General features: G+C 67.2%; 57 protein-coding genes (1 of these 57 only partly in view). 31 read left to right on the forward strand and 26 right to left on the reverse strand.

Annotated features, from left to right (window positions below):
• Positions 1-327: 327 nt before the first annotated feature.
• A complete protein-coding gene (locus ACJ4V0_RS10530) occupies positions 328-2,769 on the reverse strand; it encodes a hypothetical protein (RefSeq protein WP_448299531.1) in 2,442 nt (813 codons plus the stop codon).
• 308 nt (positions 2,770-3,077) lie between these two features.
• Here ACJ4V0_RS10530 and recA point away from each other — a divergent pair, with 308 nt between their 5' ends.
• The 3 genes from recA to ACJ4V0_RS10545 all read left to right on the forward strand — a co-directional run bounded on the left by recA (position 3,078) and on the right by ACJ4V0_RS10545 (position 8,308).
• Positions 3,078-4,157: a recombinase RecA gene (recA, locus tag ACJ4V0_RS10535; RefSeq protein WP_448299532.1), complete on the forward strand. Its 1,080-nt coding sequence runs from the start codon at positions 3,078-3,080 to the stop codon at positions 4,155-4,157.
• A gap of 225 nt (positions 4,158-4,382) precedes the next feature.
• The gene (gene alaS, locus ACJ4V0_RS10540; RefSeq protein WP_448299533.1) at positions 4,383-7,043 is read left to right on the forward strand and encodes an alanine--tRNA ligase; all 2,661 of its coding nucleotides are present in this window, start codon (positions 4,383-4,385) and stop codon (positions 7,041-7,043) included.
• Between the two features lie 101 nt (positions 7,044-7,144).
• Positions 7,145-8,308, forward strand: coding sequence for a cyclic nucleotide-gated ion channel (locus ACJ4V0_RS10545; protein ID WP_448299534.1), 1,164 nt, complete (start codon positions 7,145-7,147; stop codon positions 8,306-8,308).
• A gap of 43 nt (positions 8,309-8,351) precedes the next feature.
• On the opposite strand, the gene ACJ4V0_RS10550 is transcribed toward ACJ4V0_RS10545, so the two are convergent.
• The gene (locus ACJ4V0_RS10550) at positions 8,352-8,795 is read right to left on the reverse strand and encodes a GNAT family N-acetyltransferase (RefSeq protein WP_448299535.1); all 444 of its coding nucleotides are present in this window, start codon (positions 8,793-8,795) and stop codon (positions 8,352-8,354) included.
• A gap of 162 nt (positions 8,796-8,957) precedes the next feature.
• On the opposite strand from ACJ4V0_RS10550, the gene ACJ4V0_RS10555 reads away from it, so the two are divergent.
• Entirely contained in the window at positions 8,958-9,296 is a 339-nt protein-coding gene (locus ACJ4V0_RS10555; RefSeq protein WP_448299536.1) for a hypothetical protein, read from the forward strand.
• Between the two features lie 382 nt (positions 9,297-9,678).
• On the opposite strand, the gene ACJ4V0_RS10560 is transcribed toward ACJ4V0_RS10555, so the two are convergent.
• A complete protein-coding gene (locus ACJ4V0_RS10560; protein WP_448299537.1) occupies positions 9,679-10,899 on the reverse strand; it encodes an NADP-dependent isocitrate dehydrogenase in 1,221 nt (406 codons plus the stop codon).
• Positions 10,900-11,153: 254 nt separating this feature from the next.
• Between ACJ4V0_RS10560 and ACJ4V0_RS10565 the strand changes: the two genes are divergently transcribed.
• A complete protein-coding gene (locus ACJ4V0_RS10565) occupies positions 11,154-12,353 on the forward strand; it encodes an MFS transporter (RefSeq protein ID WP_448299538.1) in 1,200 nt (399 codons plus the stop codon).
• A 7-nt stretch (positions 12,354-12,360) separates the two neighbouring features.
• On the opposite strand, the gene ACJ4V0_RS10570 is transcribed toward ACJ4V0_RS10565, so the two are convergent.
• The gene (locus tag ACJ4V0_RS10570; RefSeq protein ID WP_448299539.1) at positions 12,361-13,641 is read right to left on the reverse strand and encodes an MFS transporter; all 1,281 of its coding nucleotides are present in this window, start codon (positions 13,639-13,641) and stop codon (positions 12,361-12,363) included.
• Between the two features lie 130 nt (positions 13,642-13,771).
• On the opposite strand from ACJ4V0_RS10570, the gene ACJ4V0_RS10575 reads away from it, so the two are divergent.
• Positions 13,772-14,977: a TrmH family RNA methyltransferase gene (locus tag ACJ4V0_RS10575; protein ID WP_448299540.1), complete on the forward strand. Its 1,206-nt coding sequence runs from the start codon at positions 13,772-13,774 to the stop codon at positions 14,975-14,977.
• 141 nt (positions 14,978-15,118) lie between these two features.
• Complete coding sequence (locus ACJ4V0_RS10580) at positions 15,119-16,423, forward strand: TadE/TadG family type IV pilus assembly protein (RefSeq protein ID WP_448299541.1); 1,305 nt, start codon at positions 15,119-15,121, stop codon at positions 16,421-16,423.
• Positions 16,424-16,433: 10 nt separating this feature from the next.
• Here ACJ4V0_RS10580 and ACJ4V0_RS10585 read toward each other — a convergent pair whose 3' ends face one another.
• The gene (locus ACJ4V0_RS10585) at positions 16,434-17,393 is read right to left on the reverse strand and encodes a DMT family transporter (RefSeq protein ID WP_448299542.1); all 960 of its coding nucleotides are present in this window, start codon (positions 17,391-17,393) and stop codon (positions 16,434-16,436) included.
• 165 nt (positions 17,394-17,558) lie between these two features.
• On the opposite strand from ACJ4V0_RS10585, the gene ACJ4V0_RS10590 reads away from it, so the two are divergent.
• Positions 17,559-19,067, forward strand: coding sequence for a flavin-containing monooxygenase (locus ACJ4V0_RS10590; RefSeq protein ID WP_448299543.1), 1,509 nt, complete (start codon positions 17,559-17,561; stop codon positions 19,065-19,067).
• A gap of 72 nt (positions 19,068-19,139) precedes the next feature.
• Here the strand turns inward: ACJ4V0_RS10590 and ACJ4V0_RS10595 are convergent, their stop codons facing one another.
• The gene (locus ACJ4V0_RS10595) at positions 19,140-19,460 is read right to left on the reverse strand and encodes a DUF1476 domain-containing protein (protein ID WP_448299544.1); all 321 of its coding nucleotides are present in this window, start codon (positions 19,458-19,460) and stop codon (positions 19,140-19,142) included.
• 311 nt (positions 19,461-19,771) lie between these two features.
• Between ACJ4V0_RS10595 and purC the strand changes: the two genes are divergently transcribed.
• The 6 genes from purC (at position 19,772) to ACJ4V0_RS10625 (ending at position 23,321) form a co-directional block, all read left to right on the forward strand.
• Positions 19,772-20,560 (forward strand): phosphoribosylaminoimidazolesuccinocarboxamide synthase, encoded by a 789-nt coding sequence (gene purC / locus ACJ4V0_RS10600; RefSeq protein WP_448299545.1) that lies wholly within the window; start codon positions 19,772-19,774, stop codon positions 20,558-20,560.
• Positions 20,561-20,588: 28 nt separating this feature from the next.
• Positions 20,589-21,245 carry a hypothetical protein gene (locus ACJ4V0_RS10605; protein ID WP_448299546.1) on the forward strand — a complete coding sequence of 219 codons (657 nt, stop codon included), beginning with the start codon at positions 20,589-20,591 and terminating at the stop codon, positions 21,243-21,245.
• A 97-nt stretch (positions 21,246-21,342) separates the two neighbouring features.
• Positions 21,343-21,876: a hypothetical protein gene (locus ACJ4V0_RS10610; protein WP_448299547.1), complete on the forward strand. Its 534-nt coding sequence runs from the start codon at positions 21,343-21,345 to the stop codon at positions 21,874-21,876.
• Positions 21,877-21,973: 97 nt separating this feature from the next.
• Positions 21,974-22,213: a phosphoribosylformylglycinamidine synthase subunit PurS gene (gene purS, locus ACJ4V0_RS10615; protein ID WP_448299548.1), complete on the forward strand. Its 240-nt coding sequence runs from the start codon at positions 21,974-21,976 to the stop codon at positions 22,211-22,213.
• Between the two features lie 16 nt (positions 22,214-22,229).
• Positions 22,230-22,928 (forward strand): phosphoribosylformylglycinamidine synthase subunit PurQ, encoded by a 699-nt coding sequence (purQ, locus tag ACJ4V0_RS10620; protein WP_448299549.1) that lies wholly within the window; start codon positions 22,230-22,232, stop codon positions 22,926-22,928.
• Positions 22,929-22,937: 9 nt separating this feature from the next.
• Entirely contained in the window at positions 22,938-23,321 is a 384-nt protein-coding gene (locus ACJ4V0_RS10625; RefSeq protein WP_448299550.1) for an MAPEG family protein, read from the forward strand.
• Positions 23,322-23,369: 48 nt separating this feature from the next.
• On the opposite strand, the gene ACJ4V0_RS10630 is transcribed toward ACJ4V0_RS10625, so the two are convergent.
• Positions 23,370-24,578, reverse strand: a complete 1,209-nt coding sequence (locus ACJ4V0_RS10630; protein ID WP_448299551.1) for a vWA domain-containing protein — start codon at positions 24,576-24,578, stop codon at positions 23,370-23,372.
• Positions 24,579-24,753: 175 nt separating this feature from the next.
• Here ACJ4V0_RS10630 and purL point away from each other — a divergent pair, with 175 nt between their 5' ends.
• From purL to ACJ4V0_RS10665, 7 genes are all read left to right on the forward strand, one after another.
• Positions 24,754-26,964 carry a phosphoribosylformylglycinamidine synthase subunit PurL gene (gene purL / locus ACJ4V0_RS10635; RefSeq protein WP_448299552.1) on the forward strand — a complete coding sequence of 737 codons (2,211 nt, stop codon included), beginning with the start codon at positions 24,754-24,756 and terminating at the stop codon, positions 26,962-26,964.
• A gap of 17 nt (positions 26,965-26,981) precedes the next feature.
• Complete coding sequence (locus ACJ4V0_RS10640) at positions 26,982-27,215, forward strand: BolA family protein (RefSeq protein WP_305577808.1); 234 nt, start codon at positions 26,982-26,984, stop codon at positions 27,213-27,215.
• A 38-nt stretch (positions 27,216-27,253) separates the two neighbouring features.
• Positions 27,254-27,595 (forward strand): Grx4 family monothiol glutaredoxin, encoded by a 342-nt coding sequence (gene grxD / locus ACJ4V0_RS10645; RefSeq protein WP_448299553.1) that lies wholly within the window; start codon positions 27,254-27,256, stop codon positions 27,593-27,595.
• Positions 27,596-27,800: 205 nt separating this feature from the next.
• Positions 27,801-29,021 (forward strand): hypothetical protein, encoded by a 1,221-nt coding sequence (locus tag ACJ4V0_RS10650; RefSeq protein ID WP_448299554.1) that lies wholly within the window; start codon positions 27,801-27,803, stop codon positions 29,019-29,021.
• 124 nt (positions 29,022-29,145) lie between these two features.
• Complete coding sequence (locus ACJ4V0_RS10655) at positions 29,146-29,760, forward strand: glutathione S-transferase N-terminal domain-containing protein (RefSeq protein WP_448299555.1); 615 nt, start codon at positions 29,146-29,148, stop codon at positions 29,758-29,760.
• 87 nt (positions 29,761-29,847) lie between these two features.
• Positions 29,848-30,141, forward strand: coding sequence for a type II toxin-antitoxin system RelE/ParE family toxin (locus ACJ4V0_RS10660; protein WP_448299556.1), 294 nt, complete (start codon positions 29,848-29,850; stop codon positions 30,139-30,141).
• Positions 30,142-30,144: 3 nt separating this feature from the next.
• A complete protein-coding gene (locus tag ACJ4V0_RS10665) occupies positions 30,145-30,435 on the forward strand; it encodes an addiction module antidote protein (protein ID WP_448299557.1) in 291 nt (96 codons plus the stop codon).
• Positions 30,436-30,545: 110 nt separating this feature from the next.
• Here ACJ4V0_RS10665 and rpsD read toward each other — a convergent pair whose 3' ends face one another.
• Together rpsD and murI are read right to left on the reverse strand one after the other, a co-directional pair.
• On the reverse strand, positions 30,546-31,163 hold the full coding sequence (gene rpsD / locus ACJ4V0_RS10670; protein ID WP_448299558.1) for a 30S ribosomal protein S4: 618 nt from the start codon (positions 31,161-31,163) through the stop codon (positions 30,546-30,548).
• 168 nt (positions 31,164-31,331) lie between these two features.
• Positions 31,332-32,177 carry a glutamate racemase gene (gene murI / locus ACJ4V0_RS10675; RefSeq protein WP_448299784.1) on the reverse strand — a complete coding sequence of 282 codons (846 nt, stop codon included), beginning with the start codon at positions 32,175-32,177 and terminating at the stop codon, positions 31,332-31,334.
• Positions 32,178-32,384: 207 nt separating this feature from the next.
• Between murI and ACJ4V0_RS10680 the strand changes: the two genes are divergently transcribed.
• Together ACJ4V0_RS10680 and ACJ4V0_RS10685 are read left to right on the forward strand one after the other, a co-directional pair.
• Positions 32,385-33,164, forward strand: coding sequence for an HpcH/HpaI aldolase family protein (locus tag ACJ4V0_RS10680; protein WP_448299559.1), 780 nt, complete (start codon positions 32,385-32,387; stop codon positions 33,162-33,164).
• A gap of 105 nt (positions 33,165-33,269) precedes the next feature.
• The gene (locus ACJ4V0_RS10685) at positions 33,270-33,473 is read left to right on the forward strand and encodes a hypothetical protein (protein ID WP_448299560.1); all 204 of its coding nucleotides are present in this window, start codon (positions 33,270-33,272) and stop codon (positions 33,471-33,473) included.
• Positions 33,474-33,476: 3 nt separating this feature from the next.
• Here the strand turns inward: ACJ4V0_RS10685 and ACJ4V0_RS10690 are convergent, their stop codons facing one another.
• The 6 genes from ACJ4V0_RS10690 to ACJ4V0_RS10715 form a co-directional block, all read right to left on the reverse strand.
• The gene (locus tag ACJ4V0_RS10690; RefSeq protein ID WP_448299561.1) at positions 33,477-34,031 is read right to left on the reverse strand and encodes an RBBP9/YdeN family alpha/beta hydrolase; all 555 of its coding nucleotides are present in this window, start codon (positions 34,029-34,031) and stop codon (positions 33,477-33,479) included.
• Between the two features lie 4 nt (positions 34,032-34,035).
• Positions 34,036-34,449 (reverse strand): type II toxin-antitoxin system VapC family toxin, encoded by a 414-nt coding sequence (locus tag ACJ4V0_RS10695; protein ID WP_448299562.1) that lies wholly within the window; start codon positions 34,447-34,449, stop codon positions 34,036-34,038.
• Positions 34,446-34,691 (reverse strand): type II toxin-antitoxin system Phd/YefM family antitoxin, encoded by a 246-nt coding sequence (locus tag ACJ4V0_RS10700; protein WP_448299563.1) that lies wholly within the window; start codon positions 34,689-34,691, stop codon positions 34,446-34,448. Before ACJ4V0_RS10700 ends, ACJ4V0_RS10695 begins: the two co-directional genes overlap by 4 nt.
• 58 nt (positions 34,692-34,749) lie before the next feature.
• Positions 34,750-36,057 (reverse strand): adenylosuccinate lyase, encoded by a 1,308-nt coding sequence (gene purB / locus ACJ4V0_RS10705; protein ID WP_448299564.1) that lies wholly within the window; start codon positions 36,055-36,057, stop codon positions 34,750-34,752.
• A gap of 77 nt (positions 36,058-36,134) precedes the next feature.
• Positions 36,135-36,839, reverse strand: coding sequence for a DUF2259 domain-containing protein (locus ACJ4V0_RS10710; RefSeq protein ID WP_448299565.1), 705 nt, complete (start codon positions 36,837-36,839; stop codon positions 36,135-36,137).
• Between the two features lie 57 nt (positions 36,840-36,896).
• Positions 36,897-37,496 (reverse strand): hypothetical protein, encoded by a 600-nt coding sequence (locus tag ACJ4V0_RS10715; RefSeq protein WP_448299566.1) that lies wholly within the window; start codon positions 37,494-37,496, stop codon positions 36,897-36,899.
• 131 nt (positions 37,497-37,627) lie between these two features.
• On the opposite strand from ACJ4V0_RS10715, the gene ACJ4V0_RS10720 reads away from it, so the two are divergent.
• The gene (locus tag ACJ4V0_RS10720) at positions 37,628-38,236 is read left to right on the forward strand and encodes an N-acetylmuramoyl-L-alanine amidase (protein WP_448299567.1); all 609 of its coding nucleotides are present in this window, start codon (positions 37,628-37,630) and stop codon (positions 38,234-38,236) included.
• A gap of 98 nt (positions 38,237-38,334) precedes the next feature.
• On the opposite strand, the gene rpe is transcribed toward ACJ4V0_RS10720, so the two are convergent.
• Entirely contained in the window at positions 38,335-39,018 is a 684-nt protein-coding gene (gene rpe / locus ACJ4V0_RS10725; protein WP_448299568.1) for a ribulose-phosphate 3-epimerase, read from the reverse strand.
• Between the two features lie 150 nt (positions 39,019-39,168).
• Between rpe and ACJ4V0_RS10730 the strand changes: the two genes are divergently transcribed.
• Positions 39,169-40,425 carry an NAD(P)/FAD-dependent oxidoreductase gene (locus ACJ4V0_RS10730; protein ID WP_448299569.1) on the forward strand — a complete coding sequence of 419 codons (1,257 nt, stop codon included), beginning with the start codon at positions 39,169-39,171 and terminating at the stop codon, positions 40,423-40,425.
• A gap of 8 nt (positions 40,426-40,433) precedes the next feature.
• On the opposite strand, the gene ACJ4V0_RS10735 is transcribed toward ACJ4V0_RS10730, so the two are convergent.
• The gene (locus ACJ4V0_RS10735; RefSeq protein WP_448299570.1) at positions 40,434-40,709 is read right to left on the reverse strand and encodes a hypothetical protein; all 276 of its coding nucleotides are present in this window, start codon (positions 40,707-40,709) and stop codon (positions 40,434-40,436) included.
• A gap of 194 nt (positions 40,710-40,903) precedes the next feature.
• Between ACJ4V0_RS10735 and ACJ4V0_RS10740 the strand changes: the two genes are divergently transcribed.
• Positions 40,904-41,530, forward strand: a complete 627-nt coding sequence (locus tag ACJ4V0_RS10740) for a LysE family translocator (RefSeq protein ID WP_448299571.1) — start codon at positions 40,904-40,906, stop codon at positions 41,528-41,530.
• A 3-nt stretch (positions 41,531-41,533) separates the two neighbouring features.
• On the opposite strand, the gene ACJ4V0_RS10745 is transcribed toward ACJ4V0_RS10740, so the two are convergent.
• The gene (locus ACJ4V0_RS10745; protein WP_448299572.1) at positions 41,534-42,532 is read right to left on the reverse strand and encodes a P1 family peptidase; all 999 of its coding nucleotides are present in this window, start codon (positions 42,530-42,532) and stop codon (positions 41,534-41,536) included.
• A gap of 126 nt (positions 42,533-42,658) precedes the next feature.
• Between ACJ4V0_RS10745 and ACJ4V0_RS10750 the strand changes: the two genes are divergently transcribed.
• Positions 42,659-43,393, forward strand: a complete 735-nt coding sequence (locus tag ACJ4V0_RS10750) for a cytochrome c biogenesis CcdA family protein (RefSeq protein ID WP_448299573.1) — start codon at positions 42,659-42,661, stop codon at positions 43,391-43,393.
• Between the two features lie 151 nt (positions 43,394-43,544).
• On the opposite strand, the gene ACJ4V0_RS10755 is transcribed toward ACJ4V0_RS10750, so the two are convergent.
• The 6 genes from ACJ4V0_RS10755 to ACJ4V0_RS10780 form a co-directional block, all read right to left on the reverse strand.
• Entirely contained in the window at positions 43,545-44,663 is a 1,119-nt protein-coding gene (locus ACJ4V0_RS10755) for a branched-chain amino acid ABC transporter substrate-binding protein (protein WP_448299574.1), read from the reverse strand.
• 131 nt (positions 44,664-44,794) lie between these two features.
• Positions 44,795-45,172 carry a DUF6867 family protein gene (locus tag ACJ4V0_RS10760; RefSeq protein WP_448299575.1) on the reverse strand — a complete coding sequence of 126 codons (378 nt, stop codon included), beginning with the start codon at positions 45,170-45,172 and terminating at the stop codon, positions 44,795-44,797.
• Positions 45,172-45,894 carry an ABC transporter ATP-binding protein gene (locus ACJ4V0_RS10765; RefSeq protein WP_448299576.1) on the reverse strand — a complete coding sequence of 241 codons (723 nt, stop codon included), beginning with the start codon at positions 45,892-45,894 and terminating at the stop codon, positions 45,172-45,174. The genes ACJ4V0_RS10760 and ACJ4V0_RS10765 overlap by 1 nt, the downstream gene beginning before the upstream one ends.
• On the reverse strand, positions 45,891-46,724 hold the full coding sequence (locus ACJ4V0_RS10770; RefSeq protein WP_448299577.1) for an ABC transporter ATP-binding protein: 834 nt from the start codon (positions 46,722-46,724) through the stop codon (positions 45,891-45,893). The genes ACJ4V0_RS10765 and ACJ4V0_RS10770 overlap by 4 nt, the downstream gene beginning before the upstream one ends.
• Complete coding sequence (locus ACJ4V0_RS10775; RefSeq protein ID WP_448299578.1) at positions 46,721-48,130, reverse strand: high-affinity branched-chain amino acid ABC transporter permease LivM; 1,410 nt, start codon at positions 48,128-48,130, stop codon at positions 46,721-46,723. The genes ACJ4V0_RS10770 and ACJ4V0_RS10775 overlap by 4 nt, the downstream gene beginning before the upstream one ends.
• A 4-nt stretch (positions 48,131-48,134) precedes the next feature.
• Positions 48,135-49,052, reverse strand: coding sequence for an ABC transporter permease subunit (locus ACJ4V0_RS10780; RefSeq protein ID WP_448299579.1), 918 nt, complete (start codon positions 49,050-49,052; stop codon positions 48,135-48,137).
• Positions 49,053-49,320: 268 nt separating this feature from the next.
• Here ACJ4V0_RS10780 and ACJ4V0_RS10785 point away from each other — a divergent pair, with 268 nt between their 5' ends.
• The gene (locus ACJ4V0_RS10785) at positions 49,321-49,848 is read left to right on the forward strand and encodes a flavin reductase family protein (RefSeq protein WP_448299580.1); all 528 of its coding nucleotides are present in this window, start codon (positions 49,321-49,323) and stop codon (positions 49,846-49,848) included.
• Positions 49,849-49,860: 12 nt separating this feature from the next.
• Here the strand turns inward: ACJ4V0_RS10785 and pcaC are convergent, their stop codons facing one another.
• Positions 49,861-50,247, reverse strand: coding sequence for a 4-carboxymuconolactone decarboxylase (pcaC, locus tag ACJ4V0_RS10790; protein WP_448299581.1), 387 nt, complete (start codon positions 50,245-50,247; stop codon positions 49,861-49,863).
• 218 nt (positions 50,248-50,465) lie between these two features.
• The gene (pcaD, locus tag ACJ4V0_RS10795) at positions 50,466-51,245 is read right to left on the reverse strand and encodes a 3-oxoadipate enol-lactonase (RefSeq protein ID WP_448299582.1); all 780 of its coding nucleotides are present in this window, start codon (positions 51,243-51,245) and stop codon (positions 50,466-50,468) included.
• Positions 51,246-51,495: 250 nt separating this feature from the next.
• Here pcaD and ACJ4V0_RS10800 point away from each other — a divergent pair, with 250 nt between their 5' ends.
• The 3 genes from ACJ4V0_RS10800 to ACJ4V0_RS10810 form a co-directional block, all read left to right on the forward strand.
• Positions 51,496-51,990: a (2Fe-2S)-binding protein gene (locus ACJ4V0_RS10800; protein WP_448299583.1), complete on the forward strand. Its 495-nt coding sequence runs from the start codon at positions 51,496-51,498 to the stop codon at positions 51,988-51,990.
• 64 nt (positions 51,991-52,054) lie between these two features.
• Positions 52,055-54,418 carry a xanthine dehydrogenase family protein molybdopterin-binding subunit gene (locus tag ACJ4V0_RS10805; protein WP_448299584.1) on the forward strand — a complete coding sequence of 788 codons (2,364 nt, stop codon included), beginning with the start codon at positions 52,055-52,057 and terminating at the stop codon, positions 54,416-54,418.
• A 16-nt stretch (positions 54,419-54,434) separates the two neighbouring features.
• On the forward strand, positions 54,435-54,693 hold the start of the coding sequence (locus tag ACJ4V0_RS10810) for an FAD binding domain-containing protein (RefSeq protein ID WP_448299585.1). 539 nt of this gene lie beyond the right edge of the window; 259 of the gene's 798 nt are visible here — the first part of the coding sequence; the start codon lies at positions 54,435-54,437; its stop codon lies beyond the right edge, outside the window.

Consider the following 54,693-nt stretch of genomic DNA (forward strand, 5'->3'; position numbering starts at 1 on the left):
GCGCCGGCCTCCTGCTCCTTCAGCATCCCGATGATCTGTTCTTCCGTGAACCGCGAGGGTCGCATCGTCCGTCTCCATGGTCGACGGACTCTACCCAAATCTGGAGGAGGTTCAGGGGCTCAGGTCAGGGCCACTACATGCGGAGGATTTTGTTGTTCGGGATGATGGAGTTTGCCGGCTGAACCCTCAGCTCGCTCGGCTGGTGTTGGGAGTAGTCAAAGCAAAATAAAATCAGATATATTACAGCTATTCCTCTCCACCACGTAATGCCATTTCGGGCGTTCCAAAAATAGCCTTTTGGCTGAGGGCGTCCTTTGTTTACATTCGTCAATGGTCCAACAAGTCCGCTTGACCAGTTATTGTGCGCGCATCACGGCGAGCGTAGGTCAGTGCCTCTTGCATCTTTCCCAGAACATAGTTTGCACCAGTACGAGACGCGTCGCCGTAACCTGGGTGTGCGCGCAGGGCCTCATACTGTCGCCTTATGTATGCCTCGAACTCAACAACCACTCGCACTTGCTGTGACAGGTAGGTTTGACCGGTGCGATTTTCGATCTGCATAAGGTCAAAAATTCGCGCAGACATAGATTTGTCGTTGACCGGCGTGGTCGGAAGAATGGCTGATAAATATTCCACTCTCGATGACAATATTCGCATATGCGCCCAGCCCGACGAGGTGGCTTTGAGGCTATCCTGAGGCCGTATAACTAGGGTTGATGATGTGTCAACCTCAATCAATCCTTTTTCCAAGCAGAATATTGCAGCTGCCATGACGTCATTTGCCACAAATCCCATCACGCCAAGATCGTCCAGTACTCTCCTCACTGCAACAAATCCCATTTGACCATTGTCACCGCGCACCTTTCGAAGGCTGATTAAGTGGAAGAGGATTTCTGAGATAAGCAAATTGTTGGGCCGCTCCCATCGGCTATCGCCATTGAAAATGTTTGCGACAAAACCGGCATAATGATTGAAGAATCTATAGTCCTGTCTCATCAGAGCTCTGACAATCCTGTATTCTGGAAATGATCTATATGTGCCGCCTTGCGCGATCGATGCAATTATATCCTCCGGCATATGCCCTGAGGTAATTATTGCGTTGAACATATCGAGAGCTCTACGAACATTGCGGCCTGCCAAAGCCTCTAGTACGCGAGATATATTGTTAGAACGCTGAAATAGTTCAAAATAGATAGCTCTTAGGAATTCTCCAGCTCGACTTTTTGGGTAGCTAAATGTGATGCCTGATCGTGACTGGAATTTTATCTGCTCTGGAGCCTCGGACGACAGAGCTTCCAAGCTAAGCTCTAATCTCTTTTTTACAACATCCACAAACCGCGGCGGGCTTATATTGAATATTTGCCCAGTTTTATATGTATCAAGGGGCGGTGAATTCTTAAAAGACTCGAAGGTTGAGTCGCGCATCTGAAGCACAACAAGGCATCTGGTTTGATCCATGAACCATAGTGCCGTCTGAAACGCAGCGAGTTGTGCGGCCGGTTCCCGGCGGTCAACGTTGTCGAACACAACAATCAGATTCTCACCACGGTCGCCTTGGAGATATCTGGATATTCCTCTTGTGAGCCTTGCGGCGTCCTGCCGCCACTGTTCAATATCACGGGCGCGCTCCAGTTCCCCACGACCTGCGCCGATCGAGTTCATTCTTTGATAATATGCGCTGCGATCAGCCAAGTCGTCCGCGAATACGCGTTCTTGGTCCGCGGCGTCCCTCAGGTTCACAGGAGCGCCCTCCTCCTGGATGCTCTTGGCGAATTGGGCACAAACCCAGTCTTGCCATTGAAGAAAGTCTTCGGGGGCTGAATTGAAATCCAGAAAGGCCCAATGATTTCGCCCGGCTAAGGCGGAAGGTTGTAAGAATTCCTTGTACCGACGAGCGAACAATGACTTACCAACGCCGACGCCACCCGTAATTATTTGAAGGTCTCCGGTTGGAGGCTTGGACCGATCAAAAGTGGATAGCCGATTTGATATGCTGTCAGACTTGCGCTTAGATGTGGTGACCTCAAGCCGCCTTTTGGCTCGCGAAAGTCGGTCCTTCAAGAACGATTCAAGTATACGATCGTAGCTTGTAACCTCGTTTGATGAAATGTACGCGCGACCATATATATCCGGATCGGTCGTTTGGTCGCGAGAAGAGAAGTACCTTCGTAGGATGGGAGATATGTCGGCTGCGAAGGAATTGGGTTCTATCCTTGATCCGATCTGTGTAGGACCGGCGCCCTGATTGAAGGGGCGCTTGAAATCGCTGAATCGAAGGGCTTGGCTGGCGTTATCAGCAAGAATATCGAGAGTCTTAGTGCCCAAGAGCGCGATAAGTTTGTCGAGTGCGTTCGACCCAGGAGATAGTTCACCAAGGGACACTATTAGTTCTGGTTCCGCATCCCACTTTCCAGCCAAGACATTTTGACCATTGGTGGCGAGGATGCGACAACAAGGGTTAATACCGCTTGGAAAGTTGCGATTAATTTCTAGAGCATAGAGTCGTGCTTCTGCGTATGCGAGGGTGACATCGGCCGAAGGTGCCTTTGCTTCAATCACTGCGACTGGAAGTGACTTCTTATGGATGGTGAAGTCTGGAACGTAGCCAACCTTGCGCTTTTGACCCTTCCCAATATCCCTTGCAGATATTTGCTCCTTGCTTCGGATGTCCTCGATAGGAATGGCTAGAGTCTCGCTCCGGGTAAGAAGCGGTATGATCGCTCGAATCTCGACGTCGGCCTCTGTGGTGCCATCTGAAATCACAGACACGTTCCGTCTCCCGTCCGCCAGGTTGAGAGTAGCCTGCCTGAGCAATTGCTCGACTTCAATGTCTTGAATGGGGCTGCTGAAGGCGGTTCGTAATGTGGTCTCGCACCAGTTGGTGTAACTGGTATTCAGTCTCGTACTTGATCATTCATACCCCAACCGCCGCTTGGTCGAAAACGGCTCGTGCCGCATCTCGTCGCAATACCCCGGCGAGAACAAAAATAGAACTTGCGAATGAGAACAAACCATGTACGGTCGTTTTACCACAGGTTTCGGCCATCAGGCCTTGCCAGCACAGGGGAGCTACCGCCATGAGTCAGGCCGCACTGCGACTCGTCGAAGGTTCATCCATGGACAAGACCAAGGCGCTTGACGCCGCTCTCTCCCAGATCGAGCGCGCCTTCGGCAAGGGCTCCATCATGCGGCTCGGCAAGAACGAGAAGCTGGTCGAGATCGAGACGATCTCGACCGGCTCGCTCGGCCTCGATATCGCCCTCGGCATCGGCGGCATGCCGCGCGGGCGCGTCGTGGAGATCTACGGCCCGGAGTCCTCCGGCAAGACGACGCTGGCGCTGCACACCATCGCCGAGGCGCAGAAGACCGGCGGCGTCTGCGCCTTCATCGACGCGGAACATGCGCTCGACCCGGTCTATGCCCGCAAGCTCGGCGTCAACCTCGACGACCTGCTGATTTCGCAGCCCGACGCCGGCGAGCAGGCTCTGGAGATCTGCGACACGCTGGTGCGCTCCGGCGCCATCGACGTGGTGGTGGTCGATTCGGTCGCCGCGCTGACCCCGCGCGCCGAGCTCGAGGGCGAGATGGGCGACAACCAGCCGGGCATGCAGGCCCGCCTGATGAGCCAGGCGCTGCGCAAGCTGACCGCCTCCATCTCCAAGTCCAAGACCATGGTGATCTTCATCAACCAGATCCGCATGAAGATCGGCGTCATGTACGGCTCGCCGGAGGTGACCACCGGCGGCAATGCGCTGAAGTTCTACGCCTCCATGCGCCTCGACATCCGCCGCATCGGCGCGATCAAGGACCGCGAGGAGGTGGTCGGCAACCAGACCCGCGTGAAGGTGGTGAAGAACAAGCTGGCGCCGCCGTTCAAGCAGGTCGAGTTCGACATCATGTATGGCGAGGGCGTCTCCAAGATGGGCGAGCTCATCGACCTCGGCGTCAAGGCCGGCGTCGTGGAGAAGTCCGGCGCCTGGTTCTCCTACGACAGCCAGCGCGTCGGCCAGGGCCGCGAGAACGCCAAGGCCTTCCTCAAGCAGAACCCCGACATGGCCGCCAAGATCGAGGCTGCCATCCGCCAGAACGCCGGACTCATCGCCGAGAAGATCCTCGGCGAGGTCGAGCCGGACGGCGACGCCGACAGCCCGGACTGAGAGCTGGCGCAGCCGCCGCACGCGACGAAGGCCGGGTTCGCCCGGCCTTTTGCGTTGCGGGCGGGAGGGGTCGCTTCCGGTCTGGCGTGGGACGATGAGCGGCGGGGCGATGCGTCCTCGCGTCGAAACCGGTTTCCTTGCGCGAAAAATGTTCTAGAACACCCGCCGACCAGACTTCAGGCCGCTCCCTGCACAGGGCCCGGCCGCAACCCATCAGTTCGGGCCATGACCGGCGTCAACCAGATCCGCAAGACCTTCCTCGATTACTTCGCCAGGAACGGCCACGCCGTGGTGGAGAGTTCGCCGCTCGTTCCGCGCAACGATCCGACGCTGATGTTCGCCAATTCCGGCATGGTGCAGTTCAAGAACGTCTTCACCGGCGTCGAGAAGCGGCCCTATTCGACGGCGACGACGGCGCAGAAATGCGTGCGGGCGGGCGGCAAGCACAACGACCTCGACAATGTCGGCTACACCGCGCGCCACCACACCTTCTTCGAGATGCTCGGCAACTTCTCGTTCGGCGACTATTTCAAGGACCAGGCGATCGAGCATGCCTGGAACCTGATCACGAAAGAGTACGAGCTGCCGGTCTCGCGCCTGCTGGTCACCGTCTTTTCCGAGGACGACGAGGCGCACCGGCTGTGGAAGTCGATCGCCGGCCTGCCGGATTCGAAGATCATCCGCATCCCCACCTCCGACAATTTCTGGCGCATGGGCGACACCGGACCCTGCGGCCCCTGCTCGGAGATCTTCTACGACCACGGCGAGGCGATCTGGGGTGGCCCGCCCGGCTCCCCCGACCAGGATGGCGACCGCTTCATCGAGATCTGGAACCTCGTCTTCATGCAGTATGAGGAGCAGGCCGGCGGCATCCGCACCGACCTGCCGCGCCCCTCCATCGACACAGGCATGGGCCTCGAGCGCATCTCGGCCGTGCTCCAGGGCACCCATGACAACTACGAGATCGACCTGATGCGCGCGCTGATCGGTGCGAGCGCGGTCGAGACCGGGGTCGAGCCGGACGGCGCCCACAAGGTGTCGCACCGGGTCATCGCCGACCATCTGCGCGCCGCCTCCTTCCTGGTCGCCGACGGCGTCCTGCCGTCCAACGAGGGCCGCGGCTATGTCGTGCGCCGCATCATGCGCCGCGCCATGCGCCACGCCTCGCTGCTCGGCGCCAAGGAGCCGCTGATGCACAAGCTCGTGCCCACCCTGGTGCGCGAGATGGGGCAGGCCTATCCGGAACTGGTGCGCGCCGAGGCGCTGATCGGCGAGACGCTGAAGCTTGAGGAGACGCGCTTCCGCAAGACGCTGGAGCGCGGCCTGTCGATCCTCGACACCGAATCCGCGGACTTGAGCGAGGGCGCGACCTTCTCCGGCGAGACGGCCTTCACCCTCTACGACACCTACGGATTCCCGCTGGATCTGACGCAGGACGCGCTGCGCCCGCGCGGCATCGCTGTGGACACCTCCGCCTTCGAGGCGGCCATGCAGCTCCAGAAGCAGAAGGCGCGCGCCGCCTGGGCGGGCTCCGGCGAGGCCGCCACCGACACCGTCTGGTTCGCGGTGAAGGAGAAGACGGGCGCCACCGAATTCCTCGGCTATGACACCGAGACGGCCGAGGGGCAGGTCCTCGCCATCCTGAGGGACGGGGCGGAGGTCGCGGGCCTCGAGGCCGGCGAGACCGGCCTCGTCGTCGTCAACCAGACGCCGTTCTACGGCGAGTCCGGCGGCCAGCAGGGCGACCGCGGCACGCTGTCCGGCGAGGGGGTGACGGCCACCGTCACCGACACGCAGAAGAAGCTCGGCGACCTTTTCGTTCACGCCGTCACCGTCGGCGAGGGGCGCCTTGCCGTCGGCCAGGCGGTGCAGCTCGACGTTGACCACGCGCGCCGTGCGGCGATCCGCTCGAACCATTCGGCGACCCATCTCCTGCACGAGGCGCTGCGGCAGGTGCTCGGCGACCATGTCGCGCAGAAGGGCTCGCTGGTTGCCCCCGACCGCCTGCGCTTCGACTTCTCGCATCCCAAGCCCATCCCGGACGAGGACCTCGCCCGCGTCGAGGACATCGCCAACCGGGTGCTGCTCGCCAATGCGCCGGTCGTGACCCGGCTGATGGGGCAGGAGGAGGCAGTCGCCTCCGGCGCCCGCGCCCTGTTCGGCGAGAAATACGGAGACGAGGTGCGCGTCGTGTCCATGGGTCCCGCGCCCGAAGGGTCGAAGGCCTCCGGCTGGTCGGTCGAACTGTGCGGCGGCACCCATGTGGCGCGCACCGGCGACATCGGCCTCGTCACCGTGGTGGGCGAGGGCGCGGTCGCGGCCGGCGTACGCCGCCTCGAGGCCATGACCGGCGATGCGGCGCGGCGGCATCTCGCCACGCAGGCGCGGCGTCTTGAGGCTGTCGCCGACCTGGTCAAGACCTCGGTGGCCGACGTCGAGGCGCGTATCGAGGCCCTCGTCGAGGACCGCCGCAGGCTGGAGCGCGAACTCGCCGAGGCGAAGAAGAAGCTCGCCATGGGCGGCGGCGCCGCCGGCGGAGCGGACCCGGTGAAGACGGTCGGCAGCGTCAGGCTGCTCGCCAGGAGCGTCACGGGCATCGACATGCGCGACCTGAAGGGCCTCGCCGATGCCGGCAAGGCGCAGGTCGGCTCTGGCGTGGTCGCCATCGTCGGCGTTTCCGACGACGGCAAGGCCGGCATCGTCGTCGGCGTGACGGCCGACCTGACCGGCAAGCTGAACGCCGTCGACCTCGTGCGCGTCGGCTCCGAGGCGCTCGGCGGCAAGGGCGGCGGCGGGCGGCCCGACATGGCCCAGGCCGGCGGTCCGGACGGCACGAAGGCCGATGCGGCGCTTGCCGCCATCGAGGCCGCCGTCGCTGCGGCCTGACGCACATCGTGCCGTCGTGCGCCGCCCGCGTTGACGGGCGGGCGCGCGGCTTGTCACAGTCGCGCCTTCGGCTCCTCCTGCACGGGAGCGGGGGAATCATCATGCCAGCGGCCACAATGCGACACCGCGTCCACGAGGTGCTCGACAAGGGCCTGTCGGGTTCGGCGCTGGCCGACGTCGTCCACGCCACGCTGATCGGCCTTATCCTCCTCAACGTCCTCGCCGTGATCCTGGAATCGGTGCCGTGGATCGCCGATCGCTACGGCGCGGTCTTCACGGCCATCGAACTCGTTTCCACCCTGATCTTCACCGCCGAATACGCCGCGCGGCTGTGGACAGCCCCGGAGCATCCGCTCCTGGCGGGGATGACGCCGCTGCGCGCCCGGCTGCGCCATGCTGTCTCTTTCGCGCTGGTCATCGACCTCCTCGCGATCCTGCCCTTCTATCTCAACCTGATCCTCGGCATCGACCTCAGGTTCCTGTTGCTGCTGCGGCTCGTCCGCTTCTTCAAGCTGGCGCGCTATTCCCCCGGCTTCACCAGCCTGGTGGAGGCGCTGTGGAGCGAAAGGCGGGCGCTCGGCGCCTCGCTCATCATCTTTCTCGGCGCGCTCGTCATCGCCGCGGCGGCGATGCGGCTCGCCGAACAGGACGCCCAGCCCGACAAGTTCGCCACCATTCCCGACGCCCTGTGGTGGGCGGTCATCACGCTGACCACGGTCGGCTATGGCGACGTCTATCCGGTCACGTCGGCCGGCAAGGTCATCGCCGGCATCACCGCCGTCACCGGCATTGCCATGCTGGCCCTGCCGGTCGGCATCATCGCCACCGCCTTCGCCCGCGAGATCCAGCGGCGCGACTTCGTGGTGACCTGGAGCATGGTCTCCAGCGTGCCGCTGTTCTCCGGGCTCGACGCGGCCTCGGTCGCCGACGTGATGCGGACGCTGAAGAGCGTCACCTACGAGCCGGGATCGGTCATCTGCCGCGCCGGCCAGCCGGCACGCTCGATGTTCGTGGTCGCCGAGGGGGAGGTGATCGTGGAGACCGATGACGGGCCGATCGGGCTCGGCCCCGGCCAGTGTTTCGGCGAGAGCGCGGTCCTGAACCGCGTGCCGCTGGAGGCCACCGTCCACGCCGCCCACCGCGCCAAGGTACTGATGCTGGATGCCGAGGACCTGCATCACCTCATGTCGGTGCGGCCCGCCATCGCCGTGGTCATCGCAGGCCAGGTCCAGAGCGTGCCGGAGGGTGAGCCGCAGGAGGGATGAGCCCCTCGTGGCGCGGCTAGAATGATCCCTGCCGCCCGGCCGCTCAGAAGATCTTGCGGTACTGGATGAAGCCTGACCTGTCGGCGATGCGGTCGTAGAGCAGCATCGCGGTCCGGTTGGTCTCCTGCGTCAGCCAGTGGACGCGGCCGGCGCCCTTTTCCTTCGCGATCTCATAGACCTTCTCGATCAGGGCGCGGCCGGCGCCGGTGCCGCGCACCCTCGGATCGACGAAGAGGTCCTGCAGGTAGCAGTAGTCCTGAACCGTCCAGCAGGAGCGGTGGAGGATGGCGTGGACGATGCCGACCATGCGCCCCTCGTGGAAGGCGCCATAGGCCCACATGGGCTCCTTCGAATCATGGAAGCGCGCCCAGGTCACGTCCGTCGTCGCGGCGGGGATGTCGACCTCGTAGAAGGCCTGGTAGCCACGCCACAGCGGCTCCCATTCGGCGCGGTCGGCGGGGGTCAGTTCGCGGGTGATCAGGGCCATGGCATTCTCCTTGGGTCCGAGTGTGCCGATGGCGGCCGCCCCGTCCAGAGCCGTCTCGTCATCGCCGCCATCACCGGACGCGATCGATCATTCACGCTGCAGGTGGGGAAACCTGTTCTTAAGGGTCCGGACGTGATGATGGGTCAGGAAAGGATTTCCGCCATGGTCTCCAGTCTCGGCCCGAGCGCCTGGGACACGATGCAGTCGTTCCGCACCAGCCGCAGCTACGGCGCGGCGCAGGGGCTCGCGAACTCGTCCGCCATGACCAGCCAGATCTTCGGCGTAGACCCCTCCACCAATGCGGCGCTAGCCATCTTCGGGGTCGACACCGCGTCCCACGACAATCTCTTCGCCGCCACCAACGAGGGCCTCGAGGCCTCGATGACCCTCGCCATGGCGCGGGCGTCCTGGGCGAGGGACACGCCGTCCAAGGCCGACGAGGTGACGACGAAGGCGCTCGGCGGCGGCGGGCTGGGCGACATCTTCGACTTCTTCGCCTGAGGGTGGGCGCAGGGACAATCTCGTATCGGCCCATTACACCCTGCATCACCGAAGTGAGTCCTTCGAGGCTCGCCGCCGGACGATGCCGAGGCATCGCCGGGGCGCGCACCTCAGGATGAGGAGGATGGTGGATGGCACCACCGTCCTCCGAGACCTTGAGTGTTTTGCACCTGTCGCTGATGCCGATCACCACCCCCCTCATCCTGAGGTGCGAGGGCTTTCGGCCCGAGCCTCGAAGGACGCACTCGGCTCATGCAGGGCACACGGTCGCCCCGTCTCAGGCGGCCAGAGATCGGCACCCGAAACGACGAGGCCGCCCGGATCGCTCCGGACGGCCTTTTTTGCCTGATGCCGCCGGCGGACCGGCGGTGCAGGGGCGATGTCAGTTCCACTTGCCCATGGCGGCGGAGAGGTTCTCCGAGACCTTGTCGAGGAAGCCGGTGGTGGAGAGCCACTTCTGGTCCGCGCCGATGAGGAGGGCGAGGTCCTTGGTCATGTAGCCGCTCTCGACCGTGTCGACGCAGACCTTCTCCAGCTCGTCGGCAAAACGCTTCAGTTCGGGGTTGTTGTCGAGCTTGGCGCGATGGGCGAGGCCGCGGGTCCAGGCGAAGATGGAGGCGATGGAGTTGGTCGAGGTCTCCTTGCCCTTCTGGTGCTCGCGGTAGTGGCGGGTGACGGTGCCGTGGGCGGCCTCGGCCTCGACGGTCTTGCCGTCGGGGGTGAGCAGCACCGAGGTCATGAGACCCAGCGAGCCGAAGCCCTGCGCCACGATGTCCGACTGCACGTCGCCGTCGTAGTTCTTGCACGCCCAGACATAGCCGCCGGACCACTTCAGCGCCGAGGCGACCATGTCGTCGATCAGGCGGTGCTCGTAGTGGATCTTCTTCTTGTCGAACTCGGCCTTGAACTCGGCGTTGAACACCTGCTGGAAGATCTCCATGAAGCGGCCGTCATACTGCTTCAGGATGGTGTTCTTGGTCGACAGATAGACCGGGTAGCCGCGGGCGAGGCCGTAGTTGAACGAGGCGCGGGCGAAGTCGCGGATCGAGTCGTCGAGGTTGTACATCGCCATGGCGACGCCGGAGCCCGGAGCCTTGAAGACCTCGCGCTCGATGACCTTGCCGTCGTCACCGACGAACTTGATGGTCAGGGTGCCGGCGGTGGGGAACTTGAAATCGGTGGCGCGATACTGGTCGCCGAAGGCGTGGCGGCCGACGACGATCGGCTGGGTCCAGCCGGGGACGAGGCGCGGCACATTCTTGCAGATGATCGGCTCGCGGAAGATGACGCCGCCGAGGATGTTGCGGATGGTGCCGTTCGGCGACTTCCACATCTCCTTCAGGCCGAACTCCTTCACACGGCCCTCGTCGGGGGTGATGGTGGCGCACTTCACGCCGACGCCATGCTTCTTGATGGCGTTGGCCGAGTCGATCGTGACCTGATCGTTGGTGGCGTCGCGGTGCTCGACGCCGAGGTCGTAATATTCGAGGTTCACGTCCAGATAGGGGTGGATGAGCTTCTTCTTGATGAGGTCCCAGATGATGCGGGTCATCTCGTCGCCGTCGAGCTCGACGACTGTGCCCGCGACCTTGATCTTCGACATGGTCGGCCTGCTTGAGAGCGCTGGAGCAGAGGGGACTCAGCCTCGGTGCATCCGGACATGCGCTCTGTGAGCCCGGGCCCCCGCGACTGGCGCGCGCCTCATAGCAGAGGCGCGGGCGGGGGGTAAGGGAGAAGAAGGGAGGGGGCGCCCCGCGATGCTGCCTCCCGCGAATGGCGGCTGCCCGGGACGGTCGCGATGGGCTATGCGGGGCGACCGCGCTTTGCCCCTTGCGAAACGGCCAGCCCCACTCCGCCATGCAGACCTTCGCCGCCCTCCTGCTCGCCTATGTGCTGTCGATCTTCTTCCGCTCCTTCCTGAGCGTGCTTGCGACGCGGATCATGGCCGACATGGGCATCGGCGCCACCGAATTGGCGGCGATGAGCTCGGCCTGGTTCATCACCTTCGCGCTGATGCAGTTCCCCGTCGGCTGGGCGCTCGACAGCCACGGGCCGCGGCGCACGGTGCTGCCGCTGATGGCGGTGGGCGGCATCGGCGTCGTGCTGTTTCCCTTCGCGCCGAATGCGCTGGTCGGGGCGTTCGCCATGGGCCTGATCGGCGTCGGCTGCTCGCCGGTCTTCATGGGGGCGCTCTATGTCTTCGCCCGCAACCATGCGGCCCACCGCTTCGGCTTGCTCGCCTCCCTCCTGCTCGGTTTCGGCTCGATCGGCAACCTGATCGGCACGACGCCACTGAGCTGGGCGGCGGAAGCCTTCGGCTGGCGGCAGGCGATGATGATCCTGGCGGCGCTCTACGGCATCGCCTTCGTCCTCGCCGTGCTGTTCCTGCGCGACCCGCCGCAGCTCGCCCGGCAGGCCGGCGGCGGCATGCTCGGCGGCCTCGGCCAGGTGATCAGGACGCGCGTGATCTGGTTCTTCGTGCCAGTGGTGCTGTTCAGCTACGCCATCACCGTGACGCTGCGCGGCCTCTGGGTTGCGCCCTATCTGGAACGGGTGATCGGCCTCGACTTGGCGACACAGGGCGAGGTGGCCCTGCTGATGGCGGTGGCCATGACCGCCAGCGCCTTCCTGTTCGGCTGGATCGAGAGCCGCTGGGGCTGGGCCAAGGCGCTCGCGCTCTTCGGCAACCTCGCCATTGCCGTCATTCTTGCGGCGCTTGCCTGGTCGGGCGTGCAATCGGCCTTCTGGGCGGCGGCGGCCTTCGTCGTGCTCGGCTTCTGCGGCTTCAGCTACACGATCCTGATGGCGCACATGCGCCCCTTCTTCCCCGACCATCTCGTCGGCCGCGGCATGACGCTGATGAACTTCCTCTTCATCGGCGGCGCGGCGCTGGTGCAGACCGGCTCGGGCTGGCTGATCGACCAGGGCCGCGCCCAGGGCCTGAGCGAGCCTGAAACCTTCGCCCGCATGCACGGCGTGCTGGCGCTGGTGCTGCTGGTGGCGACGCTGGTCTATGCGCTGACGCCCGCGAGCCCCCGGCGGGGGCGGCGCCCCTGAACCCGCCTCACGCCGCCTTCATCCGCCCGGCCACGACCCGTACCTTGCGGGGCGCGGCGAGCCAGATGGCGGCGGCGGAGACGAGGCTGACGCCGATGCCGATCATGAAGGCGAGGCGGTAGCTGCCGGTGAGGTCATGGATGAGGCCGGTGACATAGGGGCCGGCGGCACCGCCCGAGAGGGCGACGAACATCACCGTGCCGAAGATCGTGCCGAAGTGGCGGCCCTGGAAGATCTCAGCCACCACCGCGCCCATGACCGAGGTCAGGCCATAGCCGAAGAAGCCCTGCACGGCGACCATGACATAGACGAGCAGGAGCGTCGGGGCTGTCTCCAGCGAGATCAGGGCGGCAAAGCACAGGGCGAAGCCGCCGACCGCAATGGTCCAGATCCATTCGCGGCCGATGCGGTCCGACAGCGCGCCGAGGACGATGCCGCCGGGGATTCCGAGCAGGCTGACGAAGCCGAGGGCCCAGGCGGCCGCAGTCGAGCCGAAGCCGATCTCGACGAGGTATTTCGTCTGGTGCACCTGCACGGCGTACCAGACGTAGAGGCCGCCGAAATAGCCGAGGGCCAGCCACCAGAACCGGCCCGTGCGCAGGGCACGCGCCAGCGTCCAGTCGGTGCCGGCCCAGGCGGCGTCGACGATGTTGGAGGGGGGCGGTGCGGCGTTCGGCAGTGGCGTCGCGTCGCCGTCGGGCTCAAGCCCCATGTCCTGCGGCCGCTTGCGCAGCAGGAGGTTGATCGGCGCCAGCACGACGATGAGCAGGATGCCCATGGCGAGGCTCGCCTGGCGCCAGCCGGCGCCGTCGATCATCACCTGCACCCAGGGCAGCAGCGTCACCGAGCCGAGACCGACGCCGGCGAAGGCGATGCCGATGGCAAAGCCGCGCTTGCGGACGAACCAGTTGGGCAGGAACAGCGACTGTCCCGAATAGCCGAGGCAGACCGAGCCGGAGCCGACCAGCACGCCGATGGTCATGTAGAGGTGCCAGGGCTGCGAGGTGAGGGGGGCGAGCAGCAGGCCGCCGCCCATCAGGATGACGCCGAGCTCCATCACGGCGCGCGGACCGGCGCGATCCATCAGCTTGCCCATCAGCGGCGAGAGCGCCGCCGAGACGAGGAAACCGAAGGAAAAGGCGCCGGCGGTGAGGCCGCGGTCCCAGCCGAACTCGTCGATGATCGGCGCATAGAGCAGCGAGAAGGCGGTGCGCGCATTTACGCCGATGCCCATGGTGACGAAGGTCACCGCGACGATGACCCAGCCGTAATAGAAGGGCAGGCGCATGCTTCATTCCTCCCGCGCCGTCTGACGCGGCGTGGCACCATGATGGGCCGGATGACGCGGCCCGCCAATTCCCTCACAGGTCATTTGCCGCTATAGGCCGCAGCCTCCACCAAAGCCGCCGAAAGCCCCGATGTCCGCCTCCGACCCAGTCGTTCCGCCCCCGGGCAGCCCCGTCGTCGTTCTCGTCGAGCCGCAGATGGCGGAGAACATCGGCACGACGGCGCGCGCCATGGCGAATTTCGGCCTGTCGCGGCTGCGGCTGGTCGCCCCCCGCGACGGCTGGCCGAATGCCCGCGCCTATCCGGCCGCCTCGGGGGCCAACCGCATCCTCGACGAGGCGGAGCAGTTTTCGACCTTCGAGGAGGCGATCTCCGATCTCACCTATAGCTATGCCGCGACGGCCCGGCCGCATGACCAGGTGAAGCCGGTGCTCGGACCGCGCGAGGCGGTGGCGAGCCTCCTTCCGCGCGTCGCCGCGGGCGAGACTGTCGGCGTCGTCTTCGGCCGCGAGCGCAATGGCCTGCTGGCGGGGGAGGTGGCGCTCGCCAACGCCATCCTGACCTATCCGGTGAACCCTGCCTTCTCCTCGCTCAACCTCGCCCAGGCGGTGCTGGTGCTCGGCTACGAATGGTTCTCGCAGGCCCATGGCGCGGTGCTGCCGCATCAGGGCGAGGAGCGCTCCGAGCCGGCCTCCAAGGCCCATATGCTCGCCTTCTTCTCGTCCCTCGAGCGGGCGCTCGATCGGGCCGAGTTCTTCCGCCCGCCGGAGAAGCGGGAGGGCATGGTGATCAACCTGCGCAACATCTTCCAGCGCATGCAGCCGACGAAACAGGATGTGGCGACGCTGCACGGCGTGGTGACGGCGCTGGCCGAGGGGGCCAAGGGCCCGGCCCGCGGCGCGACGCTCACCCCGGATGGGGCGGAGGCGCTGCGCAACTTCCTTTCCGACTCGACCAAGGGCCTCACCGGTGGCACGGCGCCGATCCGCGGCATCTCCCGCCTCATCCGCCGCAACCCGACGGAGGCGGAGAAGGCCCTGTGGGAGGTGCTGGTGAAGGACCGCCGCTTCGCCGGCCGCGGCTTCAAACGCGCCGTGCCGATCGGACCGCATGTCGCCGACCTCGTCTCCTTCGACGAGCGGGTGGTGATCGACTTCGAGCCGCACACGCAAGGCGACGAGGCCGCCGAGCGGCGAACCGAGAAGCGCGCCTGGCTCACCGAACGCGGCTACCGCATCATCGTCATGGAAGCGCGCAGGGTGGAGGCCGATCCCGCGGCCGCACTGGACGAGCTTGAGGGACTGCTGAAGCCGGGTGCCCAGACCCCGCGGCCCTGAACCTCCTGTTAACGGTGACGCCGGAAAGCCGGCAAAATCTGCCGACAATTGGCGGAAAGTCCTGCATTTCGGGGGAGTTATTCACCAGATTTTCAACGGTAATTGGCCAGAATTTCCGCGGTTTGAGGGGGAGTTCGGGTCGTGTCCAGCCAGTTCCAGCCACCGGGCATCGTCTCCCGGCTGCGGCAGACCCTGTCGCGTTTCCGCCGCCATCACGCTGGCGGCGTTGCGATCATCTTCGCCTTCTCCGCCCTACCGCTGATGGGCGTCACCGGTTCGGCCATCGACTATTCGTTTGCCAGCCGCTCGAAGGCCCATATCGATGCGGCCGCCGACATCGCGGCTCTCACCGGCGTCAAGATTTCGGGCACGGTTCCGCTGGCGTCCGTGGCGCGCTCCAATGCCCTGAACAGCTTCACCGCAAACTACGGGACCATGCCGCGCGTGACGCTGAACAACGTCGATGTCACCGTCACCGACAACGGGCTGGTCCGCACGTCGGTGGTCACCTACACGGCTTCGGTCCAGACCTCTTTCATGGGGCTCTTCGGGTTCAAATCGATGCAGATCGGCGGCACGGCCCGCGCCACGTCCAGCCTCCCGACCTATATCGACTTCTACCTCTTGCTCGACAATTCGCCGTCCATGGGCATCGGCGCGACGCCGGCGGATGTTGCGACAATGGTCGCGAATACCCCGGACAAGTGCGGCTTTGCCTGCCACGACCTGTCGAACCCGTCCGGCAACTATTACAAGCTTGCCAAGAAGCTGCAGGTCACCATGCGGATCGACGTTGTCAGGCAGGCGACGCAGACGCTGATGGATACGGCCCGCGCCGAGCTGGTCACCACCGGCCAGTTCCGGGCGGCGATCTACACCTACGGTGAATCCTGCACTGTGACCGGCCTGACGCAGGTGTCGGCACTGACGACGAATCTCGCGACGGCCAAGGCCCATGCCAATTCGATCGACCTGATGACGATCCCTTATCAGAACTACAACAACGACCAGTGCACGGATAACACCGGCGCCCTGACGTCGATCAACAAGCTCATCGCGACCCCCGGCGACGGGGCCACGGCGGCGGCGCCGCAGAAGATCCTGATGCTGGTCGCCGACGGCGTGACCGATGCCTATTACCCCAGCACCTGTACGCGCCCGACGGTGAGTGGCGGGCGCTGCCAGGAGCCGCTGAACCCCGCCATCTGCGAGACCATCAAGGCGCGGGGTGTCCGCATCGCGGTGCTCTACACGACCTACCTGCCGCTGCCGACGAACGCCTGGTACATGAGCTGGATCGCGCCGTTCCAGTCGACGATCGGCACGCGGATGCAGAGCTGCGCCTCGCCCGGCCTCTATTTCGAGGTCAGCCCCACGCAGGGCATCACCGAGGCCATGACCGCGCTGTTCCGGAAAGCCATCGCTACCGCCCGCCTCACCCAGTAGGGCCGCAGCGTCACGCCCGCATCGCGATGGTCATGCCGGCCATGACGATGACCATGCCGACCAGTTCCACCGCCGAGGGCCATTCGCCGATCAGGACGGCGCTCGCCGCCGCCGTGATGGCGGGAACCAGCGGCAGGAACAGCGAGGCGCGCGCCGCCCCCAGCGTCTGGTTGGCGCTGGCATAGAGGAAGACCGAGGCGACGCCGACGAGCAGGCCCTGGTAGCCGGCCTGCAGCGCCATGGCGGACAGGCTCGCACCGGCGATCTTCAGCGGCACGGCGAGGGCGAGCAGCGGCAGCACGGCGAGCGACAGGATCGACAGGGAGATGGTGAGGTCGAAGGCGTCCGCCCCCCACCGCTTCGCCAGGATGCCGAAGATGGCCCACATGGTTGCGGCCAGCACGAACAGCAGGTCGCCGCGCCAGGCGCCCTCCTGGCCGCCCTGGGCGAGACCCTGGCCGGCGAAGAGGCCGATGCCGGTGACGATGAGCACCAGCCCGACGATGCGGCCCACGGGGCTCCTCTCGCCCAGCACGGCATAGGCGATGAGGGCGGTCGCCACCGGGATGAGGCTCGGCGCGATGACCGCCGTGTGCAGTGCCGGGGCGAAGGTGGAGCCACCGACGAGCACGGTGGCGAAGGGGGCGCCGGCGAACAGGGTGAGGATCAGCGCGCGACGCCAGCCGAGGCGGCCGACGGGGAAGGGCTTCAGCCTGGCGATGGCGAAGGGCAGCAGCACGAGGGAGGCGGTGAGGTAGCGCAGGATCGTGACGTCGACCGGGCCGAGACCGTCCGCCACCGACTGGCGGGAGACCACCGCCTGGATGCCCCAGATGAGCGCCGCCCCGGCGCCGCAGGCAAAGCCGAAGAGCGAGCTGCGGGTGGCGGGCAGGGCGGTCGCCGCCGGAACGTCTTTCGCCATGGGTCTCAGCGTCGGTGAACGGCGCCATCCGGCGCGGGCAGGTTCCATGCCCCGCCTCCGCGCCCCGGGCAAGCGCGCCTGAGGCAGGACAGGACCGCGCCCCGCCGCCTTCGGCCCCCGCCGTTCCGCCGATGTTGACCGCGCGCGGCGCGCCGATAGGCTTTCCCATCCGGGGCCGTGGCGCGTGCCGGCCCCTCGCGAGGCGGCACTGCCATGGACATGACGGCCACCGCAGACCCATCGGGAGCGACGTCCCTGCCGCCGGAAGAGGTGGACGTTCTCATCGTCGGCGCCGGCATCTCGGGCATCGGCAGCGCCTGGCACCTGACGCATCAGCTCCCCGGCACGCGCTTCGTCGTGCTGGAGGCGCAGGACGGCTTCGGCGGCACCTGGCGCACCCATCGCTTCCCCGGCATCCGCTCCGACAGCGACCTGCACACCTTCGGCTACAGCTTCAAGCCGTGGACCGGCCCGCCCATCGCCACGGCGGCCGAGATCAAGGCCTATTTGGGCGAGATCATCGCCGAGAACGGCCTCGACGCGCATATCCGCTACGGCCACGAGGTCACCTCGGCCGACTGGTCGAGCGCCGAGGCGCGCTGGACCGTCAGGGTGCGCCGCCGCGACACCGGCGCGGAGGTTGTCTTCACGACCCGTTTCCTGTGGATGTGCCAGGGCTATTATCGCCACGCCGAGGGCCATATGCCGGAATGGCCGGGCATGGCGGATTTCAAGGGTCGGATCGTCCATCCGCAGACCTGGCCGGAGAACCTCGACACGACCGGCAAGCGCGTGGTCGTCATCGGGTCGGGGGCCACCGCCGCGACCCTGGTGCCGGCGCTGGCCGGCCGATGCGCCCATGTCACCATGCTGCAGCGCTCGCCGACCTTCTTCCGCACCGGGCGCAACGCCATCGAGCTCGCCGAGACGCTGCGCCAGCTCCAGATTGACGAAGCCTGGATCCACGAGATCGTCCGCCGCAAGATCCTGTTCGACCAGGACGCCTTCACCCGCCAGACCTACGAGAACCCGGAGAGGGTCAAGGCGGAGCTGATCGGCGCCATCCGCGCCATCATGGGGCCGGACTACGACGTCGACACCCATTTCACGCCGCGCTACCGGCCCTGGCGCCAACGCATCGCCTTCGTCCCCGATGCCGACCTCTTCCATGCGATCAGGCGCGGCGAGGCCTCGGTGGTGACGGACGAGATCGAGCGGTTCACAGCCGGCGGCATCCTTCTGAAGTCGGGGGAGGAGATCGCGGCGGACATCATCGCCACCGCGACGGGCTTCACGCTCAGCGTCATGGGCGACATCCCCTTCAGCCGCGACGGCACGCCCATCGACTTCGCGGAGACGGTGACCTGGCGCGGCGTGATGTTCACCGGCGTGCCGAACCTTGCCTGGGTCTTCGGCTATTTCCGCGCCAGCTGGACGCTGCGCACCGACCTTGTCGCTGACTTCGTCTGCCGGCTCCTGCCGCACATGACGGCGACGGGCGCGCGGATGGTCGAGCCGGTGCTGCCCGAGGAGGCGAAGGGGCTGAATGCCGGGCCGTGGACCGACCCCGAGGACTTCAATCCGGGCTACCTCCTGCGCGACCTCCATCGCCTGCCGAAGACCGGGCCGGGCGAGGCCTGGCGCCACAGCCAGGACTACTGGTCGGACAAGGACAGCTTTCCCGCTATCGATCTCGAGGACGAGGCGTTCGTCTATCGGTGATCGCCCCTCAGGACGACAAAGGCCGCCGGACCTCGCCCGGCGGCCTTCGGTCTTCGAATCGAGGCGGATGCCTCAGCCGGCCTGAACCTGCGCGATGGCCACGGCCATCAGTTCGTCCATTGTGCGGCGGATCTGATGGTCCGACTGGCCGGCATTGGCGGCGTCGAGATCGGCCTTCACCTTGCGGAACACGTCGTCGTCGCCGGCTTCCTCGAAATCGGCCATGACGACGGACTTGGCATAGGCTTCGGCGTCCTCGCCGGTCTTGCCGAGCTTCTCGGCGGCCCACAGGCCGAGGAGCTTGTTGCGGCGGGCGTTCGCCTTGAAGCGCAACTCCTCGTCATGGGCGAACTTCTTCTCGAAACCTTCCTCGCGCTTGTCGAAGGTGCTCATCCGCTTGGTTCCTGGCCTGGTCCGTGTGTCCGGGGGGCGGATCGGGCGATCCGCCGTGAAAGGGGCTCACCCCCGCTGGGCTTGCATATAGTCGCGCCATCCCCACTTTGGCGAGAGCAAAGGCGTCGCACCATGCCTTTTCGCGCGCGGGCCGCCATTCGACCAATTTCCGATTTCATTGTGCATCGGCGAACGATCGGATAGGAAGACCCTGCGGGCAAAGGCGTCAGCGCGCCCGATTCTTCATGGTGCGCGCCAACGGTCCGTATGCTCCGTCGCCGGAGACCGGCAAACCGGAAACCTGGTGAGAGATGGACTTCCTCAAGACACGGTATATCCCCATGAGCCGCCGTCGCCGCATCTACGAAGGCAAGGCCAAGGTTCTCTATGAAGGCCCCGAGCCGGGAACCCTCATCCAGCACTTCAAGGACGACGCGACCGCTTTCAACGCCAAGAAGCACGAGGTGATCGACGGCAAGGGCGTGCTCAACAACCGCATCTCCGAGTACATCTTCTCGAAGCTGAACGACATCGGCGTGCCGACGCATTTCATCCGCCGGATGAACATGCGCGAGCAGCTCATCCGCGAGGTCGAGATCATCCCGCTCGAGGTCGTCGTGCGCAATGTCGCCGCCGGCTCGCTGTCGACGCGCCTTGGCATCGACGAGGGCACGCAGCTGCCGCGCTCGATTATCGAGTTCTATTACAAGAACGACGCGCTGAACGATCCGCTCGTCTCCGAAGAGCACATCACCGCCTTCGGCTGGGCGACGCCGCAGGAGATCGACGACATCATCGCCCTGGCGATCCGCGTCAACGACTTCCTCTCGGGCCTGTTCCTCGGCGCCGGCATCCGCCTCATCGACTTCAAGATGGAATGCGGCCGCCGGTGGGAGAACGACGTGATGCGCATCATCGTCGCCGACGAGATCTCCCCGGATTCGTGCCGGCTCTGGGACATCAAGTCGAACGACAAGATGGACAAGGACCGCTTCCGCAAGGATCTCGGCGGTCTCATCGAGGCCTACACGGAAGTCGCGCGCCGGCTTGGCGTGCTGGGCGAAAACGAGCGCCCGACCGGTCCCGTCCTGGTGCAGTGACCTGCGTGCCGTGCGCCCGATCGCGCGCATGCTGACGACATCCCGCGCGCCGGCCAGGCCGGCGTGCGAAACCTTCGCCCTTCTGCGGGCCGGCTTCCTTTCCGTCGTCGCCACCGTCATGCTCGCCTCCTGCGCCTATGTGCCGGTGGCGGTCGATGGCGTGTCCACCCGTCCGGACCTCGCTGCCCGGGAGGGCGAGAATCCCTGGGTCTTCGTCCCTGCCGGCGCCTGGATCACCCGCGACACGGCCCTGCCGGTCTCGGTCGGCATGTGCGCCGCGCCCGCCTGCAGCGACAGGATCGCGGTTGCGGTGGTGGAGGCTAAGGGCCGCGAGGCGCGCACGCTCGCCCGCTCGCTGCGCGAACCCTCGGGCCTCGTCACCCGCCTGACCGAGGGCAACCGCCGGCGCATCGCCCTCGTCGCCCAGGCCAACCGCACCGTCTCCGCGGCTGTGGCGGCAAGGCGCACGCCGCTGCGCGTCGCGTCCCGCAGCCGCCCCCTGCGCCACCGCGCCTTTTCGGGCTTCACCCTGGAGATGCGGCGCGAGAGCGGGCCTGCCCGCGCAGCCCATGCCGCTGTGCTCGGACGCCAGCGCGCCGGCGTGCTGAAGGTCGTCATCGTCATCGGCGAGAAGCCGGAGCAGGTGGAGGCCGCGGTGAGGACCGTCGCCGACGCCAATCTCTGACGACGCCCGACGACACCATCGAACGGCGCGCCGTCGCAAAGCCGAAACGCGGGATCGCTACTGAGGCGAACCGACAGCCATGAAGAAAGTCACTGGAATGATCCGCAAGCTCGTGCTGACCTTCGCCCTCGTCATGCCGCTGGCGCTGCCCGGAACGGCAGCGGCCCAGGGGACTGCCGTCTCGGCGAATGGCTGGGAACGGCAGGTGGCCGCGACCGGCACCGTGTTCTTCCGCTGCCGCGCCGCTGCCTGCACGGCGCAGTCGACGGTCAGCTACCGTCCCCAGCAGGCCGGCCGCATGCCGTCGGTCGCCGCCTTCCGCCAGCGCCAGGAGGAAACCAACCGCCGCATGGTCGAGGGCAGCAACGGCCGGCTGACCCGCGTTGACATCCTCGACGTCGCGGAATCGGAGCGGGCGGGGGCCAAGGTGCTGACCGCGGTGAAGCTGCTGGTGGCGGCGAGCGGACCGAACCAGTATCTCGCCACCAGCCTCGTCATGCAGGGTCAGAAGGCCTTCTCCATCGTGTCGACCGCCCCGACGGATGCTGCGGCGCGCGCCAATCTCGCGACCTTCATCCCGGTCGTGCTGCTGCAGGGCGACCTGACGCCCCCGCCGCGCCGCACCCCCTGACGGCATTTCCGCGCGGGGCGCTGCGATCATCCATTGATCGCGGCGGCGCGGCGGTCTAGACGGACGCCATCCCGTCCGCCGCCTCGAGGAGCGCCCCATGAAGGCCCGCGTCACCGTCACGCTGAAGACCGGCGTTCTCGATCCGCAGGGCAAGGCGATCGAGGGCGCGCTGAAGAGCCTCGGCGTCGACGGAATCGGCGCGGTGCGCCAGGGCAAGGTCTTCGACCTGGAACTCGCCTACATGGACCGCGCCGCTGCCGAGGCGGCGATCAGGGCGGCCTGCGAGAAGCTGCTGGCCAATACGGTGGTCGAGAACTACCGCATCGACATCCTCTGACGCGGGAGCAACGCCCATGAAGGCCGCCGTCCTCGTCTTCCCCGGTTCCAACCGCGAGCGCGACATCGCCTATGCGCTGGAGCTGACCTCCGGCCAGAAGCCCAACCTCGTGTGGCATGCCGACACCGAATTGCCCACCGGCACCGATCTCGTGGTGCTGCCGGGTGGCTTCTCCTATGGCGACTACCTGCGCTGCGGGGCGATCGCCGCGCGCGCCAACATCATGGGCGCGGTGAGCCGCCATGCGGCGCGCGGCGGCCTCGTGCTCGGCGTCTGCAACGGCTTCCAGATCCTCTGCGAGGCGGGCCTGCTGCCCGGCGTGCTGATGCGCAATTCGCAACTGCGCTTCATCGCCCACAACGTCCACCTGCGGGTGGAGAACTCGTCGACGCCCTTCACCCGGCGCTATAATGCGGGAGCGGTGATCGAGGTGCCGGTGGCGCATGGCGAGGGCAATTACGTCGCCGATGACGAAACGCTGAAGCGTCTCGAGGGCGACGGCCGGGTGGTCTTCCGCTATTGCGACCGGTCCGGCGCCGTGACGCCGGAATCAAACGTCAACGGCGCGCTGAATGCCATCGCCGGCATCGTATCGGACAATGGCCGGGTGCTCGGTATGATGCCGCACCCGGAGAACCATGTGGACCCCGCCATCGGCCTGACCGACGGCCGTGGCCTGTTCGAGAGCCTCGCCGAGGCGCTGCACACCGCATAGGGTCGATCCATGCTGCTCACAGGACTCGTCACGCTCGCCGCGATCGCCCTCTACTTCGTCATGGGCCTGCGCGTCGCGATCGCCCGCGGCCGCTACGACGTGAAGGCGCCCGCCGTCACCGGCCACGACATTTTCGAGCGGCACTACCGCGTCCATCTCAACACGCTGGAATGGATGCCGTTGTTCCTCGTGCCGCTCTGGCTCTTCGCTTTCCACGTCAGCGACCGTTATGCGGCGCTCATCGGTCTGGCGTGGATCGCGGGGCGGGTGCTCTACATGCTGTCCTACGTGCGCGATCCAGCCAGCCGCGGCGTCGGCTTCTCCATCCAGATGGTCGCCTGCGCCGTCCTCTTCGTCGGAAGCCTGGTCGGCATTGTCCTCAGGATGACCTGAGGCTGCGCGCAGCCCCGGATCCCCGGTGGCCGGAGGCGGCCCGCCGGATCACGCCGACAGTCGCATGCGCTTGATCATGCTGGTGATGGCCTTGAAGGCGTCGCCGATGCCGCCCGAGCTCGTCACGTTGAAGTACATGGACGGGCTGGTGGCGCAGTTGCGCAGCAGCGTCTCGTTGCCCTCGATGACCCGCACGGTGAAGAGGGTGATGCCGGCGGCCTTCACCGCGTTGCAGCCGAGAGTCGTGCGGGCGTTGATCGAGGTCGTGGACGACGTCCAGCGGTTCTGCGTGTTGTCGCCGTCGGTGAGCAGGATCATGTAGCGGAGCACGTCCGGTTCCGAGCCGGTCTGCGTGAAGGGCAGGCCGGAGGACATGACGGCAAGGCCCATCTGCAGGCCGATGGTGATGTTGGTGTTCCCCGAGGGCTGCATGGCGTTGATGGCGGCGCGGGCCGCCGTGAAGTTGGTGGCGAGCGGCTGGACCGTCGCCAGCGAGCCGGTGGCACACTTCACGCCGCGATAGCGGGTCGGATCGGAGGTCGGCGCGGCGTCGTTGGTGTCGGCCGGCTGGTCGCGGTCGGTGAGGCAGCCGGTCCAGGCCGCCTTGGTGGTGACCAGGGAGGCGGCGATGCCGGTGCCGTCGTAGCGCATCCAGCTCTCGTTGCGATAGGCGGTGCCGATGTTGACCTGCGTGTCGAAGGGGACGACGGCGATCTTGACCTGGTCCGTCGAGACGCGTGTCGCCTCCAGCTCGTTGATGAGGTCGAGGGCGGCGGTCTTCAGCGCCGCCATCTTGCCGCTCCAGCCCATCGAGCCGGTGTTGTCGAGGACGAGGGCAATCTCGATGCGCGGCTCGTTCCAGGCGGTCTGCGACACGACGTTCACTGGCATGGTCGAGACGCCCATGGTCGCGGCGATGGTGGTCTGCAGCGAGCCCGCCACCTGCAGGCGGATGGTGTTGCCGGTGCGGGCGGCCGAGACGGCGCCGAGGCTGAGATCGGCTGGCGGGGTGAAGTTGCCGGCGAAGGCCCTGGCGGCGGCTGCCTGCATGGCTGCATCGGACAGGCTGCGCGAATCCTTGGCGACGGCCAGCGAAGCCGAATCGAGGGCCGCCTGGATCTGCACCTGCATGCGCGAGACGCGGGTGTAGTCGACCGCTGCCCCCACCATGCCGAAGATGGGCAGGGCGGCGATGGCGAAGGTCACGGCCACGTTGGCACGGGCATCGGACCCGAATTGGAACAGTTTGGCCTGCATCTGTGTCGCTCCCGGACACCCGCCCTCCCGGCGGCGTCCTCTGGGCGATACGGATCAAGTCCCGTGCCTGCGATCTGTGGTCCGGGTTGGGAAACGGCCCCTTCGCCGTTGCGAAACGGGGACGCGGCGGTTAAGTGCAACGCTTGCGAGACTGGCCCGCGGGACGGACGACGGCATGATCCCCAACGAACCGAAGATCACTCCCGAGATGGTCGCCAGCCACGGCCTGAAGCCGGACGAATACCAGCGCATCCTGGAGCTGATCGGCCGCGAGCCGACCTTCACCGAGCTCGGCATCTTCTCGGCCATGTGGAACGAGCACTGCTCCTACAAATCGAGCCGCCTGCACCTGAAGACCCTGCCGACCAAGGCGCCGTGGGTCATCCAGGGGCCGGGCGAGAATGCCGGCGTCATCGACATCGGCGACGGCCTCGCCGCCGTGTTCAAGATGGAGAGCCACAACCACCCCTCCTACATCGAGCCCTATCAGGGCGCGGCGACCGGGGTCGGCGGCATCCTGCGCGACGTCTTCACCATGGGCGCGCGGCCGATCGCGGCGCTGAACGCCCTGCGCTTCGGCGATCCGGCCCACCCGAAGACGCGCCATCTGGTGGCGGGCGTGGTGGCCGGCGTCGGCGGCTACGGCAACTCCTTCGGCGTGCCCACCGTCGGCGGCCTCGTCGGTTTCCATACGCGCTACGATGGCAACTGCCTCGTCAACGCCATGGCGGTCGGGCTCGCCCGTACCGACGGCATCTTCTACGCCAAGGCGACGGGCGTCGGCATGCCCATCGTCTATCTCGGCTCGAAGACCGGCCGCGACGGCATCCACGGCGCCACCATGGCCTCGGCCGAGTTCGGCGAAGGCGCCGAGGAGAAGCGCCCGACGGTGCAGGTCGGCGATCCCTTCGCGGAGAAGCTGCTGCTGGAGGCCTGCCTCGAGATCATGGCGAAGGATTGCGTCAACGCCATCCAGGACATGGGAGCGGCCGGCCTCACCTGCTCGGCGGTCGAGATGGGCGCCAAGGGCGACCTCGGCGTCGAACTGCACCTCGAACACGTGCCGACGCGCGAGCCCGGCATGAGCGCCTACGAGATGATGCTGTCGGAGAGCCAGGAGCGCATGCTCATGGTGCTGAAGCCCGAGAAGGAGGAGGAGGCCAAGGCCATCTTCCGCAAGTGGGGGCTCGACTTCGCCGTCATAGGCCACACCACCGATACGCTGCGCTTCGTCATCAAGCACCACGGCGAGGTCATGGCCGACCTGCCGATCAAGGAACTCGGCGACGAGGCGCCCCTCTACGACCGCCCGCACGTGCCGACGCCTACGCAGCCGGTGATCGCGGCCGAGGACGTCGCCGCGCCGATGTCCAACCGCGAGGCCCTGCTCAAGCTGATCGCGACGCCGGACCTCTCGTCCAAGCGCTGGGTCTATGAGCAGTACGACTCGATCATCCTCGGCAACACCGTGCAGCGCCCGGGGGGCGATGCCGCCGTCATCCGCGTCGAGAACGGGCCGAAGGGCCTCGCCATGACCTGCGACGTGACGCCCCGCTACTGCGAGGCCGATCCGGTCGAGGGCGGCAGGCAGGCGGTGGCCGAGGTCTATCGCAACCTGTCGGCGGTCGGCTCGCGGCCGCTCGCCATCACCGACAACCTCAATTTCGGCAATCCCGAGCGTCCCGAGATCATGGGCCAGCTTGTCGGCTGCATCCGCGGCATCGGCGAGGCCTGCCGCGAACTCGACTTCCCCGTCGTCTCCGGCAACGTCTCGCTCTACAACGAGACGAACGGCCGGGCGATCCTGCCGACCCCGACCATCGGCGGCGTCGGCGTGCTCGACGACTTCCAGGCGAGCGTCTCCATCGCCCCGAAGACCGAGGGCGAGCAGGTCTTCCTTCTCGGCGCGACGAAGGGCTGGCTCGGCCAGTCGGTCTATCTGCGCGACATCTGCGGCCGGGAGGAGGGCGCCCCGCCCCCCGTCGACCTCCTGGCGGAGCGCCGCCATGGCGAGTTCGTGCGTGCGCTGATCGGGCAGGGGCTGCTGCGCTCGTGCCACGACCTCTCCGACGGCGGGCTGCTGGTGGCGCTGGCGGAGATGTGCATGGCGTCCCGCATCGGCCTGACGGTCGAGACCCTGTCGCACGACCTGCCGGCCCACGCCTTCTGGTTCGGCGAGGATCAGGGCCGCTACGTCATCACGGTCCGCGCCGACGACGTCGACGCCCTCGCCACCCAGGCGGCCGGCGCCGGCGTCGAGCTGACGCGGCTGGGTGTCACGGGCGGACCTGCGTTGATTGTCCCGGGCGAGGAACCCATATTGGTCGAGGACTTGGCGCAAGCCTACGAGTCGTGGCTGCCGGCCTACATGGCGCGCGCGGCCTGAACCGGAGACACCAGCCCATGCCGATGGCCGCTGCCGATATCGAGCGGATGATCAAGGAAGCGCTTCCCGACGCTCGCGTCGAGATCAAGGACCTGGCGGGCGACGGCGACCACTATGCCGCCACCGTCGTGTCGGAGGCTTTCCGCGGCAAGTCCCGCGTGCAACAACATCAGCTTGTCTATGCCGCCCTCAAGGGCAAGATGGGCGGCACCCTGCATGCGCTGGCCCTTACGACCGGCGCGCCCACCTGACGTCTTGAGCGGACCTTGAACCCGCAAGCGAGAGAACCATGACGACACCAGCTCACGACAAGATCGATGCCGAGGTGAAGGGCAATGACGTGGTGCTTTTCATGAAGGGCACGCCGCAATTCCCGATGTGCGGGTTCTCGGGTCAGGTGGTCCAGATCCTCGATTACCTCGGCGTGCCTTACAAGGGCGTCAACGTCCTCGACGCGGACGACATCCGCCAGGGCATCAAGGACTATTCCAACTGGCCGACCATCCCCCAGCTCTACGTCAAGGGCGAGTTCGTCGGCGGCTGCGACATCACCCGCGAGATGTTCCAGTCGGGTGAACTGGTTGAACTGATGAAGACCAGCGGCATCGCGGTCCGCCAGCCGGCCGGCTGATCGGGTCTCCGGGCTTGCCTGCCCCGCGTGTCGCGCGGCGGCCTGCCCGGATGTTGCCATGATCGGCTGCAATTGGGATAAGGCATCGGGTGCGACGTTTTGTGCACCCGATCCGTCGCGCGGCCCCCCGCCGTGCAGTCCGGGCCTCACAAGGCCAGCCCATGGTCGCCGACGGCGGCCGCAAGCCGGGACCACGTCTCTCCGCATGACCTTCGCCGTTCCCCGCCCGCGCACACTGGTCGCCATGCTCGGCCTCTTGGTCGCGACGACCCCCGTGGCGCTCGGGCAGCAGTCGCTGGGCTATCAGGGCGGTGCGACCAGCCTCGGCGGCGGCATCGGCCAGCCCCTCAACCTTCTGTCCCCGACCTTCGTCGCCCCGCCGCCGCGTCCCGGTGCGCCGCGGGCCGGTGGTCCGGTCCCGGGGGCCGTGCAGGCTCCCGCCGCGTCGGCCATGATGACTGCGCCGCTGCCGCTGCCGCGTCCGGCCTCCGCTCCGCAGACGGTGATCACGCAGGCGAGCGCGCCGGTAGCCGTCGCCGCGTCGGCCATCCCGACCACTCCGCAGCAGACCCTCGCCCAGGCGGGCCCGCACGCCGCCGAAGCGACCCAGCCGCCGCTGCTGCGTCCCTCCATGGATGACTGGCCGCAGGACGAGGATCGCGGCCGCGTCATCATCCCCGGCGCCTATGAGCGGCCCCGGCCCGCGCCGGCGACCGCGATCGAGGCCATCGCGGCCGCGGCTCCGCAGCAGGGCAGGCCTCAGGCCGAGGCGGCGCTGCCCGGCCGCGCCGTGTCCTTCGCAGCGCCCGTTCCCCTGGTACGGCCCGGCGCGACCTCCGTCGTCGCCATGACGCCGACCGGCCCGGCCGGCACCGTTCTGGCTTCCGCATCCTCGACGCCCGTGACCCTCAGCAACCAGGGCACCGCCACCACCATGGTCGTCCCGTCGGCGCCTGCCGGGAGCATCCCCGGCGCGCAGCAGGCGGTGATCGTCTCGCCGACGCCGGCGCGCGGACCTGTTCTTGCAGCGCTGCCGCCCGACGGCGGTTCGCGCGACTGGCCGCGCTACGTGCCGGGCGCCCGCGGAACCGACCGCAATCTCGGCATTGCCGGCGAGCGCGTGATGCCCGATCCCGGCGTGCCGCTGACCTGCCTTCCGGCTCCCGTACGGCGCGCCCTCAACGAGATCGCCCTGCGCTTCGGCCCGGTCCTCGTGCGCTCCACCCACCGCGGCAACGGCATGTTCGTGCGCACCGACGCCTGGCGCGGCTCCTATCACCGCGACTGCCGCGCCGCCGACTTCCGCGTCTCCGGCAATCCCTCGGCGATCCTCGCCTTCCTGCGGGCCCGCCACGATCTCGGCGGCGTCAAGCGCTACCGCAACGGTCTGTTCCACGTCGACAACGGCCCGCGCCGGTCCTGGTGACGGCGTCGGGACCATGGCTGCAGCCCTGATTCATTCGCCGGCCTGATCCGCCCATCATTTCCCTGAATTTGCCTGTTGCGGCTTTCCCGGCCACCTTCCGCTGCCCTTTGGTCAGGAGGAACGGATGCTGCTCGTCGGAATGCTGGACAGTCCCTATGTGCGCCGCGCCGCCATCGCCGGCACGGTGCTTGGAATTGCCTTCGAACACCAGTCCGTGTCGGTGTTCCGGCACATGGAGCGGTTCCGGGCCATCAACCCGCTGATCAAGGCGCCCTCGCTGGTCGCCGACGACGGCACCGTGCTGATGGAATCGCAGCTCATCATCCAGCACATGGAGGACGTGGCCGGGAAAAGCCTCCGGCCAGCCGACGCCGCGGCGCGCCTCGGCGACCTCCGGGCGACGGCGCTCGCCATCGTCACCTGCGAGAAGGCCATCGCCATCGAGTACGAGCGCAAGCGCCCCGAGGCGATCCGCTACGCGCCGTGGCTGGAGAGGGTCGCCGAGCAGTTGCAGGAGGCGCTGGCAGCCCTCGACATGATCGCCAGTGAGCGGTGGAAGACCCTGCCGGCCCCCTGGACGCACGGCGCCATCGGCGCGGCGGTGGCCTGGGGCTTCATCCGCTTCACCATTCCCGACGCGGTGGCCGCGAACGCCTTACCGGCGCTCGCCGCCCATGCGACGCGCTGCGAGGCGACGGAGGTCTTCAAGCACTGGCCGATCGACCGCGAGAGCCCGTGAGGATGCCGGCAGACGGTGGCCGGCCGCTGTGCATTCGTTTGTATCTTATAGTTGACAAACCATCGCCTGTAGCCTATAAGATACATAGTGATCAAAGTCAGCCAGACGGCGGTTTTCTCGCGGTGGTTCCGTGACTTGCGGGATCCCGTGGCGCGTGCCCGCATCATGGTCAGGATCGATCGCCTTGCGCTAGGCAACCCCGGCGATGTCGAACCGGTCGGGGACGGCATCTCGGAACTGCGGGTTCACCACGGTCCCGGCTATCGGATCTACTTCCTGCGTCGGGGAGACGAGATCGTCATTCTGCTGTGCGGCGGAGACAAGTCCACGCAGGCGAGGGACATCAGGAGGGCGAGGGAACTTGCCCTGGAGGAACGGTAGGTCATGGCTCTTGAAACCCGCCCCTGGGATACGTCGGAGCATCTCGACAGCTCCGAGGCCATCGCCGCCTATCTCGAGGCTGTTCTCGAGGACGGTGATCCCGCTCTCTTCACCCATGCGCTGGGGCAGGTGGCGCGGGCGAGGGGCATGAGCCAGATCGCCAGCGAGGCAGGCCTGTCGCGCGAGGCGCTCTATCGCGCGCTGAGCCGCGACGGTGATCCCCGCCTCAGCACGCTGACCGGCGTCATGAAGGCCATGGGCCTGCGGATAGCCGTGGAGCCCATCTCCGACTAGCGCCGCCTTTTTTCGAGGAGCCGGGCCATCAGTTCTGAGAATCGATATTCCCCAACGCAAAAAGGCCGCCCGGTGGGCGGCCTTTCCGTCTCTGCCGGAGCAGGAAGCAATCAGCGCGAATAGAACTCGACGACCAGCGAGGGTTCCATCTGCGTGGGGTAGGGAACCTCGGAGAGGGTCGGCACGCGCGACAGCTTGGCGGTGCCCTTGCCATGGTCGACGTCGAGATAATCCGGCACGTCACGCTCGCCCGACTGGACGGCTTCCATGAACAGGATCATCTGGCGCGAGGTGTCCTTCACCTCGATCACGTCACCGATCTTCACCTTGTAGGAGGGGATGTTGACGCGGCGACCGTTGACCTTGATGTGGCCGTGGTTGACGAACTGGCGGGCGGCGAAGACGGTCGGCACGAACTTGGCGCGATAGACCACCGCGTCGAGGCGGCGCTCGAGCAGGCCGATCAGGTTCTCGCCGGTGTCGCCCTTCACGCGGACGGCCTCGGTGTAGGTGGCGCGGAACTGCTTCTCGGAAATGTTGCCGTAGTAGCCCTTGAGCTTCTGCTTCGCCTTCAGCTGGGTGCCGAAGTCGGAGACCTTGCTCTTGCGGCGCTGGCCGTGCTGGCCGGGGCCGTATTCGCGCTTGTTGACCGGGCTCTTCGGACGGCCCCAGATGTTCTGGCCCATCCGGCGGTCGATCTTGTATTTGGCAGCGTGACGCTTCGACATCGCGTGTCCCTTATTCGTTTGCGTTCGATAGGAGACGCGCCCTCCTCTTACCCCTCGCGGGATACGACAGATCGACCATGAAGGTTGATCGCGGGTGCGCAAACCTGCCGCATCGCCGTGAAGCGATCCGTCAGGAAGCGGCGTCCATAGCCGCGACACCCTCGAATGTCAATGAAGCGGCAGCGGCTCGACGCGGGTTTCGGGCAGGCCGAAGCGCGAAAAAACCTGGGCGAGGCGCGAAACGGCCCCGCCGCCCGTGAGCAGCGCGAGCGCTCCCTGCGGCGTGGCGGCATCGGAGCGCGCCGGCCCGAGGATCTGCGTCATCCGGCGGGCGATGGCCGGCGCCGGGTCGATCCACTCCACTGGCCATGGCGCCAGCGCGCGGAAGATGTCGGCGAGCAGCGGATAGTGGGTGCAGGCGAGCGCCACGGCATCGGTGCGCCGGCCGCCGTCCTCGACAAAGCAGGGTGCGATCTCGGCCGCGATGGCCGCCGTGTCGGCCGGCTCGCCGCGCATGGTGGCCTCGGCGAGACCGGCGAGGCGGGGCGATCCGACGAGGGTGACGGCGCAGCCTGCGCCGAATTCTGCGACGAGCGCCTTCGTGTAGTCGCGCGCCACCGTTCCCGGCGTCGCCAGCACGCTGACCATGCGGCTCGCCGAGCGCTCGCAGGCTGGCTTGATGGCCGGCACGGTGCCGACGAAGGGCAGGTCGAAACGGGCGCGCAGGTGGGGCAGCACCAGGGTCGAGGCGGTGTTGCAGGCGATCACCACACAATCCGGCCGGTGGGCGTCGATCAGCCGCTCCATCACGGCGAGGACGCGGGCGACGAGATGGTCCTCGGAAAGACCGCCATAGGGAAAGGCGGCGTCATCGGCGCAATAGACGAAGCGCGCGTCCGGGCGGGCGCGGACGAGTTCGCGATGGACGGTGAGCCCGCCGAGACCGGAATCGAAAACGAGAATAGTCGGGGGCCGGGTGGCGAGGTCCGCGCGCGGGAGAAGCTTCAGTTTCATGCCGGCCAGGGGGTCGAAGGCGATACGCATCACGCACCTTCAGAAAGGACTTGCACGCAGGAACGGGCGGAATTCTGGCGGCAAAGCGTTAAGGTTTAGCAGGCGTGTCGGTTTCCATCCGGAACAACGCAGATGCGCGCCGGTGCGGCGTTGACGGGGCAGGGGTTCGCGTCCATTCAATCGTTCAAAATCAACGGGAGGACGAGCATGCACCAGACACCGAAGCCCTATGAGCTGGCGAAGCGCCTGCGCGCCGGCGAGAGCCTGTTCACCGCCTGGATGAGCATGCCCGAGCCGCTGATCGCCGATCACGTCGCGCGCGAGGGCTTCGACGCCGTCACCTTCGACATGCAGCACTCCTCCATCGACCTCCTGTCGGCGATGCGCGGCATCTCGGCCGTCAACCATGCCGGCAAGCCGGCCGGCGTTCGCATCGCGCTCGACGCATTCGGCGACGGCGCGCGGCTGCTCGACGTCGGCGCCGAGATTATCATCGCGCCGATGATCAACTCGGTGGCGGACGCGCAGAAGTTCGTCTCGGCGGTCAAATATCCGCCGCTCGGCGGCCGCTCCTGGGGCGGCAACCGCTTCCAGCAGCTCACCGGCATGAATCCGCAGGATTATCTGCGTCAGGCCAACGAGATGACCGTCACCCTCGCGATGATCGAGACGACGGCGGCGCTGGCCGCGGTGGACGACATTCTCGCCGTGCCGGGCATCGACGGCGTCTTCGCCGGCCCCTCCGACCTTTCCATCACGCTCCTGAAGGGCGAGAAGCTCGACCCGAACCATCAGGTGGTGAAGGACGCTTTTGCCACGATCATGGCGGCGGCGAAGAAGGCCGGAAAGCTCACCGGCTGCTACGCCCCGAGCCCGGAACGGGCGAAGGAGCTCGCCACCGAAGGCTGGGGTTTCATCACTCTGATCAACGACAGCCTGATGGTGCGCGGCGGCGCGCAGACCGCATTGAAGGTCGTGCGCGGCTGACGGATTGTCCTCGTCTCGAGGCCGGCGATTGACCGGCCTCAAGGCGCGGGACCGCCGGGCTATGCGAAGAGAAGCTGCCCCCGATCTCCTGGGTGGAGCTTTTCCATGCGCAATCTCTTCATTCTGATGTTCATGCTGGCGGCGACCGTGTTCGCCGGTGCCTTCATGGTCGTCGTGGTCGCAACCCCGTCGCTCTACGACAAGGGCATGTCCACCATTCCGGTGGCCGCTGGCCTCGGCGTGCTGCTGGCCATCCCGGTAGCCTGGTTCGTCGCCCGGGCCATCAACCAGGCGTCGAAGCCGGCCTGACGCTCAGCCGAGCGCCTTCAGGAAGCCTGCAAAGCGCATCAGCCCTTCCGGCCAGGGACCGTGGCCGGACGCGGTGTTGATGTGGCCGGCATCGCCGGCATCGGCCACCGCCGAGCCCCAGGAATAGCCGAAGTCCTCGGCGCGCTGATAGGCGCAATGGGGATCGGTGCGGCTCGCCACCAGCACCGACGGGAAGGGCAGGGGATCGCGCGGGATCGGCGCGAAATGGCGCTCGATTTCCGGGATGTTGGCGTGATCCTCGATGTCGGGGAGGCCGACGAGAAAGCCGCCGGCGACCAACCCCTTGGGAAAGAGCGGCGCGGCGTGGGCAATCGTCACCACGCCCAGCGAATGGCCGACAAGGATGACGGGACGCGAGCAGGAGGCGACGGCGGTGGCGAGGTTATCGACCCAGCGGTCCTTGTCGGGCTTGTGCCAGTCGCCGAGATGGACGCGCCGGGCCGTGGGCAGCTTCGCCTCCCAGCGGGACTGCCAGTGATCCTCGGCGGAATTGGTGTAGCCGGGAACGATGAGGATGTCGGCGTCGGCAGTGCGCATCAGGCTAGTCCGGAATCACGGGAATGCCTTCCAGCCGCGCGGCTGAAATCAGGGCCCGATCGAGTGTGGCGAGCGGCAGGCCGGCCCTCATGGCCGCGTCGAGGTAGCTGGCATCGTAAGGGCTGAGCCGGTGGCGGCGAGATAGGCGTTCGATGGCGTCGAAGCAATGGCCTGCCTGCAGATCGAGGGTCTGCACGGCGATGAAAGCGAGTGTCTCCAGTGCCTGATCCGCGGCACCCTGGCCGATGGCGCCGCGCTGAACCTTGCGGCGGAAGACGTGCATGACTTCGAGTGCCCAGATCGGTGGCACGACGAGGCCGGGGAGCGTGAGTACCGCGAGATGGGTCGCAGAAAATTCGCCACGCTCGTCCGGGGACAGTGCTGCCACCGTGATCGAGGCATCGAGGACCGCACTCACCGGCGGCCTTCGTCGCGCAGTTCCCGAATCTCGTCGAGGGTGAACGTCACGCCCTCTTCCTTGAACCGCTTGCGAACAGCCTCGATCCGCCGGCGCAGTTCGTCGGGATCATGCCGACGCTGGATCGGAACGATCTGCACGAAGGGTTCCCCGCGCTTTGTCACGATGACCTCCTCGCCGGCGGCCGCCCGCTCGGCAAGCGCAGAGAACTGGTTCTTGGCCTCGAGAATGCCGACCTTCATGACCGCGCTCCGATCTGGCTAGCTTGCTGGCCAGATTAGCATGCAAGGCGCCCGGCCGTCACGCTTCGCCGAAAACCCGCTGGAAGATGGTGTCGACGTGCTTCAGATGGTAGCCGAGGTCGAACTTCTCCTCGAGCTCGGCCTCGGAGAGCGCCGCGCGCACCTCCGGATCGGCCTTGAGCAGGGTGAGGAACTCGCCCTCGCCGCGCCAGACCGGCATGGCGTTGCGCTGGACCAGCCGGTAGGAATCCTCGCGGGAGACGCCCTTCTGGGTCAGCGCCAGCAGGACGCGCTGGGAATGGACGAGGCCGCCGAGCCGGTCGAGGTTCTTCTGCATCTGGGCGGGATAGACCAGCAGCTTGTCGATGACGCCGGTGAGGCGAACCAGCGCGAAGTCGAGGGTGACGGTCGCGTCCGGGCCGATCATGCGCTCCACCGAGGAGTGCGAGATGTCGCGCTCGTGCCAGAGCGCCACGTTCTCCATGGCCGGCAGCGCCATGCCGCGGACGAGGCGGGCGAGGCCCGTGAGGTTCTCGGTCAGCACGGGATTGCGCTTGTGCGGCATTGCCGAGGAGCCCTTCTGGCCCTCGGAGAAGAACTCCTCGGCTTCCAGAACCTCGGTGCGCTGCAGGTGGCGGATCTCGGTGGCGAGCCGCTCGATGCAGGAAGCGACGACGCCAAGGGTTGCGAAGAACATAGCGTGGCGGTCGCGCGGGATGACCTGTGTCGAGACCGGCTCGACCTTCAGGCCCATGGCCTTCGCCACATGCTCCTCCACCCGCGGGTCGATCTGCGCGAAGGTGCCGACGGCGCCCGAGATGGCGCAGGTGCGCACCTCCTCGCGGGCCGCCTCGAGGCGGGCGAGGCAGCGGTCGAACTCGGCATAGGCCTGGGCGAGCTTGACGCCGAAGGTGGTCGGCTCGGCGTGGATGCCGTGCGAGCGGCCGATGGTCGGCGTCATCCGGTGCTCGAAGGCGCGGCGCTTCAGTGCCGCGAGCAGGGCTTTCGTGTCGGCAATGAGCAGATCGGAGGCGCGCACCAGCTGAACGTTGAAGCAGGTGTCGAGCACGTCCGAAGACGTCATGCCCTGGTGGACGAAGCGCGAATCCGGGCCGATGAACTCGGCGAGGTGGGTCAGGAAGGCGATGACGTCGTGCTTCACCTCGCGCTCGATGGCGTCGATGCGGTCGACGTCGAAGGTCACGTCCTTCGCCTTGGCCCAGATGTTGGCGGCCGATTCCTTCGGGATCACGCCGAGCTCGGCGAGGGCGTCGCAGGCGTGGGCCTCGATCTCGAACCAGATGCGGAACTTCGTCTGCGGGTCCCAGATGGACGTCATTTCGGCGCGGGAATAGCGCGGGATCATGGGACGGGCCTCGGCAGCACAGGGAAGGCTGCCCTCTAGCAGGGAAGGCGTCCGAGGACAATCAATCGGCCGGGCGATCAGCGCGCCGGCAGGGGCGTGGTCACCGCCATGTGGCGGACGTCACTGCCCTCGAAGCCCCGCCCGATCACCATGACCATGATCACCATGACGTCGACGCCGCTCTGTCCTCTTTGGCGCGGCGCCCGGTAGCCGATGACCTCGCGGAGTCGGTAGCCATGCGCCGTGTTGCGCCGGGCCGGAAGCCTGCGGTCCTCGTGGATCACCCGGCTTTCGCCCTTGTCGGTCAGCGTCAGGCGGAAGCCTGCGACCGGATCGCCGTTCACCTCGCCCATCGGAATGTCCGCGAGCGCGAGGGTGCTGGGCTCCTCGCTGTTCGGCAGATAGGTCCCGAGCCGGAACCTGAACCGGTTCGGCTCTTCGGTGACCTGGGCGATCGCCTGGCTGGCGAGCGTCTCGCCCGGCTCGGTGATGGGGGTGAGCATGGCCCGGGCACGCGAGGCCGCCTGCCGGCGCGCCGCGCCGATGGTGGCGTTCTCGTCGTCGATGCGGACATGGACGGGCGGCGTCGCGAATTCGTTCTTCTCGGTATCGATCAGGAAGATCGAGGCATAGGGAAAGCCGGAGCCGTCCTGGCGCCCGAATTCCTCGAAGGCGAAGCGCCGGCCGTCGGGGCTGAAGCCGAGAATGGCGAGGCTGGCGCTGTCGGCGGCCATCGCGGGCGCGCCGCAGACGAGGGCGAGAAGGACGAGGACGACGCGCATGGACCCGCTCCGGACTGCGCCGAGTGTCCCGGTGGTGGATGGCGGAACCAAGGCGGCTCAGCGCCGGTGAGCCCGCCAGAACAGCACCGTCACCAGGGCGGGCAGGGCGGCGCCCCAGGGCCACCACAGGCGGAAGGCGGTGGTAGCGAAGAGGTAGAGCGCCGCAGCCGTGCCGACGAGGTGGTGCAGCAGGTTCATGTCGCCGTCGTGGTCCTCGGCGAAGGCCATCGAGCGCGAATGGACGGCGAAGACGAGGCCGGGCACGACGAGCATGACCGCCAGTGTTCCGACGAAGGCGAGGCCGAGCCAGAAGGCGAGAGGCAGGGCCGCGAAGCGGGCGCGCAGCCGCTCCAGCAGCCACCACAACAGAGCGATGCCCGGCAGCAGCGGCAGGGACTGCAGGCAGACGACCGAGAGGCTGCGCCACGACGGCGCGTGGCCGGCGATCAGCGAGACGACGACGGCGGCGACGAAGGCGACGGCTGTGACGGCGAGCCCGGAGCGCAGCGCCCGCAGCCAGACACCGGGAACACCCGGACCCTTCGCCGGCGATCTCCGCTTCGCCGCCTTCGATGTCCCTGAACGCCGGCTGCGGGCCGGCCTCTTCCGGACCGGGCCGTCCGCGTCGCGGTCGAGGGTTGCGCTGTGAGTCGCCATGGCCCCGACGATAGCGTCGGCGGGTTGACGGGGACTGAATCGACCGCCCGCTTATCCCCATGGGCTCCGATGGCGCGATCCTTCGCAGGACAACCGGCCAATTTCGGCCGGCGGACCCTGCGAGGCTGCCCATGGCCTATTCCATCACCAACCACCGACTCATGCTCGACGGCGCGCCCGTCGCCTTCCGCCAGTCGCCGCACGGGGGGCGGCGGATGAAGCCGCTCTATCTTGTCATCCACTACACGGCCGGCCTGTCGACGCACTCTGCGGTGAGCTGGTTCCTCGATGCGAGGGCCAAGGCCTCGGCCCATCTGGTGCTGGGACGGCAGGGGGCCGTGACGCAGATGATGGCCTTCGATCGCACATGCTGGCACGCGGGGGTGAGCGCCTGGCAGGGTCTCGAGGGCCTCAACGGTCACTCCATCGGTATCGAGATCGTCAATGCGGGGCGCCTCGTGAAGGGCCCGGGCGGGCGCTGGCAGACCTGGACCGGCGAGCCGATCCCCGACGATCAGGTCGTTCTCGCCCGCCATCGCCACGAGCGCGAGGAGACCAGCTGGCATGCCTATGCGCCGGAGCAGATCGCCGCTGTGGTGGCCATTGGCGCGGCGCTGCACGAGGCCTACCGGTTCCGCGACGTGCTGGGACACGAAGACATCGCGCCGCGCCGCAAGGTCGACCCCGGTCCGGCCTTTCCGCTGAAGGCGGTCGCCGCGCGCATCCTGGGGCGGGGATAAGTCCGGCAATGTTAGGCAGTTCACGGAAAGTTGAGGCAGGCCTCGCGGTTGCCGCCAGCCTCATTCTGCTCGCCATGGCCGGCCTTGGGCCGGCCGCGTCACACCATGGTGCCGCGGGCCGTCTCGGCGGCCTCGCGGATGGCCGTGATGTTGGCGGCATAACCCGCCGGGCCGCCCTTGAAGACGGCGGAGCCAGCGACCAGCACGTCGGCGCCTGCGGCGGCGACGAGGCGGGCGGTGGCGGGGGTCACGCCGCCATCCACCTCGATGAGGATGTCGCGGCCGGCCGTCATCTGCCGGATATGGGCGATCTTCTCGACCTGGCTCGCGATGAAGGCCTGGCCGCCGAAGCCGGGGTTCACCGACATGACCAGCACGAGATCCACGAGGTCGAGGACGTAGTCGAGGGCGCTGGCGGGCGTTGCCGGGTTCAGCGAGACGCCGGCCTTCTTGCCCATGGCACGGATCGCCTGCAGCGAGCGGTGCAGGTGCGGGCCGGCCTCGGCGTGGACGGTGATGACGTCGCAGCCGGCCTTCGCGAAGGCCTCAAGATAGGGGTCGGCCGGGGCGATCATCAGGTGGACGTCGAAGACCTTGGCCGAGTGCGGCCGCAACGCCTTCACCACATCGGGGCCAAAGGTGATGTTCGGCACGAAATGGCCGTCCATGACGTCGAGATGGATCCAGTCGGCGCCGGCGGCGTCCACGGCGCGGATCTCCTCGCCGAGCTTCGAGAAGTCGGAGGCGAGGATCGAGGGGGCGATCAGGATGGGGCTGGTCATGCGCGCGAAGTCCTCGCTGGAAGCCGTTGCGCGGCGGGTAGCATGGGCGCAGGTGCGCGGGCAATGAGGGGCTGCCATCGCTTGCGGTCGGCGGGCCGCCCCGGCAATGTTGCACCGCCCCCAAAGACGTACGGCTGCGGCGACAGGTTCATGACTGACATTCACGACGTTCTCGTTCTCGGTGCCGGCATGGTCGGCGTCTCGACGGCGCACCATGCCCGCATGCGCGGGCTCAACGTGGTCCTCATCGACAGGCGCGAGCCGGGCGAGGAGACGAGCTTCGGCAATTCCGGCGTCATCGACGGCGGCAATCTCTACCCCGTGGCCATGCCGCGCGACGTGCCGACGCTGTTCCGTCACGCGCTGAACCGCCAGACCGCCTCGCACTATCATCTCGGCGCCCTGCCGCAGGTGGCCCGCTGGATGTTCGACTACTGGCGCTGGTCGGCGCCGGAGAAGCTTGAGGAGACGGCGCGGGTCATGCGGCCCTTCTTCGCCCAGGCCGTCGAGACCCACCGCGAGCTCATGGCGGTCGCCGGCGCCGAGCGCTATTTCCGCCAGACCGGCTGGCTGGAGCTCTACCGCCGCCCCGAGAGCCTCGCGGCGCAGGACCGGCGCCTCGCCCTGTCGCGTGAATACGGCATCGACAACGTCAAGCTCACCCACGCCGAGACGCTGGAACTGGAGCCGCATCTGAAGGGCACCTTCGCAGGGTCCATCTGGTGCAAGGGCGCCGACACGGTGTCGAGCCCCGGCGGCGTCACCAAGGCCTATGCGGAGGCCTTCGTGACGCAGGGCGGGCGCTTCGTCATCGGCGATGCGATGACGCTGGAGAAGGTGACCGGCGGCTATCGCGTGCAGACGGCCGACGGTCCGGTCACGGCGCGGCAGGTGGTCGTCGCCCTCGGCATCTGGTCGAAGGCGCTGGTGGCGAAGTTCGGCTATTCCGTGCCGCTTTCGGCCAAGCGCGGCTATCACCGGCACTACAAGCCCGCCGGCAACGCCTTCCTCAACCGGCAGGTCTGCGACGAGGACGTCGGCTACGTCCTCTGCCCGATGGAGCAGGGCATCCGGCTGACGACGGGCGTCGAGATCGCGCTGCCCGAGGCGCCATCGACCCCGGTGCAGGTGGAGCGGGCGTTCCGCTCGGCCCGCGACCTGTTCGACCTCGGCGAGCCGGTCGAGGCCGAGCCGTGGATGGGGCGGCGGCCGGCGACGCCGGATTCGCGGCCCGTCGTCGGGCCGGCTCCCCGCCACGAGGGGATGTGGTTCGCCTTCGGGCACGGTCACTGGGGCTTCACGCTCGGCCCCGCCACCGGCAAGGCGCTCGCCATCGCCATGCAGGGCGCGCCGCAGCCGCTCGATCTCTCGCCCTACCGCATCGACCGCTGGAAGCAGCCGGCCTGAGGCGGCTCTCAGACGCTGAGGTCGAAGAGGCGCAGAGCCGGGGCCGGCATGGCGCCGTTGCGCGAGGGCCGGGCGACGTCCACCGCGGGCACGTCGTTCGCCTGTTCGGCGGATGCCAGCGAGCCGCCGAGCACGACGGCCGGCGCAATGGCGCGGCCGGCGCGCGAATCGAGCTGCTCCTGTTTTGCAGGGTCGCCGGTGACATTTTCCGGGTTCAGCCCCCGCCGCGCATCGCTGACGTCGGCGCTGGTGGTGCAGACAAAGCCGTTGACCATCTCGATCATGGGTCGATGCGTCCGTTCGAAGTTCCCATTCCCCAAGGTCAGCCATGGCAGAAGGGTGGCGCCGTGGCCAGCGTAGCCTCCGGGCGTGGTGTGCCGGGCGTGCAGGCGATCCCGTCAATTGTCCGGATCCGGGGCATCGACAGGCATCCGGAGGCATGGCTTAGTCGGGCTGTCGCACGTCTGGATGGATCCGCATGTCCTTCGAAACCTGGCTCGCCTTCGTCGCCGCCTCCGCCATCCTGCTGGTCATTCCCGGCCCGACCATCCTGCTCGTCGTCTCCTATGCGCTGGGACGTGGGTGGAAGACCGCCTTTCCGATGGCCGCCGGGGTGGCGCTCGGCGATTTCACCGCCATGACCCTGTCGATGCTCGGCATCGGCGCGCTACTGGCGACGTCGGCGACGGTGTTCACCGCGCTCAAGTGGATCGGCGCGGCTTATCTCGTCTGGCTCGGCATCAAGCTGTGGCGCGCCGGCGGGGCGCTTGCCGCGGAACCGCGGCAGGATGCGGCCTCCAGCCCCAAGATGCTGGGCCATGCCTGGCTGGTCACGGCGCTCAACCCGAAGAGCATCACCTTCTTCGTGGCGTTCCTGCCGCAGTTCCTCGACCCCAGGGCCGATTTCTGGATGCAGATGGCGATTTTCGAGGCGACGTTCCTGACGCTCGCCTTCGCCAATGCCCTCGGTTACGCGCTGGTCGCCTCGCGAGCCCGCAAGGCCGTGCGCGATCCGCGGACCATCGGTGTGGTCAACAAGATCGGCGGCTCGATGCTGATCGGCGCGGGGGTCGCAACGGTCGCGATGCGCGCAGGGCAGAACTGAGGCTCAGCGCGGACCGAAGGACTGCTTCCAGGACGGCAGGGCGCCGGGGAAGGGCAGGGCCTCCGCCTCATAGACGGCGCGCGCGCAGGCCCGCGCCAGCACCGAGGCCGCCGTCGCGCCGATCACCGCCATGTCGCGGGCATAGTCCTCGACCGGCCTTGCGCCGGTGGCCGCGGCGAAGACCGTGTCGCCGTCGAGCGGCGTGTGGATCGGGCGGATGGCGCGGCCGAGCCCGTCCTGCGCCATGACGGCGAGATGCATCGCCTGGCCCTTGTCGAGCACTGCATCGGTGACAACGAGGGCGATCGTCGTGTTCTCCGGACGGGCGCCCTTCAGCTTGATGGCGCCGGCATCGGCGGGCCAGGGGGAGGGCAGTCCGAGGCCGCCGAATTCCGCGCCGACCTCGTCGGTCGCCGCCCAGAACCGGCCGCTCGACCCGATGGTGGCGCTGCCGACCGCATTGACGATGACGATGGCGCCAACCCGGTGGCCCGTCGGCGCGAGCGCCGAGGCCGAGCCGATGCCGCCCTTGAGGTCGGCCGTGGTCGCGCCGGTGCCGCCGCCGACGGTGCCGAGGGCGACGGGGCCGGCGGTCGCCGCCGCTGCTGCCTGATAGCCGAGGTCGCGATAGGGCGAGAAGCGGCCCCAGGCCTTGTCGCCGCCGCTCAGGAGATCGAAGACGATGGCGCCGGGCACGATAGGCACCCTCATTGGGCCTATCGCGAAACCGCGGCCATTCTCGGCCAGCCAGGCGCTGACCCCGCCGCAGGCGTCGAGCCCGAAGGCCGAGCCGCCGGAGAGCACCACGGCATCGACGGTCTGCACCGTCCTGTCGGGGCGCAGCAACTCGGTGTCGCGGCTGCCGGGCGCGCCGCCGCGCACGTCCACGGCGCAGACGGTGGGCTCGTCGAAGATGATCGCGGTCGTGCCGGTGGCGCGGGCGGGATCGGTGGCGTGCCCGACCTTGAGGCCGGGAATGTCGGAGAGGGTGTTGGATGCCATGCTCATCACGGCGGATCACGCCTGTGCGATTGGTCCATGTCAACGCTTTCGCTCGTCCCCTCCGACATATAGACAAACCCGAATGGCTCGCCGCAGGCCGGCAGCCGCGCGCATGGCGGAACGTGAATGCCCGACGTCACCCTCACCGCGGCCCTGATCGCGGGCCTCGTGAGTTTCCTGTCGCCCTGCGTCCTGCCGCTGGTGCCGCCCTATCTCGTCTATCTGACGGGCGCGACGCTCGACGATCTCGCGGATACCGAGGCGAACCCGGCCCTGGTCCGGCGGGCTGTCCTGCTGGCGCTGGTCTTCGTCGCCGGGTTCACGACCGTGTTCGTGGCCATGGGCGCCTCCGCATCGCTCATCGGCGCCTATGTGCGCATGTACTCGGCGACGCTGTCGATGCTGGCGGGCGTCGTCATCATCGTCATGGGCCTGCATTTCCTCGGGCTGTTCCGCATCCCGTTGCTGTACCGGCAGGCCAAGGTCCACATGGCGCCGCCCAGGGCCGGCCCGGTCGGCGCCTATCTCATGGGGCTTGCCTTCGCCTTCGGCTGGACGCCCTGCATCGGTCCCGTGCTGGCGGCGATCCTGGCGGTGGCCGCTTCGGAACTGACCATCCACAAGGGCGCGGGACTGCTGGCGGTCTATTCGCTCGGTCTCGGCATTCCCTTCGTGCTGGCGGCCTTCGCCATCAAGCCCTTCCTGCGGTTCGCCGCCGCCATCCGCCATCGTCTGCGCGTCATGGAGATGGTGATGGGCGGCCTGCTCGTGCTGACGGGCTTCGCCTTCCTCACCGGCCAGATGTCAACGATGGCCTTCTGGCTGCTGGAGACCTTCCCGGCGCTCGGGGCGATCGGCTAAGCGGCGCCTCGGCGCCGGCCGGCCCTTTCTGCACCTTGTACGGGCTCTGTGGCGTGCTCGTCCCCGCCTTCGGGGCGACGTTCTATGGAAAAACCCGCCCGGATCGCTCCGGGCGGGTCTTGCGTTGGTCGATCGGGTCGTCAGAACGGCATCAGTTCTCGAAGTAGGAGACCTTGCCGTCCGGGCCGGCGCGCCAGGAGTACATCACGTAGTCGGCGCGGGTGATGTCGCCCTTCTTGTCGTAGGAAATGTCGCCGATCACCGTCTTGAAGACGTGGCCGGTGCGCATGAACTCGGCGATCTTGCGCGGGTCGACCGAGTTGGTGGCGACAGCCGCCTGCTGCATGATCTGCACGGCCGCGTAGCTGTAGAGCGTGTAGGCCTGCGGCTCGAACCGACGGGCGGTGCGGAACTTCTCGACGATGGCGCGCGCCTCGGGACGGTTGCGCGGGTCCGGCGGGAAGGTCATGAGCGTGCCGGTGGCGCCGGGGCCGGCGATGGCGGCGAACTCGTTGTCGGCGATGCCGTCACCCGACATCATCGGGGCGTTGAGGCCCTGGTCGCGCATCTGGCGGACGATCAGGCCACCCTCGGTGTGCAGGCCGCCCCAGTAGACGACGTCGACATTGGCCGCCTTGAGCTTGGAGATCAGCGCCGAGAAGTCCTTCTCGCCGGTGTTGACTGCTTCGTAGATGACCTCCTTGAGGCCGGCGGCGTTCATCGCCTTCTGCGTCTCGTCGGCGAGGCCTTTGCCGTAGGTCGTCTTGTCGTGGACGATTGCGACGCGCTTGCCGGCGAACTGGCGGGCGAGATAGGCGCCGGCCACCGCGCCCTGCTGGTCGTCGCGACCGCAGGTGCGGAAGACGTTCCACAGGCCGCGCTCGGTCAGGCGCGGGTTGGTCGAGGCCGGCGAGATCGCCAGCACGCCGTTCTCGGCATAGACTTCCGAGGCCGGAAGGCTGACGCCGGAGTTGAAGTGGCCGACGACCCATTTGACGCCGTCGCCGACGAACTTGTTGGCGACACTGACGCCCTGGCGGGGATCGGACACGTCATCGCCGACCGACAGGACCAGTCGCTGGCCGAGGATGCCACCGGCCGCGTTGATGTCTTCGACGGCCTGCTCGACACCGTGGCGCAACTGGGCGCCGAACGATGCGTTCGGACCCGTGATCGGGCCGGCGACACCGAGACGGATCTGCGCCTGGGCGGGAACCGCCAGGGCGAGACCCAGACCGAGCGTCAGCCCGGCGAGGAGTTTGGTCTTCATCTCTCATCCTTCCCAAGAGGGGTCACGTGGTGGCCGAGGCCGCCGCGGAGAACGGCGCAAGCCGTCCTTAGCGAGGATCGAACACCCTTTTCAGGGACTTGTCAGCCCATCCGAAGACATCTGATGTCGCATCAGGTGTTGTCCGGAGGGGAGGACAGCGGGGCCGGCCGTTCCACCCAGGTGAGGGGGCCGGTGCGTTCGTAGAGCCACCAGTACTGGTGCGCCATCTGGCCGGCGCGCGTCATGCGCCAGGCCAGGAGCCCGATCGCCGTCACGACGATCGTGTCCACCACGTAGTAGCGAAGCGAGAGGAGCGTGCCCTCGAACAGGGCGAAATGGGCGAAGCGCACCGCCAGCCCGACGATCAGGAGATAGACGATCGTCTGCGGCACGTCGCGCCAGGTCTCGGCGCAGGCCTTGCCGGTCATGAAGGCGAGCCCGCCGCCAAGAATGAGCGTGACCAGCAGGAACAGCCAGATCGAGGGTTCCTCGTAGAGAATGCCCTGCATCAGTGCCGCCCTCCTTCGAGATAGGCGGCGCGCACCTCCTCGCGGGCGAGAAGCTCCTTGCCGGTGCCGGACATGGTCACGGTGCCGTTGACCAGGACATAGCCGCGGTGGGCGAGCTTCAGCGCGTGATAGGCGTTCTGCTCCACGAGGAAGACGGTGAGGCCCTCCTGCCGGTTGAGTTCGCGGATCGCGTTGAAGATGCCGGAGACGATGAGCGGGGCGAGGCCGAGGGACGGCTCGTCGAGCAGCAGCAGCTTCGGCCGGCTCATCAGGGCGCGGGCGATGGCCAGCATCTGCTGCTCGCCGCCGGACAGCGTGCCGCCGCGCTGGTCACGGCGCTCCTTGAGGCGCGGGAAGAGGGCGAAGACCTTCTCCAGGTCGTCGTCGAAGAAGGCGGGGTCGGTGAGGGACGCCCCCATCTGGAGGTTCTCATAGACCGACATGCGCGGGAAGATGCGGCGTCCCTCCGGCGACTGGGCGATGCCCATGCGCATGATCAGGTGCGTCGGCAGTCGCGTGATGTCCTGGCCGTCATAGACGATGGTGCCGCGGCGGGCCTGGGGCGAGCCGCAGATGGTCATCATCAGGGTCGACTTGCCGGCGCCGTTGGCGCCGATCAGCGTGACGATCTCGCCGCGGGCGACGTCGATGTCGATGCCCTTGAGCGCCTGGATCGAGCCGTAGAAGGTCTCGACGCCGCGGGCGGTGAGGAGCGCGGTCAAAGGCCCACCTCCGCCTCGACCTTCTCCACCTCTGAGTCGTCGACGCCCAGATAGGCGGCGATGACCTTCGGGTCCTCGCGCACCTCGGCCGGCGTGCCGTCGGAGATCTTGATGCCGTAGTCGAGCACGACGACGTGGTCGGAGATTTCCATGACGACGCTCATGTCGTGCTCGATCAGCAGGAGCGAGGTGCCGTGCTCCCTGCGGATGAAGCGCAGGAGCTCGTTGAGCACGAGGCTCTCGCGCGGATTGAGCCCGGCGGCGGGCTCGTCGAGGCAGAGAAGCTCCGGCTCCGTACACATGGCGCGGGCGATCTCCAGCGCCCGCTGCGGGCCGTAGGAAAGGTCGCCGGCCGGATCGTCGGCGCGGTCGGTGAGCCCGGTCTTGTCGAGCCAGTAGGCGGCCTTGTCGATGGCGGCCTTCTCGGCCCTCGCGTAGGACGGCAGGCCGAGAATCCCGCCGATCGACCAGGAGGAGGCCGTCATCAGCGGATTGTGCTGGGCCACCAGCAGGTTCTCCAGCACGGTCATGCCCGAGAACAGGCGGATGTTCTGGAAGGTGCGCGCGACCTTCGCCTCCTGGGCGATGCGGAAGTCCGGCAGGCGCTCGAGATACTGCTCGCCGCCGTCGGCATGACGCATGACGATGCGGCCCTGGCTCGGCTTGTAGAAGCCGGTGATGCAGTTGAAGACGGTGGTCTTGCCGGCGCCGTTCGGGCCGATGACGGCAGTGATGTCGCCGCGCCGCGCCTCGAAGGACAGGTCGTTGACGGCAACGAGGCCGCCGAAGCGCATCGTCAGGTGTTCGACGGTGAGGATAGCCTCGCTCATCCGTGGCCCTCCTTGACGTGGTCGGAGGAGACGGCACGCCGGCTCTTCAGGAAGGCGGTCGGCATGCGCGTCGAGACGAAGCCGCGCGGCTTCCAGATCATGATCGCCACCATGGCGAGGCCGAAGATGAGCATGCGGTACTGGACCGGGTCGAAGTCCCTGCCGAAGATCGCCTTCATCCAGTCGAGCTCGCGCAGAAGCTCCGTGCCGCCGATCATCGCCACGGCGGCGATGGCGGTGCCGACCAGCGATCCCATGCCGCCGAGAACGACGATGGCGAGGATCACCGCCGATTCCATGAAGGTGAAGCTCTCGGGCGAGATGAAGCCCTGCCGCGCGGCGAAGAAAGACCCGGCGAAGCCGCCGAACATGGCGCCGATGGCGAAGGCGGTCAGCTTGGTGTTGACCGTGTTGATGCCGAGGGAGCGGCAGGCGATCTCGTCCTCGCGCAGCGCCTCCCAGGCGCGGCCGACGGGCAGCTTGCGCAGCCGGTTCGACACCCAGGCGGTGAGCAGCGCCAGGCAGACGATGACGTAATAGAGGAAGATGGTGCGGTGGACGGGGGTGAATTCCAGGCCGAACGTCGCCGCGAAGCCCTTGTCGGAGGCGTTGAAGGGGATGCCGAAGAAGGAGGGCCGCGGGATGCTGGAAATGCCCTCGTAGCCGTTCGAGAAGGCCGTCCAGTTGATCAGGACGAGGCGGATGATCTCGCCGAAGGCCAGTGTGACGATAGCGAGATAGTCGCCTCGCAATCGCAAGACCGGGAAACCGAGCAGCACCCCCCAGAAGGCGGCGAGCAGCCCGGCGACGGGCAGGCAGATCCAGAAGGCCCAGACGCCGAGGCCCGGGAAGGTGGCGGGGATCACCTGCGTCGCCAGGATGGCGTAGGCATAGGCGCCGACCGCGTAGAAGGCGACATAGCCGAGGTCGAGCAGGCCGGCGAGGCCGACGACGATGTTCAGGCCCCAGGCCAGCATCACGTAGATGAGGATCTGGATGCCGAAATTGTCGATCCATTTCAGCGCGCCCGAGCTGCCGGTCAGCGACAGGATCATCATCGGATAGACGAAGAGGGCGACGAGGGCTGCCGGCGGAAGCCCGGCGGAGACGACGGCCGGCAGGCGGAACTTCACCCGCGGCGCCGGCGCCTCCTGCGAACGGGTGTGCAGGTAGAGAGATATGAGGAAGCGCCCGGCGCCGACGATGAGCACGACGAAGGCGATCAGGTCGTAGCGCGTCTCGACGATCAGCCGGTTCTGCATGTCCTGCGTCGTCTTGAAGCCGAGCAGGGGGCCGAACACGCCGAGCGCGATGATGGCGGCGAAGAGGGCCTCCTTCAGCGCGCGGGCGACGGGCGTCTGCACGCTGGCGGCCGATGCCGGGGACGGTTCGGAAACAGTCGTCACGCGCTCAGACCTTCTCGACGTCAGGCCGGCCGAGGATGCCCTGCGGCATGAAGATCAGGACGATGGCAAGGATGGAGAAGGCAGCGACGTCCTTGTATTCGACCGAGAAATAGGCCGACCAGAACACCTCGATGAGGCCGATCAGGAGACCGCCGAGAACTGCGCCGGGGAGGGAGCCGATGCCGCCCAGCACCGCGGCGGTGAAGGCCTTCACCCCCGGCGTGAAGCCGTCGGAGAAGTTCACGACGCCGTAATAGACGAGGTAGAGCGTGCCGGCGACGGCGGCCAGCGCCGCGCCCATCACGAAGGTGATGGAGATGGTGCGGTCGACGTCGACGCCGAGCAGGGCGGCCATCTTGCGGTCCTGCTCGCAGGCGCGCTGCGCGCGTCCGAGCGGGGTCTTGGCGACGACCCACCAGAAGACCCCCAGCAGCGCCGCCGTGACCACGACGATGAGGATCTGCTTGTAGGACAGCGTCACCTGGTAGCCGCCGGCGGCCGACAGCACGAAGACGTTGTTGAGGATCGGGTCGATGGCCTTGTTGCGCGGCCCCTGCGCCACCTGGACGAAGTTCGACAGCACGATGGACATGCCGATGGCGGAGATCAGCGGGGCGAGGCGGAACGAGCCGCGCAAGGGGCGGTAGGCGACGCGCTCGATGGTCCAACTGATCAGCGATGTGAAGACCATGGCGATGATGAGCACGATCATCAGGGCGATGAGGATGGAGCCGACGCCGAGCCAGGTCGTCAGGATCATCAGGGCGATGAGCGCGATGAAGGTGGAGACCATGAAGACATCGCCATGGGAGAAGTTCACCATGCCGATGATGCCGAAGACCATCGTGTAGCCGATGGCGATGAGACCGTAGATCGATCCCAGCGTGACGCCATTGATCAGCTGCTGGAAGAAGACTTCCATGCCGCCACCTTCCCACTCTGTCCCCTACGGCGCGGGATAGCGCCGCGATGGTCCCCGGCGCCGGCCGCCTCTGCGGGCGGTCCCTGCGACGGACCCAACGACCTATCGGTAGCAAGCGTCCCGATAAGTCACAATGGCGACCCGGCAATTATTCACATGGGGTCGCGGTGGGCGGCGCCCTCAACCTTAATCACCGAGAGTTCAGCCGCATGCATTGGCTCCGTGGCCGCGGCAGGCCTATATCATGCGGGTAACAGAGGGCCCCCGGATGGACGGTGGAACGAACCGCACGATGATCCCCGGCGTGCTGGCCGCGACGCCGCAGGCCTATCGCGACGGCATGGCGCATGTCGCCGGGCACGTGCACGTGATCACCACGGGCGGGGCGGCCGGCACCAGCGGCTTCACGGCCATCGCCGTGGCCTCGGTCTCCGACGATCCGCCGATGCTCCTCGTCTGCCTCAACCGCAAGTCGGCCAATGGCGCGCTGATCGAAGCGAACGGCGTCTTCGCCGTGAACGCGCTCCCCGCCGGCGCCGAGAACCTCGCCGAGACCTTCGCCGGCCGCCGTGGCCTCACCGGTGCCGAACGCTTCCGCGAGGGGCGCTGGACGCCGCTCGCCACGGGATCGCCGACGCTCGATTCGGCGCTGGTCAGCTTCGACTGCCGGCTGGTCGAGATGCGGACCATGGCCACGCACCACATCGTCATCGGCCAGGTCGAGGCCGTCAGGATCGGCCCGGCGGGCGCCGCGCTGGCCTATTTCGACCGCGCCTACCGCCCGATTCCGCGCTGAGCCGGCCGGCGCTCAGGTCTTGAGACCGAGTTCGGCGAAGACCTCCTTGGCCTCCTTCATCGCCGTATTGGCCGCGGGCACGCCGGCATAGACGGCGATCTGCAGGATCACCTCCTTGATGTCGTCGGTCGTCACCCCGTTGGAAAACGAGGCGCGGCAGTGCAGGCGGAACTCCTCCCAGCGGCCGAGCGAGGCGCAGATGGCGAGGACGAGGAAGCTGCGCGTCTTCCGCTCCAGGCCCGGACGGGTCCAGATCTCGCCCCAGGCGTAGCGGGTGATGAAGTCCTGGAACTCGGTGGAAAAGCCGTCGCGACCGGCAAGCGAGCGGTCGACATGGGCATCGCCGAGTACCGCGCGGCGGACGGCAAGGCCCTTCTCGAAGCGTTCTGTCTCGTCCATGGGAGGCTCCTGTTGGTGGCGGAGGGCTGCATCGGTGGAAGTGCGTCCTTCGAGGCTCGTCTACGCCTCGCACCTCAGGATGAGGCGCGTGGTGTGTGGCATCAGGGAGTGCAAGGCGCGGCGAACTGGACGGTCAGTACGTGCAATCCACCACCCTCCTCATCCTGAGGTGCGAGCGAAGCGAGCCTCGAAGGACGCACTGACCGTCTTGCCGGCGATCACGGCCGCAGGAAGCCCATCACCGCATCGGTGAAGGCCTTCTCCTGCTCGATGTTCGACAGGTGGGCCGCGTCGAGTTCGACATAGCGCGCGCCGGGGATCGCCGCGGCGATGTCACGGCCCTTCTCGGGCGGCGTCGAGCCGTCATGGGTTCCGGAGATGACCAGGGTCGGCAGGCGGATCGAGCGGATCGCCTCGCGCTGGTCCATGTCGCGGATCGCCGCCGAACAGGCGGCATAGCCCTCCGGCGGCGTCGTCTCCAGCATGGCGACGACGCGCGCCACTGCGGCGGGGTCCGCCTCCTGGAAGCGCTTGGTGAACCAGCGGTCGACGATGTTGGGAATGAGCGGCGTCATGCCCTCCCGCTTCACCGCGGCGATGCGCTGATTCCACATGTCGACGGCGGGCATGGAGGCGCTGGTGTTGCACAGGACGAGACTGGTGAAGCGAGCGGCATGGTGCGTGCCGGCCCACATGCCGCTCATGCCGCCCATGGACAGGCCGCACCAACGGGCTGTCGCGATGCCGAGGTGGTCGAGCAGTTCCACAGCGTCGAGTGTCAGGCGGGCGAAGCTGGTCGGGCCGACCTTCACCTCGCTCTCGCCATGGCCGCGCTTGTCGTAGCGCACCACGCGGAAGTCGCCGGAGAAGGCCGGCATCTGCGGGTCCCACATCTCGAGCCGGGTGCCGAGCGAGTTGGAGAGCAGCAGGGCGGGCTTGTCGCCGCCGCTGTCCGCGTAGCGCAGCGACAGGCCGTCGGACGTGGTGAAGCGGGCCATGAATGCTCTCCTGCCGGGTCGGTGGCGCGAGAGACTAGGGGAGAGCCGCGACATTGCAACGGGGAGGACGATGCGCGCTTCGCGGGGCCGGCCTGCACTCCGGCGAGGTTCCAGCTTGACGCTCCGTTCAGAACGGGTCCAAACTGCAATTCCCGACGAAAACAGGGCGTTTTCGGCGTGGGAGCCGGCGTCAAAAAACAAGAATCAGTCCAAAGGCGCCCAGTTTGATGGATTTTGAGGAGGAACGCCCATGCCGACGGTGACCCTGACGGTCAACGGACGATCGGTGACGGCCGACGTCGATGTGCGCACACTGCTGGTGCAGATGCTGCGCGAGAACCTGCACCTGACCGGAACCCATGTCGGCTGCGACACGTCGCAGTGCGGCGCCTGCGTCGTTCATGTCGACGGCAAGGCGGTGAAGTCCTGCACGATCTTCGCGGTCCAGTGCCAGGGCGCCGATGTCGTGACGATCGAGGGCCTCGCCCAGGACGGCAAGTTGCACCCGATGCAGGAGGCCTTCCGCGAGCATCACGGCCTGCAGTGCGGCTTCTGCACGCCGGGCATGATCATGTCGGCCGTCGACATCGTAAACCGCAAGGGCGCGGTGGACGAGGCGACGATCCGCGAGGAGCTGGAAGGCAACATCTGCCGCTGCACCGGCTACCACAACATCGTCAAGGCGGTCGAAGCCGGCGCGCAGGCGATGACCGGCACGGCCCCCGCCCGTCAGGCCGCGGAATAAGCGGCGCCACAAGCCGCAACCGCACGCCTGATCCACAGTCCAGAGGTCCGCAGGGAGGATCGTCATGACAGTCACCGCCATCGGTGCCGCCGTTCGCCGCAAGGAAGACCACCGCTTCATCACGGGCAAGGGCCAGTATACCGACGACATCAACCGTCCCGGCCAGACGCACGCCTTCTTCCTGCGCTCGCCGCATGCCCACGCCACGCTCAAGAGGATCGACACAGCCGCTGCGAAGACCATGCCGGGCGTGGTCGCGATCTACACCGGCGACGATGTCGCGGCCGACAAGGTCGGCGGGCTCATCTGCGGCTGGATGATCCATTCCAAGGACGGCACGCCGATGCGCGCCGGTCCCCATCCGATCCTGGCCCAGGGCAAAGTGCGCTATGTCGGCGACCATGTCGCCGTGGTCATCGCCGAGACACTGTCGCAGGCCAAGGACGCGGCCGAGGCGATCGTGGTCGACTACGGTGTGCTGCCGGCCAATGTCGACACGGCAAAGGCGCAGGGCGGCCCGGAAGTCCATTCCGAGGCGCCGAGCAACACGGTTTACGACTGGCACATCGGCGACAAGGCGGCGACCGAAGCCGCCTTCAAGGCGGCCAAGCACATCACCAGCCTCGACATCGTCAACAACCGCCTGGTGCCCAACGCCATGGAGCCCCGGGCGGCGGTCGGCGAATACGATGCCGGCAACGACGCGCTGACCCTCTACACGACGAGCCAGAATCCGCATGTCGCCCGCCTCGTGCTCTCCGCCTTCATTGGCATCGCGCCGGAACACAAGCTGCGCGTCATCGCCCCCGATGTCGGCGGCGGCTTCGGCTCGAAGATCTTCATCTATGCCGAGGAGACGGTCTGTGTCTGGGCCGCGCGCAAGTGCGGGCGTCCGGTGAAGTGGACCGCGGACCGCACGGAGGAGTTCCTCTGCGTCGCCCATGGCCGCGACCACGTCACGCGGGCGGAACTGGCGACCGACGCCGAGGGCAAGATCACCGGCCTCAGGGTCAAGACCATCGCCAACATGGGCGCGTATCTGTCGACCTTCGCCTCGTCGGTGCCGACCTATCTCTACGCGACTCTGCTGTCGGGCCAGTATGCCATTCCGGCCATCTATGCTGAGGTGGACGCGGTCTATACCAACACCGCGCCGGTCGACGCCTATCGCGGGGCGGGGCGGCCGGAGGCGACCTTCGTCGTCGAGCGACTGGTGGAAGTGGCGGCGCGCGAGATCGGCATGGACCCGGCGGCGTTCCGGCGGCGCAACTTCGTCTCGAAGTTCCCGCACCAGACGCCGGTCATCATGATGTACGACTGCGGCGACTACAAAGCCTCGCTCGTCAAGGCCATGGAGATGGCCGACGTGAAGGGCTTCGGCAAACGCCGCCGCGAGGCCGCCAAGCGCGGCAAGCTGCGCGGCCTCGGCTACTCCACCTATATCGAGGCCTGCGGCATCGCGCCGTCACAGGCGGTCGGCTCGCTCGGTGCCGGCGTCGGCCTGTGGGAATCGGCTGAGGTCAGGGTCAATCCCGTGGGGACGGTCGAGGTCCTTACCGGCTCGCACAGCCACGGACAGGGCCACGAGACGACCTTCGCCCAGCTCGTCTCCGCGCGGCTCGGCATCTCCATCGACAATGTCTCCATCGTCCACGGCGACACCGACAAGGTGCAGTTCGGCATGGGCACCTACGGCTCGCGCTCGGGCGCGGTCGGCATGTCGGCGATCTCCAAGGCGCTCGACAAGATCGAGGCCAAGGCGAAGAAGGTCGCCTCCCACGTGCTCGAGGCGGCGGAAGCCGACATCGACTTCAAGGACGGCATGTTCACCGTGAAGGGCACCGACAAGTCGGTGGACTTCGGCACGGTGGCGCTGAACGCCTACATCGCCCACAAGTTCAATCCGCAGGAGCTGGAGCCCGGCCTGAAGGAGGGATCGTTCTACGATCCGACCAACTTCACCTTCCCGGCCGGCTGCCACATTTGCGAGATCGAGGTGGACCAGGACACCGGCGTCGCGACCATCGCCAAATGGACGGCAGTGGACGATTTCGGCAATGTCATCAACCCGATGATCGTCGAGGGCCAGGTCCATGGCGGCATCGCCCAGGGCATCGGCCAGGCGCTGCTGGAAGGCGCCATCTACAACACCGACGGCCAGCTGGTGACGGCCTCATTCATGGACTACGCCATGCCGCGGGCCCATGACCTGCCGTCCTTCGACGTCGGCATGACGGTGACGCCGTGCCCGTCCAATCCGCTCGGCATCAAGGGCTGCGGCGAGGCGGGCGCCATCGCCGCGCCCGCCGCCGTCATCAACGCGCTGACCGATGCGCTGGGGACCGAGGACGTGCCGATGCCGGCGACGCCCCTGGCCCTGTGGACGGTCATCACCAGGCAATCCAAAGCCGCGATCGCGGCCGAGTAAGGTTCGGAGAGGTCACATGTATCCTTTCAAATACCAGAAGGCCGCCACCGTCCGCGGCGCCGTCTCGCTCCTGAACAAGGCCGAGGATCCCAAGCTGCTGGCTGGCGGCCATACGCTGATCCCGACCATGAAGCAGCGGCTGGCCAGCCCCAAGACGCTGATCGACCTGTCGGGCGCCGGCCTGTCGGGCATCGAGCAGAAGGGCCGCAACATCGTCATCGGCGCGACGACGACCCATGCCGAGGTGGCGAATTCGCCCATCGTGCAGCAGGCGA

The sequence above is a fragment of the Phreatobacter aquiterrae genome (assembly GCF_053471285.1).

Bases quoted from the DNA above. Each gene is read 5' to 3' on its own strand.
- ACJ4V0_RS10555 (WP_448299536.1), top strand. From the start codon at position 8,958: ATGGTCTCCAGTCTCGGCCCGAGCGCCTGGGACACGATGCAGTCGTTC.
- ACJ4V0_RS10800 (WP_448299583.1), top strand. From the start codon at position 51,496: ATGCCGACGGTGACCCTGACGGTCAACGGACGATCGGTGACGGCCGAC.
- ACJ4V0_RS10595 (WP_448299544.1), bottom strand. From the start codon at position 19,460: ATGAGCACCTTCGACAAGCGCGAGGAAGGTTTCGAGAAGAAGTTCGCC.
- ACJ4V0_RS10750 (WP_448299573.1), top strand. From the start codon at position 42,659: ATGCCCGACGTCACCCTCACCGCGGCCCTGATCGCGGGCCTCGTGAGT.
- pcaC (WP_448299581.1), bottom strand. From the start codon at position 50,247: ATGGACGAGACAGAACGCTTCGAGAAGGGCCTTGCCGTCCGCCGCGCG.
- alaS (WP_448299533.1), top strand. From the start codon at position 4,383: ATGACCGGCGTCAACCAGATCCGCAAGACCTTCCTCGATTACTTCGCC.
- pcaD (WP_448299582.1), bottom strand. From the start codon at position 51,245: ATGGCCCGCTTCACCACGTCCGACGGCCTGTCGCTGCGCTACGCGGAC.
- recA (WP_448299532.1), top strand. From the start codon at position 3,078: ATGAGTCAGGCCGCACTGCGACTCGTCGAAGGTTCATCCATGGACAAG.
- ACJ4V0_RS10565 (WP_448299538.1), top strand. From the start codon at position 11,154: ATGCAGACCTTCGCCGCCCTCCTGCTCGCCTATGTGCTGTCGATCTTC.
- ACJ4V0_RS10650 (WP_448299554.1), top strand. From the start codon at position 27,801: ATGACCTTCGCCGTTCCCCGCCCGCGCACACTGGTCGCCATGCTCGGC.
- ACJ4V0_RS10710 (WP_448299565.1), bottom strand. From the start codon at position 36,839: ATGCGCGTCGTCCTCGTCCTTCTCGCCCTCGTCTGCGGCGCGCCCGCG.
- ACJ4V0_RS10715 (WP_448299566.1), bottom strand. From the start codon at position 37,496: ATGGCGACTCACAGCGCAACCCTCGACCGCGACGCGGACGGCCCGGTC.
- ACJ4V0_RS10700 (WP_448299563.1), bottom strand. From the start codon at position 34,691: ATGAAGGTCGGCATTCTCGAGGCCAAGAACCAGTTCTCTGCGCTTGCC.
- ACJ4V0_RS10575 (WP_448299540.1), top strand. From the start codon at position 13,772: ATGTCCGCCTCCGACCCAGTCGTTCCGCCCCCGGGCAGCCCCGTCGTC.
- ACJ4V0_RS10755 (WP_448299574.1), bottom strand. From the start codon at position 44,663: ATGAAGACCAAACTCCTCGCCGGGCTGACGCTCGGTCTGGGTCTCGCC.
- ACJ4V0_RS10745 (WP_448299572.1), bottom strand. From the start codon at position 42,532: ATGGCATCCAACACCCTCTCCGACATTCCCGGCCTCAAGGTCGGGCAC.
- ACJ4V0_RS10605 (WP_448299546.1), top strand. From the start codon at position 20,589: ATGCTGACGACATCCCGCGCGCCGGCCAGGCCGGCGTGCGAAACCTTC.
- ACJ4V0_RS10545 (WP_448299534.1), top strand. From the start codon at position 7,145: ATGCCAGCGGCCACAATGCGACACCGCGTCCACGAGGTGCTCGACAAG.
- grxD (WP_448299553.1), top strand. From the start codon at position 27,254: ATGACGACACCAGCTCACGACAAGATCGATGCCGAGGTGAAGGGCAAT.
- ACJ4V0_RS10585 (WP_448299542.1), bottom strand. From the start codon at position 17,393: ATGGAACCTGCCCGCGCCGGATGGCGCCGTTCACCGACGCTGAGACCC.
- rpsD (WP_448299558.1), bottom strand. From the start codon at position 31,163: ATGTCGAAGCGTCACGCTGCCAAATACAAGATCGACCGCCGGATGGGC.
- ACJ4V0_RS10550 (WP_448299535.1), bottom strand. From the start codon at position 8,795: ATGGCCCTGATCACCCGCGAACTGACCCCCGCCGACCGCGCCGAATGG.
- ACJ4V0_RS10760 (WP_448299575.1), bottom strand. From the start codon at position 45,172: ATGCAGGGCATTCTCTACGAGGAACCCTCGATCTGGCTGTTCCTGCTG.
- ACJ4V0_RS10560 (WP_448299537.1), bottom strand. From the start codon at position 10,899: ATGTCGAAGATCAAGGTCGCGGGCACAGTCGTCGAGCTCGACGGCGAC.
- ACJ4V0_RS10630 (WP_448299551.1), bottom strand. From the start codon at position 24,578: ATGCAGGCCAAACTGTTCCAATTCGGGTCCGATGCCCGTGCCAACGTG.
- ACJ4V0_RS10655 (WP_448299555.1), top strand. From the start codon at position 29,146: ATGCTGCTCGTCGGAATGCTGGACAGTCCCTATGTGCGCCGCGCCGCC.
- ACJ4V0_RS10730 (WP_448299569.1), top strand. From the start codon at position 39,169: ATGACTGACATTCACGACGTTCTCGTTCTCGGTGCCGGCATGGTCGGC.
- ACJ4V0_RS10625 (WP_448299550.1), top strand. From the start codon at position 22,938: ATGCTGCTCACAGGACTCGTCACGCTCGCCGCGATCGCCCTCTACTTC.
- ACJ4V0_RS10780 (WP_448299579.1), bottom strand. From the start codon at position 49,052: ATGGAAGTCTTCTTCCAGCAGCTGATCAATGGCGTCACGCTGGGATCG.
- ACJ4V0_RS10805 (WP_448299584.1), top strand. From the start codon at position 52,055: ATGACAGTCACCGCCATCGGTGCCGCCGTTCGCCGCAAGGAAGACCAC.
- purB (WP_448299564.1), bottom strand. From the start codon at position 36,057: ATGATCCCGCGCTATTCCCGCGCCGAAATGACGTCCATCTGGGACCCG.
- ACJ4V0_RS10785 (WP_448299580.1), top strand. From the start codon at position 49,321: ATGGACGGTGGAACGAACCGCACGATGATCCCCGGCGTGCTGGCCGCG.
- ACJ4V0_RS10685 (WP_448299560.1), top strand. From the start codon at position 33,270: ATGCGCAATCTCTTCATTCTGATGTTCATGCTGGCGGCGACCGTGTTC.
- ACJ4V0_RS10590 (WP_448299543.1), top strand. From the start codon at position 17,559: ATGGACATGACGGCCACCGCAGACCCATCGGGAGCGACGTCCCTGCCG.
- ACJ4V0_RS10740 (WP_448299571.1), top strand. From the start codon at position 40,904: ATGTCCTTCGAAACCTGGCTCGCCTTCGTCGCCGCCTCCGCCATCCTG.
- purC (WP_448299545.1), top strand. From the start codon at position 19,772: ATGGACTTCCTCAAGACACGGTATATCCCCATGAGCCGCCGTCGCCGC.
- murI (WP_448299784.1), bottom strand. From the start codon at position 32,177: ATGAAACTGAAGCTTCTCCCGCGCGCGGACCTCGCCACCCGGCCCCCG.
- ACJ4V0_RS10720 (WP_448299567.1), top strand. From the start codon at position 37,628: ATGGCCTATTCCATCACCAACCACCGACTCATGCTCGACGGCGCGCCC.
- purS (WP_448299548.1), top strand. From the start codon at position 21,974: ATGAAGGCCCGCGTCACCGTCACGCTGAAGACCGGCGTTCTCGATCCG.
- ACJ4V0_RS10735 (WP_448299570.1), bottom strand. From the start codon at position 40,709: ATGATCGAGATGGTCAACGGCTTTGTCTGCACCACCAGCGCCGACGTC.
- ACJ4V0_RS10640 (WP_305577808.1), top strand. From the start codon at position 26,982: ATGCCGATGGCCGCTGCCGATATCGAGCGGATGATCAAGGAAGCGCTT.
- ACJ4V0_RS10680 (WP_448299559.1), top strand. From the start codon at position 32,385: ATGCACCAGACACCGAAGCCCTATGAGCTGGCGAAGCGCCTGCGCGCC.
- ACJ4V0_RS10570 (WP_448299539.1), bottom strand. From the start codon at position 13,641: ATGCGCCTGCCCTTCTATTACGGCTGGGTCATCGTCGCGGTGACCTTC.
- purQ (WP_448299549.1), top strand. From the start codon at position 22,230: ATGAAGGCCGCCGTCCTCGTCTTCCCCGGTTCCAACCGCGAGCGCGAC.
- ACJ4V0_RS10770 (WP_448299577.1), bottom strand. From the start codon at position 46,724: ATGAGCGAGGCTATCCTCACCGTCGAACACCTGACGATGCGCTTCGGC.
- ACJ4V0_RS10665 (WP_448299557.1), top strand. From the start codon at position 30,145: ATGGCTCTTGAAACCCGCCCCTGGGATACGTCGGAGCATCTCGACAGC.
- ACJ4V0_RS10610 (WP_448299547.1), top strand. From the start codon at position 21,343: ATGATCCGCAAGCTCGTGCTGACCTTCGCCCTCGTCATGCCGCTGGCG.
- ACJ4V0_RS10690 (WP_448299561.1), bottom strand. From the start codon at position 34,031: ATGCGCACTGCCGACGCCGACATCCTCATCGTTCCCGGCTACACCAAT.
- purL (WP_448299552.1), top strand. From the start codon at position 24,754: ATGATCCCCAACGAACCGAAGATCACTCCCGAGATGGTCGCCAGCCAC.
- rpe (WP_448299568.1), bottom strand. From the start codon at position 39,018: ATGACCAGCCCCATCCTGATCGCCCCCTCGATCCTCGCCTCCGACTTC.